This is a genomic window from Mesorhizobium sp. BR1-1-4 (genome assembly GCF_020165375.1).
Lineage (GTDB): Bacteria > Pseudomonadota > Alphaproteobacteria > Rhizobiales > Rhizobiaceae > Mesorhizobium > Mesorhizobium australicum.
Genome location: NZ_JAIUIB010000018.1, coordinates 1 through 54,470, shown reverse-complemented (window position 1 = coordinate 54,470; position 54,470 = coordinate 1). Strand labels below are relative to the sequence as shown.

General features: G+C 62.0%; 55 protein-coding genes and 3 tRNA genes. 30 read left to right on the top strand and 28 right to left on the bottom strand.

Features of this window, described 5'->3' with window-relative positions:
* Positions 1 to 65 precede the first annotated feature (65 nt).
* The 3 genes from LB571_RS28445 to LB571_RS28435 all read right to left on the bottom strand — a co-directional run bounded on the left by LB571_RS28445 (position 66) and on the right by LB571_RS28435 (position 2,327).
* Complete coding sequence (locus LB571_RS28445; RefSeq protein WP_140720580.1) at positions 66 to 674, bottom strand: transglutaminase-like cysteine peptidase; 609 nt, start codon at positions 672 to 674, stop codon at positions 66 to 68.
* 283 nt (positions 675 to 957) lie between these two features.
* Positions 958 to 1,575 (bottom strand): PilZ domain-containing protein, encoded by a 618-nt coding sequence (locus LB571_RS28440; protein ID WP_015318053.1) that lies wholly within the window; start codon positions 1,573 to 1,575, stop codon positions 958 to 960.
* 119 nt (positions 1,576 to 1,694) lie between these two features.
* Entirely contained in the window at positions 1,695 to 2,327 is a 633-nt protein-coding gene (locus LB571_RS28435) for a PAS domain-containing protein (RefSeq protein ID WP_015318052.1), read from the bottom strand.
* A 458-nt stretch (positions 2,328 to 2,785) separates the two neighbouring features.
* Here LB571_RS28435 and LB571_RS28430 point away from each other — a divergent pair, with 458 nt between their 5' ends.
* Positions 2,786 to 3,541, top strand: coding sequence for a rhomboid family intramembrane serine protease (locus LB571_RS28430; RefSeq protein ID WP_224599688.1), 756 nt, complete (start codon positions 2,786 to 2,788; stop codon positions 3,539 to 3,541).
* Positions 3,542 to 3,628: 87 nt separating this feature from the next.
* Positions 3,629 to 4,060, top strand: a complete 432-nt coding sequence (locus LB571_RS28425) for a CBS domain-containing protein (protein ID WP_015318050.1) — start codon at positions 3,629 to 3,631, stop codon at positions 4,058 to 4,060.
* 44 nt (positions 4,061 to 4,104) lie between these two features.
* On the opposite strand, the gene LB571_RS28420 is transcribed toward LB571_RS28425, so the two are convergent.
* Positions 4,105 to 4,362, bottom strand: a complete 258-nt coding sequence (locus LB571_RS28420; RefSeq protein ID WP_224599686.1) for a YjhX family toxin — start codon at positions 4,360 to 4,362, stop codon at positions 4,105 to 4,107.
* 267 nt (positions 4,363 to 4,629) lie between these two features.
* On the opposite strand from LB571_RS28420, the gene gatB reads away from it, so the two are divergent.
* The 3 genes from gatB to LB571_RS28405 all read left to right on the top strand — a co-directional run bounded on the left by gatB (position 4,630) and on the right by LB571_RS28405 (position 7,475).
* Complete coding sequence (gatB, locus tag LB571_RS28415) at positions 4,630 to 6,129, top strand: Asp-tRNA(Asn)/Glu-tRNA(Gln) amidotransferase subunit GatB (RefSeq protein WP_224599684.1); 1,500 nt, start codon at positions 4,630 to 4,632, stop codon at positions 6,127 to 6,129.
* Positions 6,130 to 6,133: 4 nt separating this feature from the next.
* Positions 6,134 to 6,628, top strand: coding sequence for a GNAT family N-acetyltransferase (locus LB571_RS28410; RefSeq protein WP_224599682.1), 495 nt, complete (start codon positions 6,134 to 6,136; stop codon positions 6,626 to 6,628).
* Between the two features lie 148 nt (positions 6,629 to 6,776).
* Entirely contained in the window at positions 6,777 to 7,475 is a 699-nt protein-coding gene (locus tag LB571_RS28405) for an AIM24 family protein (protein ID WP_015318046.1), read from the top strand.
* A 133-nt stretch (positions 7,476 to 7,608) separates the two neighbouring features.
* On the opposite strand, the gene panC is transcribed toward LB571_RS28405, so the two are convergent.
* Both panC and panB read right to left on the bottom strand, forming a co-directional pair.
* Positions 7,609 to 8,460, bottom strand: a complete 852-nt coding sequence (panC, locus tag LB571_RS28400) for a pantoate--beta-alanine ligase (RefSeq protein ID WP_224599681.1) — start codon at positions 8,458 to 8,460, stop codon at positions 7,609 to 7,611.
* Positions 8,457 to 9,299 (bottom strand): 3-methyl-2-oxobutanoate hydroxymethyltransferase, encoded by an 843-nt coding sequence (gene panB, locus LB571_RS28395; protein ID WP_015318044.1) that lies wholly within the window; start codon positions 9,297 to 9,299, stop codon positions 8,457 to 8,459. The genes panC and panB overlap by 4 nt, the downstream gene beginning before the upstream one ends.
* Positions 9,300 to 9,527: 228 nt before the next feature.
* Between panB and LB571_RS28390 the strand changes: the two genes are divergently transcribed.
* The 3 genes from LB571_RS28390 to LB571_RS28380 all read left to right on the top strand — a co-directional run bounded on the left by LB571_RS28390 (position 9,528) and on the right by LB571_RS28380 (position 11,108).
* A complete protein-coding gene (locus LB571_RS28390; protein WP_015318043.1) occupies positions 9,528 to 9,926 on the top strand; it encodes an NADH:ubiquinone oxidoreductase subunit NDUFA12 in 399 nt (132 codons plus the stop codon).
* A 138-nt stretch (positions 9,927 to 10,064) separates the two neighbouring features.
* Entirely contained in the window at positions 10,065 to 10,661 is a 597-nt protein-coding gene (locus LB571_RS28385; protein WP_140665510.1) for a DUF2155 domain-containing protein, read from the top strand.
* 63 nt (positions 10,662 to 10,724) lie between these two features.
* Positions 10,725 to 11,108 carry a hypothetical protein gene (locus LB571_RS28380; RefSeq protein WP_140823577.1) on the top strand — a complete coding sequence of 128 codons (384 nt, stop codon included), beginning with the start codon at positions 10,725 to 10,727 and terminating at the stop codon, positions 11,106 to 11,108.
* Positions 11,109 to 11,117: 9 nt separating this feature from the next.
* On the opposite strand, the gene aat is transcribed toward LB571_RS28380, so the two are convergent.
* The 6 genes from aat to LB571_RS28350 all read right to left on the bottom strand — a co-directional run bounded on the left by aat (position 11,118) and on the right by LB571_RS28350 (position 16,457).
* The gene (aat, locus tag LB571_RS28375) at positions 11,118 to 11,735 is read right to left on the bottom strand and encodes a leucyl/phenylalanyl-tRNA--protein transferase (RefSeq protein ID WP_140823576.1); all 618 of its coding nucleotides are present in this window, start codon (positions 11,733 to 11,735) and stop codon (positions 11,118 to 11,120) included.
* Between the two features lie 26 nt (positions 11,736 to 11,761).
* Positions 11,762 to 13,105 (bottom strand): acetyl-CoA carboxylase biotin carboxylase subunit, encoded by a 1,344-nt coding sequence (gene accC, locus LB571_RS28370; RefSeq protein WP_015318039.1) that lies wholly within the window; start codon positions 13,103 to 13,105, stop codon positions 11,762 to 11,764.
* Positions 13,106 to 13,115: 10 nt separating this feature from the next.
* Positions 13,116 to 13,568 carry an acetyl-CoA carboxylase biotin carboxyl carrier protein gene (gene accB / locus LB571_RS28365; RefSeq protein ID WP_015318038.1) on the bottom strand — a complete coding sequence of 151 codons (453 nt, stop codon included), beginning with the start codon at positions 13,566 to 13,568 and terminating at the stop codon, positions 13,116 to 13,118.
* 26 nt (positions 13,569 to 13,594) lie between these two features.
* On the bottom strand, positions 13,595 to 14,029 hold the full coding sequence (gene aroQ, locus LB571_RS28360) for a type II 3-dehydroquinate dehydratase (protein WP_013895760.1): 435 nt from the start codon (positions 14,027 to 14,029) through the stop codon (positions 13,595 to 13,597).
* A 145-nt stretch (positions 14,030 to 14,174) separates the two neighbouring features.
* Complete coding sequence (locus LB571_RS28355) at positions 14,175 to 14,993, bottom strand: DsbA family protein (protein WP_140792535.1); 819 nt, start codon at positions 14,991 to 14,993, stop codon at positions 14,175 to 14,177.
* Positions 14,994 to 15,062: 69 nt separating this feature from the next.
* Positions 15,063 to 16,457, bottom strand: a complete 1,395-nt coding sequence (locus LB571_RS28350) for a M48 family metalloprotease (protein ID WP_224599680.1) — start codon at positions 16,455 to 16,457, stop codon at positions 15,063 to 15,065.
* Positions 16,458 to 16,604: 147 nt separating this feature from the next.
* Here LB571_RS28350 and LB571_RS28345 point away from each other — a divergent pair, with 147 nt between their 5' ends.
* Together LB571_RS28345 and LB571_RS28340 are read left to right on the top strand one after the other, a co-directional pair.
* Positions 16,605 to 17,753, top strand: a complete 1,149-nt coding sequence (locus LB571_RS28345; RefSeq protein WP_224599673.1) for a pyridoxal phosphate-dependent aminotransferase — start codon at positions 16,605 to 16,607, stop codon at positions 17,751 to 17,753.
* 4 nt (positions 17,754 to 17,757) lie between these two features.
* Entirely contained in the window at positions 17,758 to 18,705 is a 948-nt protein-coding gene (locus LB571_RS28340) for a glutaminase (RefSeq protein WP_140717327.1), read from the top strand.
* A 94-nt stretch (positions 18,706 to 18,799) separates the two neighbouring features.
* Here the strand turns inward: LB571_RS28340 and LB571_RS28335 are convergent, their stop codons facing one another.
* The gene (locus tag LB571_RS28335) at positions 18,800 to 21,754 is read right to left on the bottom strand and encodes a ribonuclease E/G (protein WP_224599661.1); all 2,955 of its coding nucleotides are present in this window, start codon (positions 21,752 to 21,754) and stop codon (positions 18,800 to 18,802) included.
* A gap of 650 nt (positions 21,755 to 22,404) precedes the next feature.
* Between LB571_RS28335 and LB571_RS28330 the strand changes: the two genes are divergently transcribed.
* The 7 genes from LB571_RS28330 to LB571_RS28300 all read left to right on the top strand — a co-directional run bounded on the left by LB571_RS28330 (position 22,405) and on the right by LB571_RS28300 (position 30,675).
* Positions 22,405 to 23,682: an N-acetylmuramoyl-L-alanine amidase gene (locus LB571_RS28330; protein ID WP_015318031.1), complete on the top strand. Its 1,278-nt coding sequence runs from the start codon at positions 22,405 to 22,407 to the stop codon at positions 23,680 to 23,682.
* A 214-nt stretch (positions 23,683 to 23,896) separates the two neighbouring features.
* On the top strand, positions 23,897 to 26,341 hold the full coding sequence (locus LB571_RS28325; protein WP_140720555.1) for a penicillin-binding protein 1A: 2,445 nt from the start codon (positions 23,897 to 23,899) through the stop codon (positions 26,339 to 26,341).
* 124 nt (positions 26,342 to 26,465) lie between these two features.
* Positions 26,466 to 27,597, top strand: a protein-coding gene (gene prfB, locus LB571_RS28320; RefSeq protein ID WP_015318029.1) for a peptide chain release factor 2 whose coding sequence is annotated in 2 segments (ribosomal slippage) — positions 26,466 to 26,531 and positions 26,533 to 27,597 — 1,131 coding nt in all. Because the reading frame shifts where the segments join, the coding sequence is not laid out codon by codon here.
* A gap of 583 nt (positions 27,598 to 28,180) precedes the next feature.
* Complete coding sequence (locus tag LB571_RS28315; RefSeq protein WP_015318027.1) at positions 28,181 to 28,549, top strand: hypothetical protein; 369 nt, start codon at positions 28,181 to 28,183, stop codon at positions 28,547 to 28,549.
* 114 nt (positions 28,550 to 28,663) lie between these two features.
* Positions 28,664 to 29,032, top strand: coding sequence for a GFA family protein (locus tag LB571_RS28310; RefSeq protein WP_224599659.1), 369 nt, complete (start codon positions 28,664 to 28,666; stop codon positions 29,030 to 29,032).
* Between the two features lie 133 nt (positions 29,033 to 29,165).
* On the top strand, positions 29,166 to 29,816 hold the full coding sequence (locus LB571_RS28305) for an OmpA family protein (protein ID WP_015318025.1): 651 nt from the start codon (positions 29,166 to 29,168) through the stop codon (positions 29,814 to 29,816).
* A 253-nt stretch (positions 29,817 to 30,069) separates the two neighbouring features.
* Positions 30,070 to 30,675, top strand: coding sequence for a hypothetical protein (locus LB571_RS28300; protein ID WP_015318024.1), 606 nt, complete (start codon positions 30,070 to 30,072; stop codon positions 30,673 to 30,675).
* A gap of 153 nt (positions 30,676 to 30,828) precedes the next feature.
* Here the strand turns inward: LB571_RS28300 and LB571_RS28295 are convergent, their stop codons facing one another.
* The 4 genes from LB571_RS28295 to LB571_RS28280 all read right to left on the bottom strand — a co-directional run bounded on the left by LB571_RS28295 (position 30,829) and on the right by LB571_RS28280 (position 36,123).
* Positions 30,829 to 32,412: a DEAD/DEAH box helicase gene (locus LB571_RS28295; RefSeq protein WP_181173048.1), complete on the bottom strand. Its 1,584-nt coding sequence runs from the start codon at positions 32,410 to 32,412 to the stop codon at positions 30,829 to 30,831.
* Between the two features lie 192 nt (positions 32,413 to 32,604).
* The gene (locus LB571_RS28290; RefSeq protein ID WP_041163462.1) at positions 32,605 to 33,378 is read right to left on the bottom strand and encodes an NAD kinase; all 774 of its coding nucleotides are present in this window, start codon (positions 33,376 to 33,378) and stop codon (positions 32,605 to 32,607) included.
* A 660-nt stretch (positions 33,379 to 34,038) separates the two neighbouring features.
* Positions 34,039 to 35,223 carry a UDP-galactopyranose mutase gene (gene glf, locus LB571_RS28285; RefSeq protein WP_015318020.1) on the bottom strand — a complete coding sequence of 395 codons (1,185 nt, stop codon included), beginning with the start codon at positions 35,221 to 35,223 and terminating at the stop codon, positions 34,039 to 34,041.
* Between the two features lie 15 nt (positions 35,224 to 35,238).
* A complete protein-coding gene (locus LB571_RS28280) occupies positions 35,239 to 36,123 on the bottom strand; it encodes a hypothetical protein (protein WP_224599657.1) in 885 nt (294 codons plus the stop codon).
* A 284-nt stretch (positions 36,124 to 36,407) separates the two neighbouring features.
* On the opposite strand from LB571_RS28280, the gene LB571_RS28275 reads away from it, so the two are divergent.
* Positions 36,408 to 37,331: a hypothetical protein gene (locus LB571_RS28275; protein ID WP_140717315.1), complete on the top strand. Its 924-nt coding sequence runs from the start codon at positions 36,408 to 36,410 to the stop codon at positions 37,329 to 37,331.
* 137 nt (positions 37,332 to 37,468) lie between these two features.
* On the opposite strand, the gene LB571_RS28270 is transcribed toward LB571_RS28275, so the two are convergent.
* The 5 genes from LB571_RS28270 to LB571_RS28250 are packed head-to-tail and all read right to left on the bottom strand — an operon-like array spanning position 37,469 to position 42,037.
* Entirely contained in the window at positions 37,469 to 38,230 is a 762-nt protein-coding gene (locus tag LB571_RS28270) for an MBL fold metallo-hydrolase (RefSeq protein ID WP_224599655.1), read from the bottom strand.
* Between the two features lie 2 nt (positions 38,231 to 38,232).
* Positions 38,233 to 39,297: an ABC transporter ATP-binding protein gene (locus LB571_RS28265; RefSeq protein WP_224599654.1), complete on the bottom strand. Its 1,065-nt coding sequence runs from the start codon at positions 39,295 to 39,297 to the stop codon at positions 38,233 to 38,235.
* Positions 39,294 to 40,076: an ABC transporter permease gene (locus tag LB571_RS28260; RefSeq protein WP_224599652.1), complete on the bottom strand. Its 783-nt coding sequence runs from the start codon at positions 40,074 to 40,076 to the stop codon at positions 39,294 to 39,296. The genes LB571_RS28265 and LB571_RS28260 overlap by 4 nt, the downstream gene beginning before the upstream one ends.
* A gap of 2 nt (positions 40,077 to 40,078) precedes the next feature.
* Positions 40,079 to 40,939, bottom strand: coding sequence for an ABC transporter permease (locus LB571_RS28255; RefSeq protein WP_224599650.1), 861 nt, complete (start codon positions 40,937 to 40,939; stop codon positions 40,079 to 40,081).
* 12 nt (positions 40,940 to 40,951) lie between these two features.
* A complete protein-coding gene (locus LB571_RS28250; protein WP_015318013.1) occupies positions 40,952 to 42,037 on the bottom strand; it encodes a spermidine/putrescine ABC transporter substrate-binding protein in 1,086 nt (361 codons plus the stop codon).
* Positions 42,038 to 42,128: 91 nt separating this feature from the next.
* Here LB571_RS28250 and LB571_RS28245 point away from each other — a divergent pair, with 91 nt between their 5' ends.
* Together LB571_RS28245 and LB571_RS28240 are read left to right on the top strand one after the other, a co-directional pair.
* Positions 42,129 to 42,743 (top strand): TetR/AcrR family transcriptional regulator, encoded by a 615-nt coding sequence (locus LB571_RS28245; RefSeq protein WP_224599647.1) that lies wholly within the window; start codon positions 42,129 to 42,131, stop codon positions 42,741 to 42,743.
* A gap of 126 nt (positions 42,744 to 42,869) precedes the next feature.
* Positions 42,870 to 43,439: a DUF2569 family protein gene (locus tag LB571_RS28240; protein ID WP_224599645.1), complete on the top strand. Its 570-nt coding sequence runs from the start codon at positions 42,870 to 42,872 to the stop codon at positions 43,437 to 43,439.
* 105 nt (positions 43,440 to 43,544) lie between these two features.
* On the opposite strand, the gene LB571_RS28235 is transcribed toward LB571_RS28240, so the two are convergent.
* A tRNA-Thr gene (locus LB571_RS28235) sits at positions 43,545 to 43,620 on the bottom strand.
* A 156-nt stretch (positions 43,621 to 43,776) separates the two neighbouring features.
* On the opposite strand from LB571_RS28235, the gene LB571_RS28230 reads away from it, so the two are divergent.
* The 3 genes from LB571_RS28230 (at position 43,777) to LB571_RS28220 (ending at position 44,959) form a co-directional block, all read left to right on the top strand.
* The gene (locus LB571_RS28230) at positions 43,777 to 43,944 is read left to right on the top strand and encodes a hypothetical protein (protein ID WP_015318010.1); all 168 of its coding nucleotides are present in this window, start codon (positions 43,777 to 43,779) and stop codon (positions 43,942 to 43,944) included.
* A gap of 193 nt (positions 43,945 to 44,137) precedes the next feature.
* Complete coding sequence (locus LB571_RS28225) at positions 44,138 to 44,362, top strand: hypothetical protein (RefSeq protein WP_015318009.1); 225 nt, start codon at positions 44,138 to 44,140, stop codon at positions 44,360 to 44,362.
* A gap of 291 nt (positions 44,363 to 44,653) precedes the next feature.
* Positions 44,654 to 44,959: a BA14K family protein gene (locus tag LB571_RS28220; protein WP_140720544.1), complete on the top strand. Its 306-nt coding sequence runs from the start codon at positions 44,654 to 44,656 to the stop codon at positions 44,957 to 44,959.
* A 67-nt stretch (positions 44,960 to 45,026) separates the two neighbouring features.
* Here the strand turns inward: LB571_RS28220 and LB571_RS28215 are convergent, their stop codons facing one another.
* Both LB571_RS28215 and bhcR read right to left on the bottom strand, forming a co-directional pair.
* Entirely contained in the window at positions 45,027 to 45,449 is a 423-nt protein-coding gene (locus tag LB571_RS28215) for a hypothetical protein (protein ID WP_224599690.1), read from the bottom strand.
* Positions 45,450 to 45,550: 101 nt separating this feature from the next.
* Complete coding sequence (gene bhcR, locus LB571_RS28210; protein WP_023773060.1) at positions 45,551 to 46,372, bottom strand: HTH-type transcriptional regulator BhcR; 822 nt, start codon at positions 46,370 to 46,372, stop codon at positions 45,551 to 45,553.
* A gap of 208 nt (positions 46,373 to 46,580) precedes the next feature.
* On the opposite strand from bhcR, the gene gcl reads away from it, so the two are divergent.
* The 3 genes from gcl to LB571_RS28195 all read left to right on the top strand — a co-directional run bounded on the left by gcl (position 46,581) and on the right by LB571_RS28195 (position 50,338).
* Positions 46,581 to 48,362 (top strand): glyoxylate carboligase, encoded by a 1,782-nt coding sequence (gene gcl / locus LB571_RS28205; RefSeq protein WP_140717295.1) that lies wholly within the window; start codon positions 46,581 to 46,583, stop codon positions 48,360 to 48,362.
* 162 nt (positions 48,363 to 48,524) lie between these two features.
* Positions 48,525 to 49,322: a 2-oxo-tetronate isomerase gene (gene otnI, locus LB571_RS28200; RefSeq protein ID WP_224599643.1), complete on the top strand. Its 798-nt coding sequence runs from the start codon at positions 48,525 to 48,527 to the stop codon at positions 49,320 to 49,322.
* A 104-nt stretch (positions 49,323 to 49,426) separates the two neighbouring features.
* A complete protein-coding gene (locus tag LB571_RS28195) occupies positions 49,427 to 50,338 on the top strand; it encodes a 2-hydroxy-3-oxopropionate reductase (RefSeq protein WP_224599641.1) in 912 nt (303 codons plus the stop codon).
* A gap of 121 nt (positions 50,339 to 50,459) precedes the next feature.
* On the opposite strand, the gene LB571_RS28190 is transcribed toward LB571_RS28195, so the two are convergent.
* Complete coding sequence (locus LB571_RS28190; RefSeq protein ID WP_224599635.1) at positions 50,460 to 51,308, bottom strand: TrmH family RNA methyltransferase; 849 nt, start codon at positions 51,306 to 51,308, stop codon at positions 50,460 to 50,462.
* A gap of 200 nt (positions 51,309 to 51,508) precedes the next feature.
* On the opposite strand from LB571_RS28190, the gene LB571_RS28185 reads away from it, so the two are divergent.
* Both LB571_RS28185 and LB571_RS28180 read left to right on the top strand, forming a co-directional pair.
* Positions 51,509 to 51,593, top strand: a tRNA-Tyr gene (locus tag LB571_RS28185).
* Positions 51,594 to 51,683: 90 nt separating this feature from the next.
* Positions 51,684 to 51,757 (top strand) — tRNA-Gly (locus LB571_RS28180).
* Positions 51,758 to 51,835: 78 nt separating this feature from the next.
* Here LB571_RS28180 and LB571_RS28175 read toward each other — a convergent pair.
* The gene (locus LB571_RS28175) at positions 51,836 to 52,300 is read right to left on the bottom strand and encodes a YidB family protein (protein ID WP_015318001.1); all 465 of its coding nucleotides are present in this window, start codon (positions 52,298 to 52,300) and stop codon (positions 51,836 to 51,838) included.
* Positions 52,301 to 52,431: 131 nt separating this feature from the next.
* Here LB571_RS28175 and LB571_RS28170 point away from each other — a divergent pair, with 131 nt between their 5' ends.
* The gene (locus tag LB571_RS28170; RefSeq protein ID WP_015318000.1) at positions 52,432 to 52,689 is read left to right on the top strand and encodes a GlsB/YeaQ/YmgE family stress response membrane protein; all 258 of its coding nucleotides are present in this window, start codon (positions 52,432 to 52,434) and stop codon (positions 52,687 to 52,689) included.
* A 109-nt stretch (positions 52,690 to 52,798) separates the two neighbouring features.
* On the opposite strand, the gene LB571_RS28165 is transcribed toward LB571_RS28170, so the two are convergent.
* Positions 52,799 to 53,686: a DMT family transporter gene (locus tag LB571_RS28165; RefSeq protein WP_140874004.1), complete on the bottom strand. Its 888-nt coding sequence runs from the start codon at positions 53,684 to 53,686 to the stop codon at positions 52,799 to 52,801.
* Between the two features lie 293 nt (positions 53,687 to 53,979).
* Between LB571_RS28165 and LB571_RS28160 the strand changes: the two genes are divergently transcribed.
* Positions 53,980 to 54,470 (top strand): GTP-binding protein (locus LB571_RS28160; RefSeq protein WP_224599630.1); only part of this gene is annotated, 491 nt, incomplete at its 3' end.

Genomic DNA, 54,470 nt, shown 5'->3' with positions numbered 1-54,470 from the left:
GGTGGGGACTCGACCGGGTTTCTCGTTAAGCGCGTCGTGCAACGCGCCTGATCTCATTGGCGTCCTCAGCGGACGCTGGCGACCGCGTCGGAACGGCCGTCGTTGATCGTCACCCAAACGCCGGAATTCTCCGTGGATTGACGCTTGAGATAGGTGTAGTCGGTGTCCGTCCAGGACAGCACCTTGGTTTCAAGATTGTCGAGGATGAACTCGCCGAGGCTGGTGCGCACGGTCAGCACCGCGTGGCCGTCGCCATTCGGCTGGCGCGCAACCGTCATCAAGAGGTCACCGGCCGGCACGCCCGCATCCATCAACTCGCGGCGCTTTTCCAGCGCGTAGTCCTCGCAATCGCCATAGCCATTGTCCGGGTAGGCCCAGTATTCCTCGGCACCGTAGTTTTCCATGTCGGTGCGCGGCTTGATGCGGGTGTTGACCGAATTGTTGATGCTCACGATCGTCGCCCAGAGCTTGCGGCTCAGGTCGACAGGCGCCCCCTTGGCGGTCTTCTCGTTGCATTCGCCGGGGATGCGTTGGCAGAATTCATAGTGGCCAACAGGCTGCGTCGTGCGTCCGCCGGTATGCATATAGGCCGGTCCCGCGGCATATGCTGATCCCCAGGCGGAAAGCTGCATCGCCATTGCCATCAGCAATAGCTTGCCCCTCGTTTTTTTCATTGTTCAGTCTCCCCGTTCGAAGGAGACAGTGCCACATCTGGATTTATTCGACGCAAAGGTCCGAAGTAGATTTTAAGTAAAACGTCTATAGAATAAACATAAAATTTGAATCATTTTAGTATTGAGTTGGTTGGATTGCTGCGCTGGGGTTTCGGCAAATTCGGCCTCCCGCGGACCATTTCCGACTATGGCGACCTGCCATCCAAGACCTATCAATCGCCGCACCCCGAAATCGAAAAAGCCGGCCGCGAGGCCGGCTTGACGGGCATGCTTTGCGGCCCGATCAGGCGCGCGGCGTGTTGAATTCGGAATCGAGCGTCTCGGGGCGCTGGATGACGGCGAATTCGATGGCGACGCCATCTTCGAAATGCCGGACGATCTGACCCCGCATCGTGCCGAGCATGACCTGGACGCCGATCGCCGGTTTCACGTCGATCTCGATCGCGGCGCCCGACAGCGACAGATCGATGATCCGGCACTGATACTGGCGGCCGTCGGTGAGCTGCAGCACGCTCGTCGGGTTGCGGGGCGAGACGCGCTCGTGGCGGCGGTCTTCCGGCAGGTCGAGTTCGTGCTTGTTGGCAAGCCATGTCAACTGCGCGGCGAGTTTGTCCTTCTTGCGGTCGGACGCGATCACCGTCATTGCGAAGCCATCCGGCAGCGTGCGTGTCAGCACACCCTCGATGCGGCCGATATGGTCGATATAGGCGATGACTTTCTCGCCGGGCATGCCAATGCGGTCGGTGCGAAGCGCCACGTTGCCGGGCGACATGTCCACCACCTGGCATGGGTGCTCGGTGCGGTCCTCCAGCATGAAACGTCCGTAGATTTTGACCCGGACGCGCTGAAAGTTACGCCTTTCAGCTTGGGACGGCGCGTAGTCGACCGCCGCTGACCTCATGACTGCCTACACCCCGTTTGGCATTCCCGCGCGTGGATGCGAGGAACTTCAGCAGAGAACTACAACAAATCGGGTTAACAAAGGGGAAAAACGAGCCTGCAAGACCATGCGATCGTCAACTATTCGTCCCGCCCGCCATCGAAAACGACGAGATGGCGGATGCGGCGGGCACGACCGAGCGCGGAGATCGTTTCGGGCGCCTCGATCTCGTCGGGAACGAGCGAGGGAACGTTGATCGCCGGACGGCTGTTCAGCAGTTCCTTCTCCGGGTCGATGACGCGGATGGAATCGATCAAGGCGTCGGTGATCGGATCCGCGCCCAGCCAGAACGGCTTCTCCACGGCGCTGATCACGCCGAGGCAGCGTGGATTTTCGATGCCGCCGTCGAGCGGCAAGGCGAGCAATTCGAACTTGTTGGAGCGGCCGTTGCGGCTGAAGCCCTCGAAAATGATCAGCACGACCGATTTCTGCTCGAAAACCCCGTGAATGAGCCGCGAAACCAGCCTCTGATCCTTCTCCCGCCACAGCGACGGGAAGGAGAATCCCTTGAGTTCGCGGCCGTAGGAGGCGCAGAGCCTGGTGCCGGCCAGGCGAAATACAGGCTGCCCACGCGTGTCCTTTTCGAGGATGAACGTGTCGGCCAGCAGCGACTTGATATCGGCCGGCTCGACTTCCGATCGCTTCGGAGCGGGGCGTCCGTCACGCAGGCGGTTCCAATAGTGGAACAGCGTGATCGATCCGTTTTGGTTCATACTACAAAGCTCCGCGCATTCTGTCGTCTGATGTCCCATCGGTGAACAGAAGGGCGCCCTCCGATGACCTACATGCGTTGGGGAGCAGGAAGCGTGCCAGCGTCGTTAACACTTGTTCACGGGTCGGGGCCGTTAAGGTTAACAACTGGTTTACGTTGCGCCCTGGGCCGCCGCGTGGCACACCAAAACCACTCCAGAAGCGATCGTTTCGCGACGATCGGCAGCACTTCAGTCAAGAGTTTTAGGGGAGCAGGGGCTCGACCGGCCGTTCAGGGGAAACCTTGGACGGCTTCTTTTTTGATTCGCCCCTTTGATTCGGAGCGGGACGATTCGCCGTTTGCGGTTCCATCGGCGGTGATCTAGATGCTCGCCAGACCGAACCAGCCCAGTCGAACCAGCCCAGTCGAACCAGCCCAGTCGAACCAGCCCAGTCGAACCAGCATCGAGTGCGATTGCAGATGAGCGAACAGCAAAATCCGTCCGAGCCCGAACCGGCCGAGACCATGCCGCCACCGGTGCGTGAGCCGGTGTTCAATCTGCCGCCGATCGTGCTGGCGGTGATCGGCATCTGCGCGGTCGTCTACCTGCTGCAGCAATATGCGCTGAACGACGCCCAGCAGATGACGCTGCTCTATGACGGAGCTTTCATTCCGGTCCTCTATACCGGCCGGTACGGGTTCGACTGGTTTCTCTTCACTCGGCCTTTCACCTATGCCTTCATGCATGGCGGCTTTGCCCATATCGCCATCAACATGGTCTGGCTTGCCGCCTTCGGCTCGCCGCTGGCCAATCGGCTCGGCGCGCTTCGGTTCGCGTTGTTCTTTGCCGCCACCGGGTTGGCTTCGGTGGCGCTCTTCTGGGCGATGCATCCGTACGGAGAAGCGCCGCTGGTCGGCGCATCGGGCGCCATATCGGGGATGATGGGGGCTGCGGCGCGCTTTGGCTTCCGCACCGACCGCTCGGCCGGCAAGGCTGCTTTCGCCGGCCCGGTGCTGCCGGTCGGGGTCGTGCTGCGCTCGCGCGGCGTCGTCATCTTCCTGGCCATGTGGATGATCATCAATCTGGCCACCGGCCTTCTCGGCTTCGCGCCCGGCGTGGATGGCCAGGTCGCCTGGGAGGCCCATATCGGCGGCTTTGTCGCGGGCTTCTTCGGCCTGCGCTGGTTCGACGGGACATGGCAAGCGCCCGAATGGGAGACCTCCGACCGGGCTTGAAATGCAACCGATCACGGCGCACGATGTTCACTCTTATGTGAAAGCCGGTCAGGGCAGGAACCGGTTGGCAAAGTAGAGGAGGACGCCATGACGGTTAAGGCCATTCTCGAGCAAAAAGGCCATGACGTGTTGACGCTCGGGCCGAACGAAAAACTGAGCGAAGCCATCCGCATCCTTGCCGAGCACAGGATCGGCGCGCTGGTCATCACCAATGGCGATCGCAAGATCGTCGGCATCCTTTCGGAGCGCGACATCGTGCGCGTGGTAGCCAGGGAAGGCGGTGCCGCGCTCGATATAGCTGTGCGCTCGGCGATGACGCCGAAGGTGAAGATCTGCAACGAAAACCACACCGTCAACGAGGTGATGGAGATCATGACCAGGGGCCGCTTCCGCCATCTCCCGGTGGAAAAGGACGGCCTGCTCGATGGCATCGTATCCATCGGCGACGTGGTCAAGCGCCGCATCGAGGACGTCGAGCGCGAGGCCGAGGAAATCCGGGCCTACATCGCCACCGCCTAAGCGGTCGGCAACCGCCGGCCGGGTGCCGGCCGGCGGCACCAAGGCTACCTGTTGTCGAGTTCGGAGCGAACGAGTTCGAGCCCGCGCCTCGTGATGCGGTAGGGCCCGCCGCCGGACGACGAAACCGCCTTCTTGCGTTTCAATTTTCGAAACAGGTCGAGATCGACGCCGGGGTAATGCCAGCCGTCGCGGGTCAGGCATTTGACCGAGGCGATCCGTTTCTTGTCGTTCCTTTCGATTTCAATGCGTCCGCCCTGCGCGAGCAGGTGCAGGATGCGCTGTTCAATGCGCGAAGTATCCATGTGAAGAGTTCCCGGAAAACGAAAAATACCGCGCCGCGAAGCTTCGCGGCACGGGGTTTCAGGTTTTCTGCCCTGCCTCGCTACGAGGTCAGGGCCTCACCGGGACTGCGCGTAAGTGGACATCCACTCTCCATTGAGACGAACGGATACAGGCGAAAGCGGTCGAAGAGGCCAACCCCCGGGTTTGCGCCCGCGGCTTTGCGCTTGTCTCTTTTGGCGGTTTGCACTAGCGAAGTTGCATTAATGCACTTCAGTCCGTAGGCCACAATGAGCATCATCGACACTCGCACCCCTGACGCAAAACGCCTGATATCCGGCGCCACCGGCGACTGGGAGATCATCATCGGCCTCGAGGTGCACGCACAGGTCATCTCGGAAGCAAAGCTGTTCTCCGGCGCTTCGACCGCGTTCGGTGCCGCGCCCAATGCCAATGTCAGCCTTGTCGATGCGGCGATGCCAGGCATGCTGCCCGTCATCAACGAGGAATGCGTCAAGCAGGCGATCCGCACCGGCCTGGGGTTGAAGGCGCAGATCAACCACAAGTCGGTCTTCGACCGGAAGAATTATTTCTATCCGGACCTGCCGCAGGGCTACCAGATCTCGCAGTTCAAGCAGCCGATCGTTGGCGAGGGCACGGTCATCGTCTCGGTCGGCCCCGACCGCCAGGGCGAGTTCGAGGACATCGAGGTTGGCATCGAGCGCCTGCACCTGGAGCAGGATGCCGGCAAGTCGATCCACGACCAGCACCCGACCATGTCTTATGTCGACCTCAACCGCTCCGGCGTGGCGCTGATGGAGATCGTGTCGAAACCCGACATGCGCTCCGGCGATGAGGCCAAGGCCTATGTGACCAAGCTGCGGACCATCATGCGCTATCTCGGCACCTGCGACGGCAACATGGACGAAGGCTCGTTGCGCGCCGACGTCAATGTCTCTGTACGCCGGCCAGGTGGCGAATTCGGCACCCGCTGCGAAATCAAGAACATGAACTCGATCCGCTTCATCGGCCAGGCCATCGACTACGAGGCGCGCCGGCAGATCGCCATCATCGAGGATGGCGGCAGGATCGACCAGGAAACGCGGCTGTTCGACGCCGTAAAGGGCGAGACGCGCTCGATGCGCTCCAAGGAAGAGGCGCACGACTATCGCTACTTCCCCGATCCCGACCTTCTGCCGCTGGAATTCGACCAGGCCTATGTCGATACGCTGGCCAAGGAATTGCCGGAACTGCCCGACGACAAGAAGCTGCGGCTGATCTCCTCGCTCGGCCTCTCGACCTACGACGCCGCGATCCTGGTGTCGGAAAAGCCGATCGCCGATTATTTCGAGAAGGTGGCGGCCCGTCGCGACGGCAAGCTCGCCGCCAACTGGGTCATCAACGATCTGCTGGGTGCTCTCAACAAGGCCGGCAAGGACATTGAATCCGCTCCGGTTTCGCCAGACCAGCTTGGCGCTGTCATCGATCTGATCAAGGAAGGCACCATCTCCGGCAAGATCGCCAAGGACCTGTTCGAGATCGTTTGGAACGAGGGTGGGGATCCGCGCCAGCTGGTGGAAAGCCGTGGCATGAAGCAGGTCACCGATACCGGGGCCATCGAGAAGGCGGTTGACGAGGTGATCGCGGCCAATCCCGACAAGGTCGAGCAGGCTCGCGCCAAGCCCACCATGGCCGGCTGGTTCGTCGGCCAGGTGATGAAGGCGACTGGCGGCAAGGCCAATCCGCAGGCCGTCAACGACCTCGTCAAGGGCAAGCTCGGTATCGAGTAAAAGCATGTTCGTTCGCACCGCCGGGGATCGCGACCTCGCAGCCGTCCGGGCGTTGCTGGTCGAGACCTGGCATGCGACGTATGACGCCATCTATGGCGCGGAGCGGGTCACCGAAATCACCAATGAATGGCACTCCATCGCCTCGTTGAAGGCCAGGCTGGCAAAGCCGAGCAGCGAGTTCCTCGTTGCCGATGACGGCAAGCGCATTGGCGGCATGGCGTTTGCCGAAGCCGTCGATGGCGGCGGCGTGGTCATGCTCAGGCAGCTCTATGTGCTTCCCTCGCTGCAGGGCCGCGGTATCGGCGGCATGCTCCTCGACGAGATCATCGAGAGTTTTCCGGAAGCTCACCGCATTCGGCTCGAAGTGGAAGAGAAGAACACCCGCGCCGTTGCCTTTTATCAGGCCAACGGCTTCGTCCAGATCGGCCGCACCGAGAATTGCGGCTCCGCCAGTTCTGCCATCCCGGCGCTGATCTATGAACGGGTACTTGCCGCCTGAGCACCGTGGCAGCGTGATCACCTTCGCGCGAGCGCGCGTCACGGGATCTGTTTTCGTTTGACGGCCCTGGTGTCCGGCACCAAAGCTGCCTAGGCCGACCCGTGTGAAGCCGGAATAAACCGACACAACGATGGCTTTGGGGGGAACCATGCCAAGTCTGCCGGAACTGATGCCGACCGAGGTGTCGGATGAAACCTTTGGTGGCGTCACCTATCACATAGCGGGCGAACTGGTGCCCGTGCTTTCCGTCGATGTGACGCGGATGCCTGTCTATTTCGAGCACCACATCCTGCTGTGGAAGAATTCCACAATCACCATCGGCCTGAAATCGCTGAAGGGCGCGCTGAAGCGCATGATGGCCGGCATGCAGATCTTCGTCACCGAGGCGTCGGGGGCGGGCATCATCGCCTTCAGCCGTGATGGGCCGGGTCACATCGTGCCGATTCACCTGCGGCGAGGCGAGGAGATCCAGGTCCGCGAGCACCAGTTTCTAGCCGCCACCAGCAATGTCGACTACACGTTCGAGCGTGTACGCGGCCTGGCGACGATGCTGTTCGGCCAGAGCGGCTTCTTCATCGACCGGTTTCGCGGCGATACCGGTGACGGCATCGTCTGGCTGCACGGCTATGGCAACGTTTTTGAAAAGACGCTCGCTCCGGGCGAGATCATAGACATCGAGCCCGGCGGGTGGCTGTTCAAGGATGCTTCGGTCAGGATGGAGACCAAGATCGACCGGCTGTCGAGCGGCTTCTTCGGTGCCAACTTGAATTTCATCGTCAACCGCTTCACCGGGCCGGGCAGGGTCGGCATTCAGTCGATGTACCTGCATATGCCGACCGAGGAATAGGCTGGGAGCCAGAAGCCAGACGGATGAAGCCTGGCCAGCGCGAACGCGGCGGTGACTTATCAGCGGTTCGGTTTCCCCGTGCCTTGGCTTCGGCGGGGCGAGCCTTCGACTTGATCGAGAGAACGAACGCCGGTCAGGCAGTAGGAACTTCCACATTGTCGATCAGCCTGGTTTTTCCCAGCCAGGCGGCGGCGAGAACGCGGCCCGCGCGGTCGCGCCGCCATGGCGTGAGTGTCAGGCTGTCGCGGGCCTCGACATAATCCACCGCCTGGAAGCCGGTCGCGACCAACACGCGGCCTGCTTCGGCGATCGTTTCCTCCTGTCCTGCGCCCGCCGCCAGCGCGGCAGCTGCCTTGCGCAGAATGACGTTGAATTGGCGAGCGATCTGGAGTTCGGCTTCATCGAGATAGGCGTTGCGTGACGACATGGCGAGGCCATGCGCGTCGCGTATGGTCGGCGCGCCGATGATCTCGACGGGCAGGTCGAGGTCGCGGCAAAGCTGCCTGACGACGCAAAGCTGCTGGTAATCCTTTTCGCCAAAGATGGCGAAGTCGGGTGCGGCCTGCAGGAGAAGCTTGGCCACCACCGTGGCGACGCCGTCGAAAAAGGTGGGGCGAAAGTCCGTTTCGAGCCCGGCTGAGGGGCCGCCTACCGAGATCTTCGTGGCAAAGCCTGCGCGATACATCTCGCTGACACCGGGCGTGAAGGCAAGGTCGGTTTTGACCGCGGCCAGCTTGTCGAGGTCGCGGGCCAACTGGCGCGGGTACTTGTCGAGATCCTCGGTCGGTGCGAACTGCGTCGGGTTGACGAAGATCGACACCACGCAACGATCAGCCCTTTCGAGGGCGATCTTGACCAGCGAAAGATGCCCGTCATGCAAGGCGCCCATGGTCGGCACCATGGCGATGCGTTGTCCGTCGCGCCGCCAGTCGCGGATTCGCGCGCGAAGCGCGGCAACGCTGTCGACGACGTGGGGCCGGCTCACGCGTCATCCCCGCCGTTGGTTTTTGAAAAGACGTGGGCGGGCCCGGGGAAAACGCGATCCCGCACCTCCGATGCGTAGCGCTCCGCGGCATGCGTGATCACGCTGCGCAGGTCGGCGTATTGCTTGACGAATTTCGGCACGCGGTCGACCGTCAGCCCGACCATGTCGTCGACGACCAGGATCTGGCCGTCGCAATCGTCGCTGGCGCCGATGCCGATGGTTGGAATGGCTATGCGGCGGGTGATGTCGGCGGCGACCGTCTCGATCGTACCTTCGATGACCACCGAGAACGCGCCGGCCTTCTCGACCGCCAGCGCGTCGGCGATCAGGGCGGCTACAGTCTCGTCCGTGCGGCCCTTGATCTTGTAGCCGCCATCCTTTTTCACCGATTGAGGCTGCAGGCCGATATGGCCCATGACCGGGATATCGGCGGCCACGATCGCGGCAATCTGACGAGCCATGTCGACGCCGCCTTCGAGCTTCACCGCCTGGCAGCCGGTCTCGCCGACGATGCGCCGTGCCGAGGCCAGGGCTTGCACGGCGGACCCCTCATAGCTGCCGGCCGGCATGTCGACGACCACGCAGGCCCGGGCCGAGCCCCTCATCACGGCTTGGCCGTGCGCGATCATCATCTCCAGCGAGGCGCCCAGCGTCGTCTCGTGGCCATGCACGACCATGGCGACGCTGTCGCCGACCAGGAGCAGGTCGACATGGGGATCGAGCAGGCGGGCGATCGGATAGGTGTAGGCGGTGAGGCAGACGATCGGCGTGCCGCCCTTGCGACGGCGAATCAGGTCGGCGCCGACGCGAATATCGGTGGTCGGCAATTGCGTGGCCAATCGTCGCCTCCTTCAGCCCCAGCGGGACAGGATTTTCGCATGGGCGCGCAGAGCTTTAGAAAGAGCGGCAAGGCTTGGCAAGCGCGCATCCGGTCACCCCCGGGGATCACAGGCTGGTGTCGGGCCCCTGGCGCGCCATTTGCGTGCTCCCCGTGGCAAAACCCTTGCCTTCGCGAAGGCCTGACGCCATAAGCAGGAAACGGGCGCCGCCAGCGCGAGGGTTCTGAGATGAAGACTTTCCTGACGCAGTTTTTTACCTGGTGGAACAGCCAGACGCTGGGAACGCGCCTGCACACATGGCGCTACGGCAAGAGGGTCGGCCAGGACGAGGCCGGCAATGTCTATTACGAAGGCGGTATCGATTCGGAAGGCCGCACGCGTCGCTGGGTCATCTACCGCAACTATTCGGAAGCTTCGGCCATTCCGCCGGGCTGGCACGGCTGGATTCACCATCGTGTCGATATCGCTCCCCCCAGCGATGACTACCGGCCGCGCGACTGGCAAAAGCCGCATTTACCCAATCTGACCGGCACGCCATCGGCCTATCGTCCGAAGGGCTCGGTGCTGACCAATCAACACCGCCCGCAGGTCACCGGCGACTACGACGCCTGGACGCCGGGGTCGTAACGGCGCGAGTTGCAAAGGTAAGGTGCAGGCCGGTCCTTTATCGCCACAATTGGTGTTTAGCTGCTTGCTGATCAGAAAACGGCGACTAGCCTTGGCGATCGACGGAATCACCTGGGCGCGAACCACCGGTACCCCTGCATGAGCTTTTTCAACCCGATATCGACGGGCGGCCTGACGTTAGCAGCCAGCCTCGCCGTCAGCACCATCGCCTTTGCGGCTTCACCCGCGCCCGCCGCCCCGGCGCCGGCGGCGCCCGCGGGATCGGATCGCATCACCAACCCGGTCGCCGAGTTCGCCGGCATCGACAAGATCACCGGCCGCATCATCACCTTCGATGTCTATATCGACGAGACGGTGCAGTTCGGCGCCCTGCAGGTAACGCCGCGCGTCTGCTATTCCCGGCCGCAGAACGAACAGCCGAAAACCGATTCTTTCGTCGAGGTCGACGAGATCACGCTCGACCGCAAGATCCGCCGTATCTTCACCGGTTGGATGTTTGCGGAAAGTCCGGGGCTCAACGCCGTCGAACATGCCGTCTATGACGTCTGGCTGAAGGAATGCAAGCAGAAGTCGGATGTGCCGGCGCCCGATGCTGGCAAGAGTGGCTCGACCAAGGCCGATGGGGCGAAAGCCGACGCGTCGAAGCCAGCCGCGACCAAGCCAAAGCCCCCGGTCGCTCCCGACGCGGCACAGCCCGACGACGCCGTGGAACCGGCTACGACGGACACCAACTGATCTCTTGGAACCGCCATGGCTGGCGCGCGTTGGACCACTACCACGCGCGTTGAGGATACGCCAATGTCGGACAGCAAGCGGATCATGGCCAACAAGGCCGAGTTGCTGGAGCTCGAAAAGGGGTTCTGGACGGGCGACACTGCCTACTATGCTGCCAATGTCGACACCGAATGCCTTGTGGCATTTCCACAGATGGCACAGGCCATGGACAATGCCGATCTGGCCAAGACCGCAGCCAAACCCAACCGCTGGCGCGACCTCGACATCGAACTCAAGGGAATAATCGAACCCGGCAGCGATATCGTCATGCTGACCTATGAAGCGCATGCGACGCGCGAAAATGGCGAGCCCTATGCGGCGCTGGTCAGCACCGGCTACGTCCATCGCGTCAACGGCTGGAAGATGATGTTTCATGCACAGACGCCGATCGAGGCGCCGCCCAAGTAGGGCCTGATCCTACGGAAAAAAGACTGCTTCGCCTTTCAGCGCATCTGCCAGCATCTTTTCGTATTTGCCGCGCGGCACGTCGACCGCGCCGAAACGCTTGAGGTGCTCTGTCGTGAACTGCGTATCGAGCAGCGCGAAGCCGCGTGCCTTCAGGCGCTCGACGAGATGCACCAGGCAGGTCTTCGACGCGTCCGTCTCTTTGGAAAACATGCTTTCGCCAAAGAACACGCGCCCGAGCGAGACGCCATAGAGGCCGCCGACCATACGCCCCTCGCGCCAGGCCTCGACCGAGTGGCAATGACCCATGCGGTGCAGTTGCACATAGGCTTCGCGGATCGGCGCATTGATCCAGGTAGAGCGGCGCTCCTCGCGCTTTTCGGCGCAGCCATCGATCGTCGCCTCGAAATCGAAATCGAAACGGATTTCGAACGGGTGCCTGCGGATCGTCTTCTTCAGGCTTTTGGGTGTGTGAAAATCGTCGAGCGGGATGATGCCGCGCGTCTCCGGCCGCACCCAGAAGACTTCTGGGTCACCAGCACTTTCGGCCATGGGGAAGACGCCCGAGGCGTATGCCTTGAGCAGAAGGTCGGTTGGGATGCGATAGCCTGGCGCGTAGGGACGGGTCATCGCGTCATTATAGCGGCAAGTTGAGGCTATTCGCCCTTGGCCAGATATTTTTCCAGCCAGTGGATGTCGTAGTCGCCATTGGCGATGTCGGCATTGCCGACGAGATCGCGAAACAGCGGCAACGTCGTCTTGATCCCGTCGACGACGAATTCGTCGAGCGCCCGCCGCAGCCGCATCATGCATTCGACGCGGTTGCGGCCATGCACGATCAGCTTGCCGATCAGGCTGTCATAGTAGGGTGGGATCTTGTAGCCCGAATAGACGCCGGAATCGACGCGGATGCCGAGGCCGCCTGGCGTGTGAAAATGCGTGATCGTGCCGGGCGAGGGGGTGAAAGTGCGGGGATCCTCGGCGTTGATACGGCATTCGATGGCGTGGCCGTTGAACTTGATGTCTTCCTGCTTGACCGAAAGGCCGCCGCCGGACGCGACGCGGATCTGCTCGTGGACCAGATCGATGCCGGTGATCGCCTCCGTCACCGGATGCTCGACCTGCAGGCGCGTGTTCATCTCGATGAAATAGAACTCGCCGTTCTCGTACAGGAACTCGATGGTGCCGGCGCCCGAATAGCCGAGATCGGCGATCGCCTTGGCGCAGATACCGCCGATGCGGGACCGCTCCTCGGCGTTGAGCGCCGGCGAATTGGCCTCTTCCCAGACTTTCTGGTGGCGCCGCTGCAGCGAGCAGTCGCGCTCGCCGAAATGCACGCCGCCGCCGAAGCCGTCGCCAAACACCTGCACCTCGATGTGGCGCGGTTTCTCCAGGTATTTCTCGATGTAGACCGCGTCGTCGCCGAAGGCCGCGCCCGCTTCCGAGCGTGCCGTCTGCAGTGCGATTTCGAGGTCTGCCTCCGTATGCGCTACTTTCATGCCGCGTCCGCCGCCGCCGGCCGACGCCTTGATGATGACGGGATAGCCAATCTCGGCGGCGATGCGCCTGGCTTCTTTTTCCTCGGTCACCGCACCGTCGGAACCGGGCACAACCGGAATGCCGAGGCGTTTTGCCGTGCGCTTGGCCTCGATCTTGTCGCCCATGATGCGGATGTGGTCGCCGGACGGGCCGATGAAGGTGATGTTGTGCGCCGCCAAAATGTCGGCGAACTTGGCGTTCTCCGACAGGAAGCCATAGCCCGGATGCACGGCGTCGGCGCCGGTGATCTCACAGGCCGCGACGATCTGGTGGATGTTGAGATAGCTGTCGCGCGACGGCGGCGGACCGATGCACACGCTTTCGTCGGCGAGCCTGACATGCATGGCGTCAGCGTCGGCGGTCGAATGCACCACCACCGTCTGGATGCCAAGTTCCTTGCAGGCGCGCAGCACCCGGAGCGCGATTTCGCCGCGATTGGCGATGAGGATCTTCTGGAACATCAGGTCCGCTCTACTCGATCACGACGAGCGGCATGCCGTATTCCACCGGCGTCGCGTCCTCGAACAGGATCGCCGTCACCGTGCCCGCGCGCGGCGAGGGGATCTGGTTCATCGTCTTCATCGCCTCGATGATCAGCAGCGTCTGGCCTTCCTTGATCTTCTGGCCGACCTCGATGAACGGCTTTGCGTCCGGCGACGGCGCCAGATAGGCGGTGCCGACCATGGGCGAGGTCACCGCGTTTTTCGACACGTCGACCGCCGCCGGGGCGGCCGCGGGCTGGGTTGCCGTTGGTGCATAGGTGGGCTGCGGGGCCGCAATCGCGTGAACGGCGGGCGCCTGCCGCGACACCCGTACCTTCAGGTCGCCGAGTTCCACCTCGATCTCTGTCAGGTTGGTGTCGTTCAGTATGCCCGCCAGATCGCGGATCAGTTGCTGGTCAACACCGGTCTTCTTTATCGACATTTTCGAGCCTTCTGTTTGTTGGCCGGTCATAGGCGTGCGGCCAGCGCTTGCAGCGCCAGCGTGTAGCCGAGCGGCCCAAAGCCACAGATCATGCCGACAGCGACCGGCGCGACCATGGAGACGTGGCGGAACGGTTCCCGCGCGTGGATGTTGGAAAGGTGAACTTCGGCGACCGGCAATGGCGCGACCGAACGGATGGCGTCGTGGATCGCGATCGAGGTATGGCTATAGGCGCCTGGGTTGATGACGATGCCGGCGGCTTTGTCGCCGGCCTCCTGGATCCAGTCGACAAGATCGCCCTCATGGTTCGACTGACGGAAATCGATCTCGATCCCAAGCGACGCACCTGCCTGCTTGCAGTCGTCGGCGATCGCGGCAAGCGTCTTGCCGCCATAGATGCCCGGCTCGCGCTTGCCGAGCGCGTTGAGATTGGGACCGTTCAGGACAAAAACCGTTTTCAAAAAAACCGACCTTTTCCGGCGCCGGCGTCAAGCCGGCGCGCTGGGCCTCTATACCGGGCATAGTCGCCCGCGGAAAGAGCGCAAGTGCGTTCTTTCACTGTCCACAACAGGCCGAAATGCGCCCGTGAAGAAAACCGCTTGCCGCTCAAAGCGCGGCTTTCGCCGCCTCGATCTTTTCGGCAAGCACTTCCTGCCCGAGCGCCCCGAACACGACCTCGTTGCCGACGACGTAGGACGGGGTTCCGGTGATCTGCAGTTTGTTGGCAAGATCGTAAGTTTTGGTGAAGGCCTCGGTGATCGATGGGTCCTTCATCTTCTCGTGCAATGTCGCCTCGTCGGCGCCGAGCGAAAGCGCGATCTTGATCGCGGTTGCCTCGGTGGCGCGCCCCTGGCCGCCGAGCAGCGCATTGTGGAACTCGCCGTATTTCTCCGGCATCATCAGGTGAAACGCCATCGAGACGACGCTCGCCTTCTGCGAATCCGGACCGAGGATCGGGAATTCCTTGAGCACGAAACGCAGGTCCGGATCGGACTTGGTAAGCGCCCGCATGTCCTCGATGGCGCGTTTGCAGAAGCCGCAATTGTAGTCGTAGAATTCGACGATCGTGACCTTGCCGTTCGGGTTGCCGACGACGCCGTCGAAGGTGGAATTGAAGATCTGGTCCTTGGCGTTCTTGATGACGCCCAGTGCCGCGAGCCGCTGTTCCTCCTTCTGCTTGGCCTCGAGCGCGTCCTGCACTTCCAGCAGCACTTCCGGATTCTTCAGGAGATAGTCGCGGATGATTCCCTCGACCTCGGTGCGGTCGATTTTGGTATCGGCCGCCGTCTGGACAGGCTGAGCCGTCTGGACAGCCTGTGCCGTTCCGGCCTTCGCAACCTGAGGACTGCCGGCCACGAAACCGAAAGCCAGCATGGCAAGGGCGACCGCAACCCCCGTGGTGCCCAGCAGCAGTGCCTTTTTCATCGTTGTCGTTCCTTCTGCCTGTTTTCCGGTCTGGCTGTGTCGCAGCACGCGGCCGGAAGGTTCATGAGATTACTGGCTCTTGCCTGACGATTTGTAGTTTATGATGTCCTGGGCGCGTATCCAGCGCGGCTCGCCGCGCTTCATCTGCTGTTGCGCCCGCATGGCGAAGATCTTCGCATCCTTGTAGTTGCCGGAATAGAAATGGCCTTCGGCGGTGGCAAGCTCCGCGCCCGGTATGTCTCCCAGCTCCCCATAAGCCTGCGCCAGATAGCGATATCCGGTGGAGTTTTCCTTGTCGCGGCCCAGGCCATTGTTGATCTGCACGACAGCTTTCTTGAGCGAGTCGGGCGTGCCGACCGCCATCAGCGCCTGGCCAAGCGAGACAGGCAGCAGGCCGGACCGTGCCGGGTCGAGGCTGACCGCTTTGGAATAAGCGTCGGCAGCATCCGCGGGCTTGTTGGCTTTCATCAGAATATCGCCGCGCAGCTCCTGGAAGTAGGCATTCTTGGGCTGCGCCTTGATCAGGGCGTTGGTCTTGGTGAGCGCCGCGGCGATGTTGCCGTAGAGATAGGTGGACTGGGCATCGCCATACAGCGCCGCCATGCTGCCCCGCATCTTTTGCATCAGCCGCGTCGCGGCGGCCTGGCCTTCCATGTAGACGGCAATCTTCACCCGCATCATGTCGTGGCGCTGCTGCAGTGCCGGCGCGTCGATCTTGTCGACGTTGGGGCTCTGTTTGACCAGCACCTCGAGGTTGGCGATGCGGTCCTGCGGCATCGGGTGGCTGATCCGGTAGGGATCGACCTGCGCGCCCGACAGCGATAGCGCGGTCTGGAAGCGGTGGAAGGTCTTCAGCATGCCCATGCCGGACTGGCCGGTGGCATTGAGATAGGTGATGGCCGAGCGGTCGGCCGTGATTTCCTCGGTGCGCTGATACGCGAGGATGCTGCGCTGCGCCATCTCGCCGCCGCCGGCCGCCACGCCCATGCCGGCGCCGGCAAGGCCGCGGCTGTTCGTGGTCGCACCGGCAACGATCGCGCCGGCACCGAGCAAGGTGGCGATGATGGCCATGGTCTTGGCGCGTTCGAGCTGGTCGCGCAGTTTCTGCTGGTGGCCGCCGGCGATATGCCCGGCTTCGTGTGCGATGACGCCGATGATTTCGTTCGGCGTCTCAGCCGTCATCAACGCGCCGGTGTTGATGAACAGCCGGCGCCCGGTGACGAAGGCGTTGAAGCTGGAATCATTGACCAGCACGATGTCGATGCCATCATTCGCCAGCCCGGCGGCCCTGAAGATCGGCCGCGCATAATCGCGCACCAGGGCTTCGATCTCGGCGTCGCGGACCACTGGCACGCCTTGGGCGAAGGCGGTCTGCGAACCCGCAACCGCAACCGCGGCGCCAAGCGAAACCGTTGCGAAGACACGCGCTGCCCGGGCAATCGTCGATCTGGGTCGGCTCAACATAATGTGTCCACTGGTAGACGAGCGGGCGAAAGATGAAAAGTCGGCGCCTGAAAAACTTCCTCAACTTGTGATCCTCACATCAATCGGGCATTTGTGCGGCGCATGCGTCAGGACCTGGCGCGCTCAATCCTCGGGACAGGGGTAAAAATGGTCGTTTCGCTCTCCCATCGCGGCAATGTCGAGCCGTTCCACGCCATGGATGTGCTGGCCGAAGCGAACCGGCTGAAGGTCCTGGGCATACCGGTGATTTCCATGGCGGTCGGCCAGCCATCCGATCCAGCGCCCGTACGGGTTCGCGCCGCCGCCGCCAAGGCGCTGGAGGTTGGACGCATAGGCTATACCGACACCTTGGGTCTGGCCCCGCTGCGCAAGGCGATCGCCGGGCATTACGCGGATCATTATGGCCTTGATGTCGACCCCGGCCGGATCGCGGTGACCACCGGATCGTCGGCGGCCTTCAATCTCGCCTTCCTGGCGATGTTCGACCCGGGCGACCGGGTCGCCATCGCCGCGCCCGGCTACCCCGCCTATCGCAACATCATGGCAGCCCTTGGCATCGACGTGGTTGAAATCGAACTCGGCGACGCGGCTTATCTGCATGCTGGCCATCTGGAAGCCGCGCATCGCGAGGCGCCGCTGACGGGCGTGCTGTTTGCAAGTCCGGCCAATCCGACGGGCGCCGTCATCCCAGCCGACGAGCTGGCGACGCTGATCACCACGGCGGAATCGCTCGGCATCGCCGTCATTTCCGATGAGATCTACCATCGGCTGGCCTATGGCGCCCCCGACACCACGGCACTCGCCTTCAGCGGCAGCGTGACGGTTATCAACTCCTTCTCGAAATACTACTGCATGACCGGCTGGCGCATCGGCTGGATGGTTTTGCCGGAAGAACTCGTGCGGCCGGTCGAGCGCATCGCCCAGAGCCTCTACATCTCGCCGCCGGAGCTGTCGCAGATTGCGGCGATCGAGGCTTTTGCCGCAACCGAGGAACTGGAGGCGGTGAAGGGACGCTATGCCTGGAATCGCGAGCTCTTGATGAAGCGTTTGCCGGAGCTGGGTTTTCCCCTGGCGGCGCCCATGGATGGCGCCTTCTATGCCTTTTGCGATGTCACCCGGCACAGCAACGACAGCATGGTCTTCGCCCGCAGGATGCTTGCCGAGGCGCATGTTGCAGCGACACCCGGCCGCGACTTCGACACCCGGGCGGGGCACCGCACGATGCGGTTTTCCTACGCCGGCAGCCACGACGACATGGTCGAGGCGATGGCGCGCATCGAACGCTGGTTGAGGTAGCGTCATGCCGGAACTCGAACAGGCCCCCAAACTTGATCAAGCATTGGCGGAAGTCGCGGCGGAAATGGCGGAACGCATCGATCGCGGCGATGTCGCGACCTATATTCCCCAACTGGGCAAGGTCGACCCGAAGAAATTCGGCATCGCGGCCGTTACCAATGATGGCCGCACGCTCGTGGCCGGCGATGCCGACCAGGCGTTTTCGATCCAGAGCATCTCGAAGGTGTTCACGCTGACGCTGGCGCTCGGCAATGTCGGCGATGCGCTGTGGAAGCGGGTGGGGCGCGAGCCCTCCGGCAACCCGTTCAACTCGATTGTCCAGCTCGAGCATGAGAACGGCATTCCGCGCAATCCGTTCATCAATGCCGGTGCCATCGTCATTTCCGACATCCTGCTTGCCGGTCACCAGCCGCGCGAGGCGATCGGCGAGATACTGCGCTTCATCCAGTTCCTCGCCGACGACGAGACGATCATCATCGATCGCGAGGTCGCGGCTTCCGAACGTGCCACTGGTTACCGCAATTTCGCGCTCGCCAACTACATGAAATCCTTCGGCAATCTCCATCATGCGCCGGAACTGGCGCTGGGCGTCTACTTCCACCATTGCGCCATTGCCATGAGCTGCCGGCAATTGGCAATGGCCGGCCGCTTCCTCGCCAATGGCGGCAAGAACCCGGCGACCGGGCATTCCGTGGTGTCGGCGGAGCGGGCGCGGCGCATCGGCGCCATGATGCTGACCTGCGGCCACTATGATGGCTCTGGCGATTTCGCTTTCCGCGTCGGCATCCCCGGCAAGAGCGGCGTTGGCGGCGGCATACTGGGCATCGTGCCGGGTGTCGCCTCGCTCGCCGTCTGGTCGCCCGGCCTCAACGCCAACGGCAATTCCAAGCTGGGTTCGATCGCGCTGGAAAAACTCGCCAGGATGATGAACTGGTCGATCTTCGCGCCTTAGAAACGTGACCTGCCGATAAGAAAAATCCCGCGCCGTTCATTTCGATCGGCGCGGGATTTTTTTGTCGAAGATTCAATTCAACGATTTGAAAAGCTTAGAAAAAGCCTTTCCGCTGCCACCAGCCGGCACGCTTCGGCTTTTCTTCGGTCTTGACTTCAGGCTCATCGGCGACGGTCGAGGAAACCACCGGTACGACAGGCGTATCAGCGGCTGCCGCCTTGCGGCGGGATGGCCGAGCCTTCGGCGTCTCCTCGGCGACCGCTGCCTCGTCCGATGCCGTGGCTGGCGTTTCGGCCGGTGCCTGCACGGCCAGTTCCGCGGTCGGCTCCTCGGCGACGGTTTCGGCGGCCGCCTTCTTCGGCTTGGCTGCGCGACGCGGTTTCTTGGGCTTCTCGGTGCTTGGCACCTCGTCGCTCAAGGTAGCCGCGGGTTGTTCGACGGCGGTGGCAGCCACCGGCTCGATCGACGCAGGCTCGCTTAGCGAAGCATCAGCTTCGGCGGGCTCGGTCGTTTCGCCGGCTTCCGCCTCGGTCTCGCCTTCACCGTCTTCGCGACGGTTGCGCTTGCCGCCGCGCTTGCCGCGCCGACGCTTCTTGCCCTGGCCATCGTCGGACGCTTCCGCCGTTTCGACGGTCTCGGTTGCGGCGACCGCAGCCTCGTCGTCTACCTCGGCATCGCCATGGTTCGCCACGCCTTCCGACGCGGAGAAACCGTCATCGGACGTGGCGAGGGAAGCGCCGTCGGTTGGGGCGCCATGCTCGCGGTCGCGGTCCTTGCCGCCACGCCGCCTGCGGCGCTTGCGGCGTTTGCGATCGCGGCCTTCGCCGTCCTCGCCGGATTTGGGCTGCTGATGCTGCGGCTGTTGGGCGTGGCGCGGCTGTTCGGCCTGGGCCGGCGCCTCGTCTTCCTCCTCGGCGACGATGATCTCGTCCTCGGGCTCTTCCGGCTCGACATAGGCCGGCAGGCTGCGCACCTCGACGAAACCTTCCGGCTTTTCGGCCAGCGCGCCGCGGAAGATCGCGTAGTGCTGGGCACCGACCGCATCGTCTGCCTCGATGGTGATCGTCAGGCCGAAGCGGCTTTCCAGTTCCACCAGCGTGCCGCGCTTGTGGTTCAGCACGTAGAGCGCGGTCGCGGCCGGCGTGCGCACCGTGATGTGGCTTCGCGAATCCTTGAGCAGGAACTCCTCGATTGCCCGTACCACCATCAGCGCCACCGACGAATCGGACCTGACATGGCCGGTGCCGCCGCAATGCGGGCACGGCTTCATGGTCGATTCCAGCACGCTGGCGCGGATGCGCTGACGCGACATCTCCATCAGGCCGAAATGCGAGATACGGCCGACCTGGATGCGAGCACGATCGTTCTTGAGGTGATCCTTCAGCCGCTTCTCGACGGAGCGGTTGTTGCGGTTCTCCTCCATGTCGATGAAGTCGATGACGATCAGGCCGGCAAGGTCGCGCAGCCTGAGCTGGCGGGCGACCTCCTCGGCTGCTTCCAGATTGGTGTGGAGCGCGGTGTCCTCGATCGAGTGCTCCTTGGTGGAACGGCCCGAATTGACGTCGATGGCGACCAGCGCTTCGGTCTGGTTGATGATGATGTAGCCGCCGCTCTTCAGCGTCACTTGCGGTTGCAGCATGCGGTCGAGCTGCGCCTCGATGCCGTTGCGCACGAAGATCGGCGTCGTGTCGCGGAACGGCTGAACCACCTTGGCGTGGCTCGGCATCAGCATGCGCATGAAATCCTTGGCCTCGCGATAGCCCTCTTCGCCGGAGACGAGAATCTCGTCGATGTCCTTGTTGTAGAGGTCGCGCACCGAGCGCTTGATCAGGCTGCCTTCCTCATAGACGAGGGCAGGGGCCGTGGACTGGAGCGTGAGGTTGCGCACGTTCTCCCACAGCCGCATCAGATATTCGTAGTCGCGCTTGATCTCGGCTTTGGTGCGGCTCTCGCCTGCGGTGCGCAGGATGACGCCCATGCCTTGCGGCACTTCGAGATCGGCGACGACCTCCTTGAGGCGCTTGCGGTCGACCGCGCTGGTGATCTTGCGCGAAATACCGCCGCCGCGCGCAGTGTTCGGCATCAGAACGGAATAGCGGCCGGCGAGCGACAGATAGGTGGTGAGCGCCGCGCCCTTGTTGCCGCGCTCTTCCTTGACGACCTGCACCAGCAGGATCTGCCGGCGCTTGATCACTTCCTGGATCTTGTACTGGCGGCGCACCGGCTTGCGGCGATTGCGCACTTCCTCGAGCGCGTCCTCGGCGCCGACCGATTCGATCTCATGATCGTCTGGATGGGAAGAGGATACTTCCTCCAGCATGCCGCGATCATTGTCGGTGGAGGTGGCTTCGCTGCCCTGTTCGGCATGCGGGATGGGCTCGGAAATCACATCGCCTTCGACGGAGGCGGCGATCGACTTGGGAGGGCCGTCGTTGGTCTCGCCTTTATCCTGTTCGGAAGAAACCTCGTCCTGTTCGGGTGCGTCGGCGTATTCCGAGGCGTCGGATGCGTGTTCCGTGGTCCCGGAAACGTCGGCCATGTTCTCGGCGATAACGTCCGGGCCATTGTCATCCGGGCCATTGTCGTTGTTTTCGTCTGCCTCGCCGGCGGCTTCGCTTGCCTCGCCGGATTCGGCCGTGCCGGCATCGCGCCTGTTTTCACCACGGTCGCGGGGCTTGCCGCCGCGCCGGCGACCGCGCCGTCCACGATCCCGGCTCTGGCGATCGTCGCCTTCGCCGTCCTCGTTCTCTTCGTCCTCGGCCTCCTGCGCTTCCGCGCGCAGCAGTGCCTGACGGTCGGCGACCGGAATCTGGTAGTAATCGGGGTGTATTTCACTGAAGGCGAGAAAACCGTGACGGTTGCCGCCATATTCGACAAAGGCTGCCTGAAGGGAAGGTTCGACGCGCGTTACACGGGCGAGATAGATATTTCCTTTGAGCTGCTTCTTGTCCTGGGATTCAAAGTCGAATTCTTCGATACGGTTACCGCGTACGACGACTACGCGTGTTTCCTCCGGGTGGGAGGCGTCTATCAGCATTTTGTTGGGCATTATTTCGTTTCCTCCCGGCAGCCGTCAGCCGCAGCTTGCAAGGCAAAGCCCGCTGCTGCGTTTCTGGTGTGTGGGTGCCGGATGTCTGAATGTCCGCCGGACGCTGCCTGCGTGTCATGGCGGTGCCGCCCGCAGCCATATTGGCGCGGTTTGATGCGGACCTTTCCATGATTGCGCTTGAAGCCATCGTCACCAGCAGAACCTTTTGAACCAAAGCCCGGAAACCGGACCAGCTTGTTTGCTCATACAGAGCCGGCGCGGGAACAAACCCGGGCCGTTTTCCTCACGCAGGCGATTCCCCCGCCACGGGAGCACACCTGCGAAATTCGTCGCAATCACCTGAAGCCTTTTCGCGTGAAGCGAAAGGAGCCGCCTTTCATCTGACCCTGTAGCAGGAAGCTGCGGAGGAGGGCGGTTCCAGGATTGCAGTGATCCACCATCGCTTTTATGATTTGGCGGGTTGGAAGGCAACCCCGATTTCCGATGCCGGCAAAAAGCAGTTCCGTAGCGTAAGCCTGGCCCCGTCCTTGCGTGAAAAGGCTTGGTTAACCTTCTCTGGATACCAATCGTTAATCGAGCTCGCGGCCTAACCGGCATGTTGACGAAACGAACCGGCGCCTGGCGCCAAACCGGGAGCGACTGGAAGAAAGATGGGACTGGCGGACTTCACAGACAAGGGATGTCGTGTTGGCGGCCAGGTTCTCCGTGCCTTCTGTCTCCTGCTGCTGGTGGCGATTTCCCAAGTCTTTTCCCCTGTAGCCTTTTCCATGGTTGCCAATGCGGCCGACGCTCCGCTCATGGCCAAGGGCTACAAAATGGCCGGCGATGCCACCAAGATGCGCATCGTCATGGATTTCGATCGCGAGCCTGACATCAAATGGTTCCTGCTGCGCGGACCCAATCGCCTTGTCATCGATCTTGCGAACACCCGATTTGCCATCGATGCCAAGGATCTGAAGCCGCGTGGCCTGGTCAAGGGCGTGCGGCTCGGCGAGCTCGGCGAGGGCGTCTCGCGACTGATCCTCACCGGCAAGGGGCCGTTCGCCGTCGACAAGCTCGATGTGCTCAAGAACGAGGACGGAACCGGCTACCGCCTTGCCGTCGACATGTCGGCGGCCTCCGAACGTGAGTTCGACGCCGCTCTTGCCAATCAGGCGCTGACCACCGGTTCCACGGTTTCGACCGACAAGGGCGGCCGGGTCGGAACCGGGCCTGTCTCCAATCCAGGCCACCGATTCACCGTCGTTATCGACCCCGGCCACGGCGGCATAGACGGCGGTGCCGAAGGTTTGAACGGCACCATCGAGAAGAACGTCACGCTGGCCTTTGCCGCGGAGCTGCGCGACAAACTCGCGGCCGCCGGCCGATACGATGTCTTCATGACCCGGGATACCGACGAATATCTGCGCCTCGACGACCGCGTCCGCATTGCCCGCCAGCATGAGGCCGATCTGCTGATTTCGATTCATGCCGACACGATCAGCGTCAAGGGCATCCGCGGCGCCACCGTCTATACCGTTTCCGACAAGGCCTCCGATCCGGAAGCGCAGGCGCTGGCCGACCGTGAAAACCTGTCCGACCAGTTCGCCGGCATGGTCATCAAGAACGACAGCAAGGAAGTGACCGACATCCTGATCGACCTGATCCGGCGCGAGACGCACACCTTCTCGATGAGTTTTGCCCACACATTGGTCGGTCAGCTGTCGACCAGCGTCGGTCTTATCAACAATCCGCAGCGTTCGGCCGGGTTCAAGGTGCTGAAGGCCCCCGACGTGCCTTCCGTGCTGGTCGAGCTCGGCTATCTCTCCAATGCCAAGGACGAGGCGCAACTGCTTGACGCCGAGTGGCGCGGCAAGGCAGCGCAAAGCATCACCAATGCCGTGGCATTGTTCGCTTCCGCGCGTGCCGGGGCTGGAACCGGAGGTTGACAATGCCCGGCGGCGCCTGCAACCAGAGGCGGCGTTGCGCGATGACAACACCCTGCGCTTTTATTTCGGGCTTGCGGCTGCGAAATCAGGCCTTGCCGTATTTTGTCCACATGGTGGCGACATGGGTTTTCGATTACGGGTTGGGACCGGCTCGAAAGCTTGCGTGAAAGGCGGCTTCGTTTAGGAAATTCCCGAACCAAGGACTGGAGCGGGTATGATTCGTCTCATTGGCTATTTCTTCGGCATAGGCACGACGCTGGCCCTCCTGGCCGCGGCGGGCGTTGCCCTCTACATCGGCCATGTAGCGAAGGATCTGCCTGACTACGAAGTGCTGGCAAAGTACGAGCCTCCGGTGACCACCCGCATCCATGCCTCGGATGGCGCGCTGATGGCCGAGTACGCGCGGGAACGGCGCCTGTATTTGCCGATCCAGGCTATCCCGGATCGCGTCAAGGCTGCCTTCCTGTCGGCTGAGGACAAGAACTTCTACAGCCACCCCGGTGTCGATATAACGGGATTGGGCAGAGCGGTTATCACTTACGTTTCGGGTGGCCCCATGCAGGGCGGCTCGACGATCACCCAGCAGGTTGCCAAGAACTTCCTGCTCACCAACGAGCGTTCCCTGGAACGCAAGGTCAAGGAGGCCATCCTCTCGTTCCGCATCGAACAGGCCTATTCCAAGGATCGAATCCTCGAGCTCTATCTCAACGAGATTTTCTTTGGCTTCAACGCCTATGGCGTTGCCGGTGCGGCACTGACCTACTTCGATAAATCGGTGAACGAGCTGACCGTGGCCGAGGCCGCCTATCTGGCATCGCTCCCGAAAGGTCCGGCCAACTACAATCCCTTCAAGCACGCCGACCGCGCAATTGAACGGCGAAACTGGGTCATCGGCCAGATGGTCGAGAACGGTTACGTGACGCCTGAAGAGGGCGCAAAGGCGAAGGCCGAGCCGCTTGGCGTTGCTCCGCGCCGCAGCGGCTCCTACCTTTTCGCCGGCGAGTATTTCACGGAAGAGGTTCGTCGGCAGATCATCGCCCGCTATGGCGAGAACGCGCTCTATGAGGGCGGGCTGTCGATTCGCACCACCCTTGACCCGAAGGTCCAGCTCATCGCCCGCAAGGCGATGCAGAATGGATTGATGAAATACGATACTTTGCGTGGCTATCGCGGGCCGTTGAAGACGATCGACGTCTCCGGCGATTGGGGTGTGCCGTTGGGCGCAGTCAAGGGGCTGGAAGACGTTCCCGAGTGGTCGCTGGCCGTCGTGCTCGACAGTTCGGCGTCCGGGCTGTCGATCGGCCTGCAGCCCGCACGCCAGGCGTCGGGCGATATCGTGAAGGAACGCGTCGAAGGCACCGTCAGCAAGGAAGACATGGGCTTTGCCATGCGCCATGTGGTCGAGGGCAAGACAGTCAAGGCCAAGTCGCCGGCCGACGTGCTGAAGCCGGGCGATGTCATCTTCGTCCAGAAGAACGACGGCTCCGACAATACCTACAGCTTGCGCCAGGTTCCCGAGGTGGAAGGCGGCCTGATCGCGATGGATCCGCACACCGGCCGCGTGCTGGCCATGGTCGGCGGCTTCTCCTATTCGCAGTCCGAATTCAACCGCGCCACCCAGGCGATGCGCCAGCCGGGTTCGTCATTCAAGCCCATCGTCTATTCGGCCGCACTCGACAATGGCTATACTCCGGCCTCGGTGATCATGGACGGACCGATCACCATCCAGAGCGGCAACACCACCTGGACGCCGAAGAACTATGACGGCACCGTCGCCGGGCCGGCAACGCTCCGCTCCGGCATCGAGAAGTCGCGCAACCTGATGACGGTGCGGCTTGCCAACGACATGGGCATGAAGCTGGTCGTCGAATATGCCGAGCGCTTCGGCGTCTATGATCATCTGGCGCCATATCTGCCGATGGCGCTGGGTTCGGGCGAGACGACCGTCATGCGCATGGTTTCGGCCTATTCGATCATGGCCAATGGCGGCAAGTCGATCAAACCGTCGCTGATCGATCGTATCCAGGACCGCTACGGCAAGACCGTGTTCAAGCAGGACGAGCGTGGCTGCGAAGGCTGCAACGCTCCTGAATGGAAAAACCAGCCCGAGCCGGAACTGGTCGACAATTCCGAGCAGGTGCTCGATCCGATGACCGCCTACCAGATCACCTCGATGATGGAAGGCGTCGTCCAGCGCGGCACCGGCGCCACAATCGGGGAACTTGGCCGCCACATCGCCGGCAAGACCGGCACCACCAACGACGAGAAGGACGCATGGTTCATCGGTTATACGCCGAACCTCGTGGTTGGTCTCTACATGGGCTACGACACGCCGCGCGGCCTCGGCCACGGCGCCACCGGCGGCGGTCTTGCCGCCCCGATCTTCAAGGACTTCATGCGTGTGGCGCTGGACGGCACGCCCAATGTCGACTTCAAGGTGCCTGACGGCATGAACCTGATCGCCATCAACCGCAAGACCGGCATGCGCTCCTCCTCGGGCGATGCGGGCACCATCATCGAGGCTTTCAAGCCGGGGACCGGCCCCGCCGACAGCTACTGGGTGATCGGCATGGGTGCCGATGGCTCCAACGCCTCGGGCGGCGCGCTGTCGCCGCAGGCCAACCAGGCCATCCAGGACGGCGGCGGCGGCCTTTACTGACGAATTCACGCGTCCAGTTGGGCCAGCCTCCGGCTGGCCCATTTCGCTTTACACATGGCGGCACCGTCCCTATGTATCGCGCCGACCGAAGCGTCATTTCAGCAACAGGACAAAACATCAGGCCATGCGCGCGGAAACGCAGAATATCGTCGACGAGATCAGGCAGGCGATAACCCTGCTGAGGAGGCATCTTTGACTGGGATCAGGCCATAAAGCGGCTTGAATACCTGAACGTGCGGGCCGAGGACGCCAGTCTCTGGAACGAACCGCTGGAAGCGCAGAAGCTGATGCGCGAGCGCCAGGGCCTCGAGGAAGGCATCGCGGCGGTCAAGGGCCTGACCCAGGCGCTGGAAGACAATATCGGTCTCATCGAGCTCGGCGAGGAAGAGGGCGACGAAGGCGTCGTCGCCGAAGCCGAAGCCGCGATCCGTTCGATGCAGGGCGAGGCCAAGGCCCGACAGGTGGAAACGCTGCTCTCGGGCGAAGCGGACGCCAACGACACCTATCTCGAAATCCATGCCGGCGCCGGCGGCACCGAGAGCCAGGATTGGGCCTCGATGCTGTTGCGCATGTACACGCGCTGGGCCGAGCGCCGCCGCTTCAAGGTCGAGGTGCTGGAAGTGCATGACGGCGAAGAGGCGGGCATCAAGTCCGCGACCTTGCTGATCAAGGGCCACAATGCCTATGGCTGGATGAAGACCGAATCCGGCGTCCACCGCCTGGTGCGCATCTCACCCTATGATAGCAATGCGCGCCGTCATACGTCCTTCTCCAGCGTCTGGGTCTATCCTGTCGTCGACGACAGGATAGAGATCGACGTCTCTGAATCCGACGTGCGCATCGATACCTATCGTTCATCGGGTTCGGGCGGCCAGCACGTCAACACCACTGATTCGGCCGTGCGCATCACCCACATCGCCACCGGCATCGCGGTCGCCTGTCAGGCCGAACGCTCGCAGCACAAGAACAAGGCCAAGGCCTGGGAAATGCTGCGCTCGCGCCTCTACGAGGAAGAGCTGAAGAAGCGCGAAGCGGTGGCCAATGCCACCGAGGCATCGAAGAGCGACATCGGCTGGGGTCACCAGATACGTTCCTACGTGTTGCAGCCCTATCAGCTGGTCAAGGATCTGCGCACCGGTGTCGAAAGCACCAGCCCCTCGAGCGTGCTCGACGGCGACCTCGACGACTTCATGGAAGCTTCGCTATCGCAACGCATCGAGGGTGGCGCGGGCGAAGCTGTGGCGGACCTGGATTAGGCTGCTTGCGCGGGCAATGATCGCGAGCCGTCGCAAAAGCGGAGGTATTGTCGTGCGGCCCCCGGTGTTGGCCTCAAGTGTTCGCCGGTGCGGCGCGACAAGTTCGTGGTGATTGGTCCCGACTCGGCATATCGCTCTGGTGCGGGAAGGGGCTTTTCTTCCTCCCAAAGCGAGCGCGGCGCATGTTCGCCGTTCGGCCGGCTGCTTATACCTTCTTCGGCTGCAGGGTGGCTGATTTTCCTTTGCGGACGATCGTCGGCACTGTCACCGGCAATCAAGAGCATGTGATTGGATTTGAGCGGCTGGAACCACTCCGGGCCAATCCCGTTGTTTGCATGCCCCGCCTGCCGGGAACTTACCTGGCTTGAATCTCGTCAGCGGTAGCAGTGTGTTATGGCGTGCGCCCATATCTGGCGCAGCGGCTTCTTGCGCCGACCAAGGAATCAGCCCAGCATCCGAATGCTGGGAGACAAAAAGCATTTATGGCCGGACGCGGCATATCTGCGACTGATGATCCGGCCACTGGGAAGACACGTTCCGGGAACGGGCAGGCGAAATGCTTGACGCTCGAAAGGAACGTCCCATGTCTGCTGCCACGCCCAGATCGGCCCGAGCCGTTCAACCGGTCGGCCGACTTATGTTTTCTCTGTTTGCCGTCGCGATGTTCGCGCCTGCGGCCTTTGCTCATGATGCCAAGCCCACGGCAGCAAAGCCGCAGGGTTGGAGCTATCCGTTCGCCTGCTGCGCCAACTATGACTGTCGTGCCACGCACACCGGCGAAGTGCTGGAAAAGCCCGAAGGCTACGTGATTGCCGGTACCGGCGAAGTCGTTCCGATGACGGACAAGCGCGTCAAGGACAGCCCTGACGGCGAATTTCACTGGTGCGCGCATCAGGCCGGTCTCGATGCCGGCAAGACGATATGCCTGTTCGTGCCGCCGCGCTCATTTTGAGACGCGCCGACAGTTGAAGTGCATTGGCGCAGAGGCTGCTGACGGCCAGTTGTCAGGATCGCTTCTTTATGGTGCCTTGCCGCCTGGGCGGCGGACAATGGAGAGGTGATATTCATGGCCATCAAGGGAAGCTGCCACTGCAAGGCGACGATGTTCGAGGTGTCGGAAGCGCCGCAGACGGTGACGCAATGCACCTGTTCGTTCTGCTCGAAACGCGGCTCGCTTTGGGCCTACTATACCCCATCGCGGTTCAAGCTCGTCACGCCGCTGAAGAATGTTTCCTTTTATCAGTGGGGCTCAAAAAACGTAAAGCATGGTTTTTGCGCAACCTGCGGCTGCGGCACCTTCACCGAAACGCCGGACTGGTCGACCGGCGAGCCGGATTTCGATAATCCGAAGATCAGCGTGAACGCGCGGCTGTTCGATGATTTCGATCTCGATAAAGTCGAAGTGGTGGTCATTGACGGCAAGAATCTCTGGTAGCCACACCGGGCGGCCAACTGGATAATCGGCAGGCGCTTTTCCCGTTCCGTTTTTCGCCGCATTTCATGCTACAAGTCGCGGCAAGGGCTGATTTGGCGCCATCGTAAGGCGTGACTTGGAGAGGGACCATCCTATGAAGAAGACCGTGCTCGTCGTTATGGCGACGGCTCTGCTCGTGACCGCGTGCACCACCACCGATCCGTATACGGGCGACCAGAAGATTTCGAACACGGCGGCGGGCGCGGGCCTTGGCGCTCTGGCCGGTGCCAGCCTTGGTCTGCTTGCCGGCGGCAATGATCGTCGCAATGCGCTGATCGGCGCCGGCATCGGCGCGCTGGCCGGCGGCGCCATTGGCGCCACTATGGACCAGAACGAGGCGGAACTGCGCCGGCAGCTCGAGGGCACCGGCGTCAGCGTCACCCGCAGCGGCGACCAGATCATCCTCAACATGCCGTCCGACATCACCTTCAACACCGACCAGGACGCGGTGAAGCCCGGCTTCTACCAGGTGCTGAATTCGGTGGCGCTGGTGCTGAAGAAGTTCAAGCAGACCACGGTCGACGTTTTCGGCCACACCGATTCGACCGGTGGCGACCAGCACAATTTCGACCTGTCGCAGCGCCGTGCCCTGGCGGTCGCCAATTATCTGTCCGGCCAGGGCGTTGACCAGCGCCGCTTCGCCGTCACCGGATTTGGCAAGACGAGGCCCGTCGCCTCCAACGCCACGGCCGAGGGCCGGGCCCAGAACCGACGCGTCGAGATTCAGCTTTCGCCGCTCACCTGAGCAGGGCCGTGTTTGTCACGCTAAACGGCCCCCAATGGGGGCCGTTTTCATCCAGGCGTATACTGGCGGTGCCAGTTTCGTGACAGCAGTCAAATAAAATTAGCAATATCTAATAAGTTCTTTTCCGCAGCCGTGGAAAGGATTAGCGTTGCAGCGTTCCAAAGGGGATGGGGCGGTTTAATCGGCCGCGCAATCAACGACTTTGCCGCCGCCTCGGTCTTGCACGGCCAGATCAGAAATCTGGGAGGAATGCATGACAAGAACAGCCAGCCTTGGGCGCTGCGGCGTCCTCGCTTTGACAGGTGTTGTAGGTGCATGGTTGGGCCTCGCCACGGCTCATGCCGAGGACGCCAACAAGGCCGACATGGACGCGTTGAAAAAATCGCTCGCCAAATATCAGGACTACACCGCCGCCGTCCGCGATCTCTATCTCTCGACGGTCGGCTGCGTCTACTACAGCGGAGAAAAGATACCCGGCTCCATGGACTATCCGAAAGGCGCCATGGGCATCCACTTCGTCAACGTTCCAAGCGTCGGCCAGAAACTCGACCCGATGAAGCCCAACGTCCTGATCTACGAGCCGACCAAGAAAGGCCTGAAGTTGGTCGGCGTGGAATGGCTGGTGCCGCTAACCCCGGACATCAAGGCGCCGCCGAAGCTGTTCGGTCAAACCTTCATGGGCCCGATGGAGGGACATTATCCGCTCATCCCGAAGGAGTTCGTCCACTACGATCTTCACGCCTGGCTCGATGACAATCCGAACGGCATGTTCAGTCCGACGAACCCGAAGGTGAAATGCAACAAGGCCGAGTTTCCGATGCTGGAAAAACCGACCAAGATGATGTCCGGACCGATGTGAACTGGAGCGGATCAGCGTTCGCCTGAATCGCCCCACCTGCTTGTTTCCACGCAATTCGCGACGGAAGAGCGCTACGCGGCTTTTCCTCGAATTGCTGTCGGCTGCAGGGCAAAAAAGAAGGCAAGCCGCCCCTAGGCGGCTTGCTCGCTGGAATCAGACCTTGGCGACGATGCGCATGAAGGCCGGCATGTCATCGCCGAAGCCGACCGTGGCGTCGTTGTCTTCCTGATGGTGGCGGGCAGGGCGGCTGTTGCTGCGCTGCGGCCTGGTGTCGCCGCGCTCAGGGGCGCGCGGCTCATTGCGGTCGGACGATTTGCGCTCGGTGTTTTCCGAGCGGATTGCATCCTTGCGGGCGCGCCGTTCGACAATATCGGCCGTCTCGGCCACATCGGGCTGCTCCTGCGGCTGAGCACCCACGGCCGAGGCATCTTCCTCGCTGTGTCTGCCGCGACGCTCGCCGCTCTTCTTGCGCCCGCCCCTGTCGTTGCGGTCCTCGTCCTTGCGGCCGGCGCGGCGTGGCGCGCCTTTGCCGCGGCGCGGAGCATCGTCCTCGCCTTCGCTGGCAACCACCGTCGACAGGTCGCCGTCATGCCACTCGATCTTGGTCCCGATCAGCCGTTCGATGGCGTCGATATACTTGGTGTCGGACTTGGTCGCGATGGTGAAGGACTTGCCGGAGCGTCCGGCGCGGCCGGTGCGACCGATGCGGTGGACATAGTCCTCGGCATGGATCGGCACGTCGTAGTTGAAGACATGGCTGACATCGGGAATGTCGAGGCCGCGCGCGGCGACATCCGAGGCGACGAGATAGCGCAGCTTGCCGTCACGGAAATTGGCCAGCATCTGCATGCGCGCGCGCTGGTCCATGTCGCCATGCAGCGCACCGGCATCGAAATCATATTTCAGCAGCGAGCGGAACAGCTCCGAAACCTCGATCTTGCGGTTGCAGAAGATGATCGCGTTCTTCAGCTCCGCATCCTCGGCCTTGATCAGGTTGCGCAGCGTTTCACGCTTGTCCCAAGGCTTCGAGCCCGATTTGACCAACCGCTGGATGATGTTGGTGGCCGCCGAAGCGGCCTTGGAGACCTCGACGCGCACCGGCGCATGCAGGAATTTTTCCGTCAGCTTGGTGATCTCTGGCGGCATGGTCGCCGAAAAGAACAGCGTCTGCCGGGTGAACGGGATCATCTCGCAGATACGCTCGATATCGGGAATGAAACCCATGTCGAGCATACGGTCCGCCTCGTCGATGACGAGGATCTCGACGCCGTTGAGCAGCAGCTTGCCGCGCTCGCGATGGTCGAGAAGACGGCCAGGCGTAGCGATCAGCACATCGGCGCCGCGCTCCAGCTTTTTGTCCTGTTCGTCGAACGACACCCCGCCGATCAGCAGCGCGATGTTGAGCTTGTGGTTCTTGCCGTATTTGACGAAGTTTTCTTCGACCTGCGCGGCAAGCTCACGCGTCGGCTCCAGGATCAGCGTGCGCGGCATGCGGGCGCGGGCACGGCCCTTTTCCAGCCGGGTCAGCATCGGCAGCACGAAGGACGCGGTCTTGCCGGTGCCGGTCTGGGCAATGCCCAGCACGTCCTTGCCGAGCAAGGCGTGCGGGATCGCACCAGCCTGGATCGGCGTCGGCTGGAGATAGCCGGCATCGGTGACTGCGGAAAGCACCTTCGGCGACAGGCCGAGGTCTGAAAAGGTCAACGCTTCTTGAGCGATCGTCGTGTCTGAGGACAAGTGTTGCTGTCTTTGGCTGGTTCGGGGAAGCGCAACGTCATTCGTCGCGGCAAGCGCCACGCGCCTGCAAGATTGGTATTGCGATTAGGCGCAAGCCCGCGATTTGTCAACAGAAACGGGTAGGATTGGCGCGATTGTGAAGTTGTAAGCTTAATCGCGATGCTTAATCCGGCCTCCTGTCACTGTGCCGGCTCAGTAACGGAACTGTTCGGCCAGGATGCGTTCGTTCCAGGAGTGGTTGGGATCGAACAGCAAAGTCGCGGTCGCCGTTGGCGATTCCCGCACCGTGACCGAGGTCACCGCCTTGACCTCCGTGTGGTCGGCGGCCGCGTTCACCGGCCGCTTTTCCGACTCCAGAATGTCGAAGCGCACGGTCGCCTTGTTGGAAAGCAATGCGCCGCGCCAGCGTCGCGGACGAAACGGGCTGACCGGCGTGAGCGCCAAAAGCGGCGCGTCGAGAGGCAGGATCGGGCCGTGCGCGGAAAGATTATACGCGGTCGATCCGGCCGGCGTCGCGATCATGACGCCGTCGCAGTTCAGTTCCTCGAGCCGTATTTGGTCATCGATGCTGATGCGGATCTTGGCCGTCTGGTAGGATTGGCGCCACAGCGCCACTTCGTTGATCGCCAGTGCCGTGACGTGTTCGCCATCCGAGGTGGTTGCCAGCATCTCCAGCGGGCGGATCGTTTCGGCGACCGCCGCCGCGATGCGCTCGGTGAGCCCCCCGGACCGGTATTCGTTCATCAGGAAGCCGATGGTGCCACGGTTCATGCCGTAGACCTTTTTTCCCGTACCCATCGTGTCGCGCAATGTTTGCAGCAGAAAGCCGTCGCCGCCCAGCGCCACCACGACGGTCGCCTCGGCGACCGAACATTGGCCATAGCGCGCCGACAGGCTATCCAGCGCCGCCTTGGCGTCTGCTGTGTCGGACGAGACGAAGGCGATGCTGTTGGTGGCTGTGCTCATGGCTCCCCGATCGCGACCGATTGGCGCCGGCAGGTTCTGGCGCGCCAGCGCCGGGGTAGCATGGGGCAGGCAGGTCTGCAAAGAGAGCCTCTGTCAGCCCATGAGACGAGGGTGCGGCAGTGCCGCCGCACCAGCCGGTCGCGGTTGATGTCACGGCGCGAGCGAATGTGATGGTTAAGGCAGGGCTTAAGCTCTCGTAAAGCCGGGTCGATCATGTTAGCCGGCATGGGGTGGCGTGGGGCGCCCGCAGCACGACCTTGCCACTTCGGACGCAAAGGACGCTGCGGCAGTTCAGATATGCGTGCATGAACCCGCGGTTCTCGATGCCAGGGGATATGCGCCAGCCAGACGAGGCCGACATATTGCCGGTAGCACGCCTGATCATCGTCTTTCTCATGTTGGGAAGTTTCGCGCTTGTCTTCGCAGAACTGGTGCGCCAGTCGGAAGAAACGAGCGCTAGGCCGATCCCCACGGCGTCGCGTTGCGGCGATGCCGCCGGCATGCCTTGCCCGCAAAGGGCGCTATAGGTCAAACACCGCATCGATCCGCACCAGGGGATCCGGCGTACTTTCGAATGGTTCAGGAAGCGGATAGCCGCCGATGGCAAATCGGCGGCGACGACCTGAAAACCGGAGATTTGCGGCTTCAGAACCCGGCCCGTCATGTCGAACGCGAGACGGAATCGAGCCGACCGGCGAAATAGGGCTCGAGCACGGTTTCGAAGACCTTAAGGGCGGCGCCGATCGCCTGATGCATATCGAGATAGCGGTAGGTTCCCAACCGTCCCCCGAGGTGCAGGTTTTTCTCCGCACCCGCCCGGTCGAGATAGCGGCGATAGACCGCCTGATCCTTGCGCGTGTCGATCGGATAATAAGGCTCGTCGGCGCGGCCTGCGAAACGGGAATACTCACGGCCGATGAGCGTCTTGGCGCTCCCGTGCTGGCGCTCCGGGTTGAAATGCCGGAATTCGACCACGCGGGTATAAGGCACGGCCTCGTCCGCGTAGTTCATGATCGCCGTGCCCTGATGGTCCGGCGTGTCCATGACCTCCAGATCGATATCAATGGTTCGCCAGCCGAGTTCGCCTTCGCTATAGTCGAAGTAGCGGTCGATCGGCCCGGTGTAGACGACCGGCAGGTCCTTCGGCAGCAAGGACTTGATGTCGAAGAAGTCGATGCCAAGCCGTGTTTCGATAAGCTCCTGCGCCAGCATCTTTTCGAAGATCGCCGTGTAGCCGTCCACAGGCTGGCCCTGGAACCGGTCGTTGAAATAGCCGTCCTCGAATGTGTAGCGAACCGGCAGGCGCGCGATGATCTGCGCCGGCAGTTCGCGCGGATCCGTCTGCCATTGCTTGGCGGTGTAACCCTTGATCAAGGCCTCGTAGAGAGGGCGGCCGACCAGGGAGATCGCCTTCTCCTCAAGATTGGCCGGCGGACGGTCGCCAACTTCCGTCGCCTGCTCGGCAATCATGTCGCGTGCCTCGTCCGGACTTAGCCGCCTGCCGAAGAACTGGGACATCGTGGCAAGGTTGATCGGCAGCGGATAGACCTTGTCGCGATATGTCGAGAATGCACGATGGCGATAGGCGGTAAAACCGGTGAAGGCACGCAGGTAATTCCAGACCTCCTCGTTGGATGTATGGAACAGATGCGGCCCGTAGCGATGGATCTCCACACCGGTGACAGGATCTTGTTCGGTGTAGGCATTGCCGCCGATGTGCCGGCGCCGGTCGATTACCAGCACGCGTCGCCCGAGTTGCGTGGCGATGCGCTCGGCAAGCGTTGCACCATAAAAACCAGCGCCGACAATGAGGATTTCGGCCTTGCCCAGCAGGGTCCTGTCCATTCGCGTATCCGAACCTTAGGGCTTGAGAATTATTTGGGACAGGTCGACGGACTTGGAATACTGCCTGCGCAGAAGGCGCCATAACAATTCCATCAATCGATTCGCCTGGCGAAAGGCTTTCCTGTCCAAGAGATAATCGGCCACCATACGCAGGCCGATCATCGATTTCGACCGCCAGCGCCGGCCTTTTCGATCGACGGCCTCATAGGACAATGGAAAAAGCTCGCCAAATCCATATTGCGACGCCAATTGGCGATATTCCTTGTCGGGCGTTCTTCCTGACTCGAGCATCGCTGTTTTCAGGTGAGCTCCCACCGGCCGGGTGTGGCGGACCGGCAAGGCGTCGAACACGGCAGATGTTCCACGGTTTTCTTCGGCAAGCCTGGTCCACAACAAGTCCAGACCAAAACCGCTCATGGAGTGTTTGAACAGAGGCAGCATCTTGGCCGCTACATCGGCTCTCAGGCAGGGGGCCATGATCTCGATCGTGTCTACCAGGCGAAACTCGAAGCTCCTGCAGCGGAGGAACGGGAGGTGGGAATAATAGCTGTCCAGCGTCAGTGACGGCTGGCCGATATGGAGGTCAAGCCGGCGCATGTTGGCGAACATCGCCTCGATGGTCGCCCGGTCTGCTTCCAGATCGTCGTCCGGCAGCCAGACATACTGGTAGCGGTCAAGAAGTTCGGGCTGTCGGCTCAGCAGAGCATGGATGCCATCCCATTTGCCGCCCTTGTAGTCGACTCGGTTTTCAAGCGGCAGCCGAAACGCAGATGGATCACTTCCGAAGTAGCTGACGATCAAATCAAATTCACAATTGGGATCGTCCGCCCCCCATCCACGATGGAGAGATTTGTCGCCTGCCCTGACTATCACGAGATTGCGGTGTGTGGTGTTCGTCAAAGTCCTGCTTCCGACACTCATACCCTCAATCCGGGTCCTCGGCGAGCCCTACACGAAAGCAAGTTGAATGCGAAGGGCATGAGGAAGATCTCCTGGCGTTACCTGAGCACGATGTCTTGCCGGCATAACGGGTGTATTTAAACGTCATGACGATTCGTCATGTTTTGAGGCGAATCCAATGGGGCAGGGGCCTGTCATGTCAACAGCTATTGCCCGAACGAGCGTTCTGATAATCAAGATTCGCTGATGTACGGGACTCTGATTTTACAGGAACCAGGAATTCTATGAAACTGATCGTTGTCACCCCGGCCGGTCGTGAGAAATATCTGCGTCTGCTTGGCCATCATGTTTTGAAAAACCTCGATGTGCATGAGTGGCACCTCTGGGACAACTGTCGCAACGAGGCTGACCGGGCCTATCTACAAAGATTGGCGGCCTCCGATCCGCGTTGCAAGATCAAGCGGCTTCCACATGCCGATGGCGGGATCAACGTCATCGGCGATTTCTATCGCTTTTGCGACGATCCCGGTGCTTTCTACCTACGCCTCGACGACGATGTAGTTTTTGTCGAGGACGGCTTCTTTCGAAAATTCATGGCAAGGGTCATGGCCGAAAGGGGATCGGCCATCTGGTACGCTCCGTTGATCGTCAACAACGCAATCTGCAATTCGCTGATCAAGCAGCTTTCCAGGGTGCGGGTGGATGGCCCGCTTACCTGTCAGGCGTCATGCGAATTCTCCTGGGCGCATGCGACCTTTCCGCAGGCCCTACACCCGGTGTTCATTGAAGCTGTGCGCTCCAATCGGCTCCAGGATTTTCGCGTGCCGGACCGGGAGATCAGGCTGTCACGCTTTTCGATCAACGCAATCGGTTTTTTCGGATCGGACATTGTCGATCTCGGAGAGCACTTTCAACCGCGCGGCGACGAGGAAGAGTGGTTGTCGGCGACGCTTCCGGCCAAGCTGGACCGGCCGGGCAAGATTTTCGGTGACCTGCTCGTCGCGCATTTCAGCTTCTATACACAGGAACGCCAGTTACTGCGCACCAACATACTCGAAGGTTATTATGAGCTCGCCGGCCTGGCTCCCCCTGTCTACGAAAAACCGCCAGTCGGCTGGAGGGAGCAGCTGAGGCAATGGAGGAGACGCCGCAGGGGATCGGCGCCACCGCGCTATACAATCTCGCTTCCGGCACCCATTCCCGAGTGACGCACTGGCTCCGGCCCGTTCGTGTCGCGAGCCGGTCGCCCACTGTGTCACCATCAGCGCACTGCGAGGGGTGGCGACGGGCTCGTGCCGACCCAGGCCTTCCGACGCCATTTCGACTTGATGCCGTCACTCAGCCCTCAAGGGCGCTGCCGCAGATGGCAGCCGGCCTGACGTTTCTGTTCGAGATATTCGTCGATCAACTGGCCGTAGCGCACCCTGCCGAAGCTCGGGAAATGGCCACCATGGACGACCGAGACGTCGAGATCGCGCATGGCGAGCAGCGTCGCCATGTAATCTGGTATGTCCGAGTGGTAGACATCATCGATCAGCGGGCCATCATAGATGATGTCGCCGGACAGCAGGATGCCGGTCTTCTTCTCGTAGAGCGCAATGCCGCCCGGCGAATGGCCTGGCGTGTGGACGACCTCGAAGGCCCGGTCGCCGAGATCAATGATGTCGCCATGCGCGAGCATACGGTCGGCCGGCGCGGGCTGGATTCGATAGCGCGCCGTGTCCCAGCCCCGCGGCATGCCATCGAACATTTCTTCTGTCGCATAGATGCCGGCAGCGGTCCATTCGTTGCGCGGATCGGCCAGGATTGCCGCTTCGGCCGAATGCACGCAGCGATCGGAAAACTCATGGTGGCAGCCGATATGGTCGAAATGCGTGTGGCTGGCAACGCAGGTCAGCTTGCGCTCGCTCACCAGGGACACATGGGTGCGCAGGCTGAAATGACCGAGGCCGGTGTCGAACAGGAGATCGCGGTCGCGTCCGCGCACATGCCACATATTGCAGCGGAAGAACGGTTTTATCCATGGCTCGTGAATCAGCGTGATGCCGTCGGCCATGCGGAATGTTTCGTACCAGTCCGGTGCGTCGATGACCGCAAGCGTGCTCATGTTCAATCCGTCAGCAAGATGATCTGGTCGGTATCACAGGAAATCGCGACCCTGTCGCCCGCATGGACGATGGAGGTCGCCGGCAGCTTGGCGATGAACCGCAGGGAAGGCTCTTCGACGGAGGTCGCCAGCACGCGCTTGAAACTGCCCTGGAAAACGACGTCGCTCACATCAGCCTCGCCGAGCTTCGTGCCAGCCGACGCAGCGCCAAGCACAAGGTGCTCAGGGCGTATCGCCAGTGCGGCAGTAGACCCCAACGGCAAGGCACTGGATAAGGAAACCGGTCCGACCGGTGTCGTGACGGTGCTCGTCCTGTCACTGGTCTCGATGACAGTGCCGGCAAGGATCGTGCTCTCGCCCATGAAGGTCGCGGAAAAACGCGTCGCCGGCCTCGCATAGACGCGCTCGGGCGGCCCCTCGTCCTCGATGCGGCCGTCATTCATCACCACGCAATGGTCGGCCAGCGCCATCGCTTCTTCCTGGTCGTGAGTGACATGGATGAAGGCGGTGCCGACCCGCTTCTGGATCGCCTTCAGTTCGTCCTGCATCTGGCGGCGCAGTTTCAGGTCGAGCGCCCCGAGCGGCTCGTCGAGCAGAAGCACCGCCGGCTCGATCACCAGGGCGCGCGCCAGCGCCACGCGTTGGCGCTGGCCGCCGGAAAGCTGGTGCGGCTTCTTGTCGAAGGCGGCGGCGAGGCCCACCAGGGCCAGCGCATCGCGCGCTTTTGCCGCCCGCGTCACTCCGTCGACACCTTGCATGCGCAGCCCAAAACCGACATTGCCGCCGACGCTCATATGCGGGAACAGCGCATAATCCTGGAACACCGTCGTCGTCGGGCGTTTGGCCGGCGGCACCGAGGTGCAGTCCTGGCCGCGGATGAGGACCTTGCCTTCGCTCGGATTGACGAAACCGCCGAGAATGGAGAGCAGCGTCGTCTTGCCGGAACCGGATGGTCCAAGCAGGATCGTATAGCTGCCGGCCGCTATCGTCAGCGAGACATTCTTCAGCACGGGATGCTGGCCGAAGCGGTGCGAGATGTCGCGGATATCGACCAGGGGCGCGTTCATGCCGATTTCCTTCGCAGCAAGATCAGTTCGAAGAACACCACCAGCACGATCGAGACGGCAAAGACCAGCGAACCGACCGCATTGGTCTTGGGATTGAGGCCGGAGCGCAGCAGGTTCCAGATTTCCACCGGCAGCGTGGTCTGGAAGCGCGTCAGCAGGAAGGAGATCACGAACTCGTCCCAGGACAAGGTCATCGACAGGAAGAAGCCGGCGAAAATGGCCGGCGCCATGACGGGCACGGTGATCAACAGCAGCACCTTCCATTCCGGCGCGCCGAGGTCGCGCGCGGCGCGCTCGATGTTGATCTGGTGGTCCCCTAACTGGCTGTAGATGATGGCGAAGCACAGCGGCAGGTTGATCACCACATGGCCGATCCCGGCGGCAAGCAGAGATTTCGGCACGCCGGCCCAGTTGAACAGCACCAGCAGCCCCATGCCGATGATGAGATAGCTGACGGTGAGCGGCAAGGTGATCAACCCGCGCAGCAGGCCCGAGCCTGGCAGGACGAAGCGCGCGAACCCCCAGGCCGACAGGAAGCCGAGCATGACGGCTGCGGCCGAGGAAAGAACCGCGACCAGCAGCGAATTGGCCAGCGCCGAAGTCAGCCGGTTATCGGAAAGAACCGCCTCGTACCAGCGCAGCGATGGACCTGTGAACGGGGGAATGGGGAAGGACGTCGACTGCAGCGAGAACAGCACCAGCACGACGACCGGCAGGAAGATGAAGCCGTAGACGGCAAGCGCGTAAATCCAGGAAGCGATGCGGCCAATGCTGCGCATGATCAGGTCCGCTCGATCTTTAGCCAGCGGGCGCAGGCGAGATAGGCGATGGTCACGACCGCCATCAGGATGATCGACAGCGCCGAGGCCAATGGAAAATCGCCGCGCCGGCCGATCTGCATCATCACCAGCTGCGGCATCAGAAGCTCGTTGTTCCCGCCGAGGATCTGCGGCGTGATGTAGTCGCCGATGCACAGCACGAAAGTGAGAAAAGCGCCGACCATGATGCCGGGCAAGGTCAATGGCAGGATGACATGCAGGAAGGCGCGCACCGGTCCGGCGCCGAGATCGGCGGCGGCCTTGCGGTAACTGGGGCTGAGCTGCTTCAGATTGGCGAAGATGGTCAGCGTCAAAAGCATGACGAAGAAATGCACGAAGCCTGTGACGGTGGCCAGGCGCGTATTGGCGAGCTGCAGCGGTTCGGAGACCACGCCAATGCCAGTCAGTACCCGGTTGATGACGCCGTTCTGCGCCAGCACCAGCAGCCAGGAGTAGGAGCGCACGACATAGGAGGTCCAGAACGGCAGCACGGCCAGCATCAGCGCCAGCCGCTGCCAGCGTTCAGGAACCTGTTCGGCCAGAATCCAGGCGAAGGGATAGGCAAGCAGCACGGAAACCACGGTGACGATGGCGGTGACCTGCAGCGAGTTCACCATCGCCTGCCAGTAGGCGGGGTTGGTGAAGAATTGGCTGTAGTTGGACAGGGTGCCCCCGCCGCCCTCCTGCGCGGTGAAGCTCGAAAGCCCCATGGCGACGAAGGGCAGCACGAAGAAGAGAAGCGTCCAGCCAAGTGCCGGTGTGACCAGCGCCCAGGGAAGGACACGGCCTGTCCGCGCGCCCTCACTGTTTCCCGCGGCGCTCATCAGCGTATCGGCTCACTTGGCCTGCAGCATTTCGGTCCACATATCCTGCATCTTCTTGTCGAGGTCGGCGCTCGGCGCCGGATAGGCCTGCGCACGGGCGAGGAAGCCGGGCTGCTCGTCGAAGCGCAGGACCTTTTTCTGGTCGTCGGTCAATGCGGCCTTGGTGTTGGACGGCATGCCCCAGTAACAGGACGAGGTGGCGAGCCGTGCCTGGCCCTCGGGGCTCAGTATGTACTGGATGAATTTCAGCGCCATGTCCTTGTTCCTGGAATCCTTGAACATGGCGAGCGACTGCGACCACAGCACCGCACCTTCTTTTGGAATGGAAAAGTCCAGCGCCGGGTTTTCCTTGGCCAGCCCTGCCGTCACCCATTCGCCGCCGCCGACCAATATGTCGACCTCGCCGGTCGCCAGCGCCGTCTGGCTGGCGGTGACTTCACCGACCAGCTTGGCATTGGCCTTCATCTTGAGCAGCTCTTCCTTGAGCGCGGGCAGGTCGGCTTCCGTGAGATCGGCCGTCTTCTTGCCGATGGCCAATGCCGCCATGCCGATGACGGGGAGATAATAATCGTAGATGGCGACCTTGCCCTTGTACTTGTCTGATGTCAGCGACGCCAAGGATTGCATGTCCGCCGGATCGACCTTTGTCTTGTTGAAGCCGATCGTGTTGTAGCCGAACTTTTCGGTGATGCCGTAGCGCTTGCCGCCGACAATGGTCGAGCCGTCCATCTTCACCTGCGGGAAGAGATCGGCGAACGGCAGCTTGTCTTCCGGCAGCGGCTCGAACAGGCCTTTCTCGACGCCGCGCGGCACGTCGATGCTATCGATCACCATCACGTCCCAGTCGCCCGGCTGCGACTGCTCGATGATGGCCAGCCCGGCCCCGGTGCCTTCGAATTCCTTGACGTTGACCTTGACGTTGTTGGCTTCCTCGAAAGGCTGCAGCAGCGCCGGATCGGAATGGTCGCACCAGATCAGCGCGTTGAGATCGGCGGCTTCGGCGAGGCTGCCCGCCGCAAGCAGCAATGCCGTGGCGGCACATGCAGCGTGCATCTGGCGCTTCAGGACGGAAAGCGGATTGCCGGATTTGACGGACATCGAGTGTTCTCCCTTGCCTTTGTGGCTTCTTGCAAAAAACTGAACCAATTCTAAAATTGAGTCAATTCTGTTTTTGTGACAAGAGGCTGATATGAGCGGATTGCGGGCAAGGCAAAAGGCGGATCGCCACCGGCGTATCATCGAGGCGGCGGCGGCGCTTTTTCGCGAGGCCGGGTATGAGGGCGCCAAGATCGAGACGATCGCCGCGCAGGCCGAAGTCTCGATCGGCACCATCTACAATTACTACCAGAACAAAGGCGATATTCTCGGCGCCATCGTCTCGATGGAAGTCGACGAGGTGCTCAATGCCGGGCGCGGCGTGGTCGCCCGGCCGCCGGCCAATGTCGGCGACGCCCTGGACACGCTGATCGGCATCTATATCGAGCACTCGCTGCACTATCTCAGCAAGGAGATGTGGCGGCAGGCGATGGCGATCTCGACGCAACTGCCCGACAGCCCGTTCGGCCAGGCTTATACTGGCCTCGACTGCTCGCTCACCGAACAGATCCGCGCGCTGATCGCCCGCCTTCAGGAGATCGGCCTGGTGCGGCAGGATATCGACGGCACGGCACTCGGCGAATTGATCTTCAACAACATGAACATGATGTTCATCGAATTCGTGAAGCGGGATGAAGCCAGGATACCGGAGTTGAGGGCCGCGATACGGCGGCAGAACCGGATATTGGTGGCGGCGATCGGAGTGTGAGGGCGTCAGGAGCAGGCAGGACAAGTTGTCGCTTCGGCATCGGACGGCGTCTTACGCGATGATTGGCTCTTGAGTTGAGGTTGAAATCTGCTACAACTTATAAGGGTATAAAAGGGGGAAGGGTAAATGTGGACGTTTTCCATCTGGCATTGGGCGATCGTGCTGCTGCTGATCGGCGTGCCTGTTTTCTTTGCTGTCCGTTCAGCCGCGAAGCCGTCGCAGAATCCTGAGTCACTTGTGGGCTTCGGTGGCTGGCTGATGCTGCTGGCTATCGGTCAGACATTGTCACCGCTGCGCACGCTCGCCGATTTCGGCAATTCCGCCGACGCCTACCAGCAACTCATGACCCTCCCAAACGGCTCTCTGGCTGTGTATGGCGAGGTTGCCCTCAATCTGGCATTTCTGGCGCTTCAGCTGGTGGTGCTGGTTTCAATGCTGCGGCGAAGCCGTCGATTCCCGCAATTGTTTCTCTGCCAATGGTTTGCGATTCCTGTTGTGTTTATCCTGGATACGATCTGGATTTCGTCAATCCTGGGCGTTCCGGTAAACAAGGTGCTCGCAGGCGACGCGCTGGCGGCACCCATAGCTTCGTTTGTGGTGACCGGCATCTGGGCCGCTTATGTCTATAAGTCTGTGAGGGTGAGGAATACGTTCACCAGGACGAACGTGTCGGCCCAAATCGCGAGCGCTTCGTAAAGGGGGGTGGCGACGTAATCGCCCCACAAGGGGGTTTTCGGAGGACACTCCTGCGTCTCTACGGGGTTGGGGTGGCCTGCCACCCGGGGCTCGAAGAGCGTAGGGTGGTGCCCCCGGACGGAATCGAACCGCCGACCTTCGGTTTACAAAACCGCTGCTCTACCAGCTGAGCTACAAGGGCACGGCGCTCCGGTTAGCATATTTGTTGCGCCAGTAAAGACAAAACTCCGTTTTTGGGCATCAGCCGTGGTGGAGGATGCCCACGCGTCCGCATGCTGAAATCCGCGAACGCGCTTCCTACATCAGGGTAAGTGCAATGCGCTGAACGGAGTGTCGCATGATCAGGCTTGTCATCATTCTCCCTATCGTCGTCGTGGCGTGGATGCTGCTGGTGAAGCTCATCAGCGATGTGAAGAAGGCCAATGTCGACTGGACAGGCGTCACCACCTTCATCGGCTTTATCGCGCTCGCCTTCTGGCTTCGGCATATCACCGGCATGGGCTGAGTGGGGAGTGGGGAGTGGTGAGTAGTGAGTAGTGAGCAATTGCTGCCGGTCATGGCGCGAGCCGGTGCTGCCTACTCAGTTTCGCCAACAGTGCGCCAAAAAAATCTCCAGATCTGTCGAACCTTTCGCCGCGGCGCGCCGACTGATCCTCAGAGGCGAATGGTCGCCTCGATCAGAGATCCAGGAGATCATCATGTTCAAGCGCAGTTTCGTTTCCAGCATCGTCGCCATCGTCGTTGCAACCGGCGCGCTCGCCGGCACCGTTCAGTCTTCGTCGGCTCACGGCATGCATCATCATCATCGTCATTTCGACGACTACCTGTACTACCAGGATTACCCGGACTATCCGGATTACTGGTGGGTCTATGGCCATCACCATCATCGTCATCACCACCACCGCCACATCATCCTCTACTGAGCGCAGCCTGGCGGCTTGATTGAAACCTCCAGCAAAGGGCGGCTTCGGCCGCCCTTTTCTCATCGAACGCGGCGCTTCCAGTCGCCGTCACGGACGATGACCGATCGGCGCAAGGTGCCTGAAGTGCCGGAATGGATGATCAACGTCGGCGAGGGTCGCCACGCCTTTTCAGCCAGCGAATTCCTGCTCTTCGAAAAAAATCAAAACCCCGTCGAACCTTTTTCCTTGCCGCAACGACAGATCATCAAGAGGCGGATGGCTCGCCTCTCCAAACGAAGCAAGGAGATCATCATGTTCAAGCGCACACTCGTTTCCGGCCTCATCGCCACCACCGTCGCCGCCACCGCTTTGGTCGGCACCGTCCAGCCCTCTGCTGCCCACTCGCATCACCACGGCCTCGGCATCGGCATCGCCGCCGGCGTCGGCGGTTTCGTTCTCGGCAGCCTGCTTGCCCAGCAGCAGCCGCGCACCGTCTATGTCGAGGAAGATGGCGGTTCCTGGCACGTCCGCCGCTGCTTCGATCGCTACTCCAGCTACGACCCGGACTCCGACACCTATATCGGCCGTGACGGCTACAGCCATTACTGCCGGCTCTGAGTGGCGGCGGGCGACTGGAAAGAGGGATTGCGAGGCAGCCCCTCTTCGTCGTTTGAAGACCGTCTTTCTAGAGGTGCATCTTCGGGTCGAGGATCGGCAGACCGGCCGCGCGGCAGGTGCCGCCAATCTGAAGCCGGGCAGCCTCGGTCTCGTCGCCCATCGCGACCAGTTCAAAGCGGCTTGCGGCGTCCGGGTAGACCTTGGCGATGAATGGCTTGTCGCCGACGCCGGATGAGGTTTTGGCATTGACGGTGCCGCAAACCACGATCTCCTGGCGGCCATCAAGCATTCGCTCGCCTGCTAACATGGTTCCGAACCTGGCGGAGGCTGAATCCGGCAGCCGCTGGCGGATACCGGCCGTGATGATCTCCTCCAGCGCGAGCGAGATCGGGATGGGATTGACCCGCTGGTCGCCGGTATCGGGTCGTGGTGCCGCCGCCACACATCCGCACAGCGAAACGGCAAGCAGAAGCTGAACCACTTTCCTCATGCGCGCCCTTTCGCATGCATTCGAACGCGACGGCAAGACGGTCAAATCCCATGCAGCCGGCGGCATGCAGCGATTTTCGGCGCGTCTAGTCTATCCCTTGATCAGCCTGCCTTCGAGCCGCCGATCATTTTCGTCACTTCGGCCGCCGCGTCGCGCACCAGCGGGCCGATCTCGGCCAGCCGCTCGGGCGTGACCCGCACCGTCGGCCCGGACACGGAAACGCCACCGATCGGCTCGCCATACTCGTTGAAGATGGCGGCGGCCACGCATCGCATGCCGGGATGGCGCTCCTCATCGTCGACCGACCAGCCGCGATGCTTGATGACGGCCAGATCGTGTGCGAGGGCGGAGATGTCGGAAAGGGTCTTGTCCGTATAGCGCTGCAGGCCCGCCTTGCGCAGGATGGTTCCGACGCGCTCCGGTTCGAGATGCGCCAGCACCGCCTTGCCGATTCCCGAGGCATGGAAAGGGCTGCGCGTGCCCGGCCGGAAGAAGGCGCGGATCGCCTGGTGCGTCTCGACCTGGTTGACGAAGACCACGCAATCGTCTTCCGCGACGCCGAGATTGGCGGTCTCGCCGGTCTTCTCCATCAGTTCCTGCATGACGATACGGGCGCGGTCGACCAGCTTGCGGCGGCGCAGGAACGCCGCGCCCATGCGGTAGGTCTCGACGCCGATCGACCAGAGCTGGTCCGATGTATCGAACTCGACCATGCCGTGGTTTTCGAGTGTCGTCAGCATGCGGTAGGCGGTGGAGGCGGCAAGCCCGCTCTGCGCCGATATCTCGCTCAGCGACAGGCCGCTGCCTTCCGCGACAATGGCCAGGATACGCAAGGCCCGGTCGAGCGACTGCACCGAGGCAGCTTCGGCCGGACCATTGAAGGCGCGCGGGCGGCCACGCTGACGTTTTTCGCTCGTTTCCATGGGCTGGCATTCTCGACCGTTTCTCCCAACATGCAACGAAAAAGTTTTTCATGAAATTCTCGGTGCAAATCCTGGAAAAGGGAAAAAGAAACACAATCAGATGGTAAGAGCTGTTTTTTAGAAATGAAAAAATATTCTGAAAAAATTGAAAAAGCGCTCGCCCGATGACATTCTTAGCCATCCAACAATCATCTCGTGGAGGCTGGAAATGGCCAGGATGCGCGCTGTCGATGCCGCTGTTCTCGTTCTCGAAAAGGAAGGCATGTCCTGTGCCTTCGGCGTGCCGGGTGCGGCGATCAATCCGCTGTACTCGGCATTGAAGGCGAGGGGCACGATCCGCCATGTCCTTGCCCGCCACGTCGAGGGCGCCTCGCATATGGCCGAAGGCTATACCCGAGCCAAGGCGGGCAATATCGGCCTCTGCATCGGCACATCGGGGCCGGCCGGCACCGATATGATCACCGGGCTCTATTCGGCCGCGGCCGATTCCATTCCGATCCTGTGCATCACCGGCCAGGCGCCGCGCGCGCGGCTGAACAAGGAGGATTTCCAGGCTGTCGACATCGCCGCGATCGCTGCGCCCGTCGCCAAATGGGCGGTGACGGTGATGGAGCCCTATCTGGTGCCGATGGCGCTGCAAAAAGCGTTCCATTTGATGCGCTCGTCGCGGCCGGGTCCGGTGCTGATCGACCTGCCGGTCGACGTCCAACTGGCCGAGATCGAGTTCGACATCGATGCCTATGAGCCGCTGACGCCATTCAAGCCGGCGATGACGCGCGCCCAGGCCGAAAAGGCGCTGGCGATGCTCAACGCGGCCGAGAAGCCGCTGATCGTTGCCGGCGGCGGCATCATCAATGCCGACGCGTCCGACCTGTTGATCGAGTTTGCCGAGATCACGGGCGTTCCGGTCATTCCGACGCTGATGGGCTGGGGCGCGATTCCTGACGATCACCGGCTGATGGCCGGCATGTGCGGGCTGCAGACCTCGCACCGCTACGGCAACGCCACCATGCTGGAAGCCGATTTTGTCTTCGGCATCGGCAACCGCTGGGCCAACCGTCACACCGGTTCGGTGGACGTCTACACCAAGGGCAAGAAATTCATCCATGTCGACATCGAGCCCACACAGATCGGCCGTGTCTTCGCCCCCGATCTCGGCGTCGTTTCGGATGCGGGGGCGGCACTGAAGATGCTGCTCGACGTCGCCACCGAGTGGAGGACGGCGGGCAGGCTGCGCGATTGGTCGGGCTGGGCCAGGGAGTGCCAGGGCCGCAAGAAGACGATGAAGCGCAAAACCCACTTCGAACAGGTGCCGCTGAAGCCGCAGCGTGTCTACGAGGAGATGAACAAGGCGTTCGGCCGTGACGTCACTTATGTCACCACCATCGGCCTGTCGCAAATCGCCGGCGCGCAGTTCCTGCATGTCTACAAGCCGCGCAACTGGATCAATTGCGGCCAGGCCGGCCCGCTCGGTTGGACCTTGCCGGCCGCACTCGGCGTGCGCGCCGCCGATCCCGAGCGCACCATAGTGGCGCTTTCGGGCGACTACGACTTCCAGTTCATGATCGAGGAGCTGGCGGTCGGCGCGCAGCACAAGCTGCCCTATATCCACGTCGTCGTGAACAATGCCTATCTCGGCCTGATCCGCCAGGCGCAGCGCGGCTTTTCGATGGACTATGAGGTCAGCCTTGCTTTCGAGAACATCAACCGGGCCGACGATCCGGAGGCGGGCTATGGCGTCGACCATGTCGCCGTCGCCGAGGCAATGGGCTGCAAGGCGGTCAGGGTGCGCAAGCCGGAGGAATTCGCCGGCGCCTTCAAGCAAGCGCAGCGGTTGCTGAAGGAACACCAGGTTCCGGTCGTGCTCGAATTCATTCTCGAACGGGTCACCAACATCTCGATGGGGACCGAGATCGACAAGATCACCGAATTCGAAGACCTTGCCGAACATCAGGAAGACGCGCCCACCGCGATCGTGATGCTGGACTAAGCCATGCTGATATTCAGGTGAGGCCGGCCTGCAAACGGCGGCTTCCGGTGCTCACGTACGAAAAGTACGCTCCGCTCCGGTTCTCGGAAACCACCATTTTCGACTCGGCCTGACCTGAATCTCAACACGGCTTTGGTTCCAGGCAAGAAAAGGAGAAAAAGAATGCCGCGTTTTTCAGCCAATCTGTCGATGCTCTTTGGCGAGCATGATTTCCTCGACCGTTTCGATGCCGCCGCCCGCGCCGGATTCAAGGGGGTCGAATATATCGGCCCTTACGATCATGCGCCCGAGGTGGTCGCCGCCCGACTGAAGAAGAATGGCCTGACGCAGGTGCTGTTCAACCTGCCGGCGGGCGACTGGGCCAAGGGCGAGCGTGGCATCGCCGTGCTGCCGGACCGCGTGCCGGAATTCCGCCAGGGCATTGCCAGGGCGATCGCCTACGCGCAGGCACTTGGCTGCGGGCAGGTCAACTGCCTGGCCGGCATCGCGCCAGCCAATGTCGACCGCAAGGTGCTGGAGGATGTCTTTGCCGAAAACCTGGCTTTCGCGGCGGAGAAACTCGATCAAGCCGGCATCAAGCTGCTGATCGAGCCGATCAACACCCGCGATATCCCGGGCTTCTTCCTCAACTACTCCGACCAGGCGCTGACGCTGATCGACCGCGTCGGCTCGAAGAACCTGTTCCTGCAATATGACATCTACCACATGCAGATCATGGAGGGGGATCTCGCCCGTAAGATCGAGGCAAACCTCGGCCGCATCGCGCATATCCAGCTTGCGGACAATCCCGGCCGTCACGAGCCGGGGACGGGCGAGATCAACTACCCCTTCCTCTACGAGCATATCGACCGGATTGGTTATGCCGGCTGGATTGGCGCGGAGTACAAGCCCAAGGCCGGCACCGAAGCAGGGCTAGGCTGGTTCCGGGATCTGGCCGGGCAGGGGAGCGCGGCGGCCTAGGAGCTTCCTTCTCCCCGTCTCTATACGGGGAGAAGGTGCCGGCAGGCAGATGAGGGGCAGCGCCACCTTCCGATAATTCGAGCAAGATTCTCTGGAGAAAACACATGGAAACCATCGGCTTCATAGGGCTGGGCATCATGGGCGCGCCGATGGCGGGGCATCTGCTGGCGGCCGGCTACAGCGTCATCGCCAGCGACCACCGCTCAAAACCACCGGCCGATCTCGTCGCCAAGGGTCTGAAGTCGGTCGCCGGCCATGCCGCCGTCGCGAAGGCCGCCGAGATCATCATCCTGATGGTTCCCGACACGCCGCAGGTGGCCGATGTGCTGTTCGGCGACAACGGAGTCGCGTCCGGCCTGGCCAAGGGCAAGCTGGTGATCGACATGAGTTCGATCTCGCCGATCGAGACAAAGGACTTCGCGAAAAGGATCAACGATCTCGGTTGCGATTATCTCGACGCGCCGGTTTCCGGCGGCGAGGTCGGCGCCAGGGCGGCTTCGCTCACCATCATGGTCGGTGGTGAGGAACCGGCCTTCGAGCGCGCAAAACCCGTGTTCGAGAAAATGGGCAAGAACATCACTTTGGTCGGACCCAATGGTGTCGGCCAGACCACCAAGGTCGCCAACCAGATCGTCGTCGCGCTGACCATTGAAGCGGTCGCCGAAGCGCTTGTTTTTGCATCAAAAGCTGGGGCCGACCCAGCCAAGGTCAGGCAGGCGCTGATGGGCGGGCTGGCCGCCTCGCGCATTCTCGAAGTGCATGGCGAGCGCATGGTCAAGCGCACCTTCGCGCCGGGCTTCCGCATCGAACTGCACCAGAAGGATCTCAACCTGGCGCTGGAGGGTGCGAAGGCGCTTGGTGTGTCGCTGCCCAACACTTCGACCGCCCAGCAACTGTTCAATTCCTGCGCCGCCAATGGCGGCGCGAAGGAAGATCATTCCGCGCTGGTGAGGGCGCTGGAGCGGATGGCGAATTTCGAAATCGGCAAGGAGGCAAGAGAAATCAAAGCGGCATAGGGTCGGAAGAGGGCGGCGTAACGTTCCCAGGCCGTCAACTTCCGTCTTAACCCAGCAACGGGTTCCGGCAAGCATCGCCGGGACCCGTTTTGATTTCTGGCGGGAGGCTTGCCGCTTCCAGTCAGCCGCGCTTCAGAAATGCCCGCGCCGCATAAAGGCTCACCGCCGCCGCGTTCGACACATTGAGCGAGCGGATGGCGCCGGGCATGTCGAGCCTGGCCAGCGTCGTCACCGTCTCGCGCGTCTTCTGCCGCAGGCCCTTGCCCTCGGCGCCGAGCACCAAAGCGATCCTGTCGCCGGCAAAGCTGGTTTCGAGCTCAGCCGGCCCGTCCGAATCGAGCCCGATGGTCTGGAAGCCCGCTTCGTGCAACTGGCCGAGCGCATCGGCGAGGTTCTTCACCTCGACCTGGTCGATATGCTCAAGCGCACCGGAGGCGGATTTTGCCAGCACGCCTGATTCCTGCGGGCTGTGGCGCGCCGTGGTGATCAGCGCGCCAGCGCCGAAAGCGACCGCCGAACGCAGGATGGCGCCGACATTGTGCGGGTCGGTGACCTGGTCGAGCACCAGCACCAGCCTTGTGTCGCCAAGTGCGTCGAGGCGCTTGGGCTTCAGCGGCTCGGCCTCGATCAGCACCCCCTGGTGCACAGCGTCCGATCCGGTAATCTTGTCGATGTCCCTGGGTTCGACCAGTTCAGCCTTGAAGGGCAGGGCGGCGAGATCGGCGATCTCGAGCCGTTCGGCCGCATTGCGCGTCACCAGCATTTTCTTGATCCGGCGGCGCGGATTGTCGAGTGCAGCGCGCACCGTATGCAGGCCATAGAGCCGTACCAGCCCGTCGGCTGCGTTTTCGCCTGGTGGCACTGGTTGCCGTGGCTTGAATGGCGGCGCGCCGCCGCTCTTCTCGTCGCGAAAGGCGCGGCGCAGCTTGGCGTAATGGGTGTCTTTGGGGGTGTTGGAACTGTTGCTCATGGCCGGCTTCTATAGCCGTCTCCTCCGGCCAAGGATATGCCCTGTCGCCGCAGCCGGCGAACAACATCGAAAAACCGTGGCCGCGCGGTTGACACCCAATGGCCTTGCCGCCATAAGGCGCTTCGCTGGTTTCGGAGAAGACATCTATCTCGGGTCCGGATCGGCAAGAATGCCTCGTTGCATGGCTCCGGCGGCAGACTGGAGAGGTGCCCGAGTGGTTAAAGGGGACGGACTGTAAATCCGTTAGCTTAGCTTACGTTGGTTCGAATCCAACCCTCTCCACCACTGCCGGCCCGGAAGCCTGAAACGCGTAAAGCATCGGAGGCGAAAAGCGCATGGCGCTTTTCCGGGAAATCCGATACTTCAGTGCAAGGCGCGGGTATAGCTCAGTGGTAGAGCAGCAGCCTTCCAAGCTGAATATGCGGGTTCGATTCCCGCTACCCGCTCCAGATTTTCAGCGAAACAACCGGCAAGCCGAAACACTGCGCGGCAGGCGCGCAGCGCTTCAGGCATTGGTGGGCGCCGCGTCAGCTGTTGAAGGCGGAGGCGACCTGGTGCTGTTGCGGTACCTGGCCGTTCGGGGTCAGCTTGTCGACGATGCCGGGCAAGGCGGCCGATAGCTGCTTGAGCAGCTCCTGCTCGTCGAGCCCCGTCCTTTGGGCGATCTCGCGAATGACCTGCGGTCCGATCGCGTTGCCCAACTCATTGGCCCCGATTGACTGGTTCTGCCCGGTGCCGACCCAGGAGTCGGCGACATTGCCATGGCCGGCGTTCTTGAGCTTGTCGAGCAGCCCGCCCAGTCCGCCGAGCAGCCCACCGTCACCGGACGCGGTTCCGACAGGCGTGGGATCGGCGGGCGCCGGCGCCTGAGCCTGGTCCGGCTGTTCGGCGCTTCTGCCGCTCAGCATCTTCCCAACCAGCAGCGCACCGAGCGCGATCATCAGCGGTTTGGTGATATTGCCGCCGGGAACGGCGTTGTCAAAAAGTCCCATAGTGGATCCTCCATTTCAACCAAGCCCAGCCCGTCTTCAACAATGGCGCATTCGGGGGGAATTTCAAGCTGGCTTGAGCTTTTGACAATCATATGAAAATGTCCGATTGGCGGAGGAATGGAGAGGAAAAAATGGGTATCATCAGCTGGATCATTCTCGGCGTCATTGCCGGGTTCATTGGCAGTAAGATCGTCAACAAGACCGGTCAGGGCATGATCATGGATATCGTGCTCGGCATTGTCGGCGCCATAGTCGGCGGGCTGATCTTCAGCGCCTTCGGTGCTTCGGGTGTGACCGGCCTCAACATCTATAGCCTGATCGTCGCCGTCGTGGGTGCCGTCGTGGTGTTGTGGGCCTATCATCAGTTCGCGGGCAAGCGGACCATCTAGACGCAATCGGCGGATTATCGGCTGCCGAATTCTGAATTGCGCTAACCCGCCGTCGGTGCTGACCGCGCTCACGGTATCGGAAACTATTATGCCGGTGCGTAGCCGCGGATCAGGCAACCACGGCCAGCCGACGCTTGCGCTGGTCTAGCGACACGATGGTCAGCCCACTGGCGACAACCAGCAGGATGCCGCAGACCGCCAGTGCATTGGGGAATTGCCCGAACACCAGCAGGCCCGAAATGACGGCCCAGACCGTGAAGCAGTAATAGAACGGCGCGACCGCGCCGGTCGGCCCGACGCGATAGGCCATGAAGATGAAGAAGTGGCCGAAGATCAGGAAGAAACCGGCTCCCGCCATCAGCATCAGGTGGTGCGCCTCCGGCGCCACCCAGCGCTCGGAAACCAGATGCGCGGCGCCTGCGCCGATCAGGACCACGACGACCGCCGAGATCGCCACGATCATTCCTGGCACTTCGGCGGCGATCTTGCGGCCGGCCAGATCGCGCGCGGCGGCGAACGTCGCGTTGCCGAGCGCCAGCAAGGCATAGACCGAAATGCCTTGCATGGTCGGCTGCGCCACCATCAGCGCGCCGATGAAGCCCAGCCCGATCAGCGCCATGCGTTGGCCGCCGATACGCTCGCCAAACAGGATCGAGGAGCCGACCAGCATCAGCAGCGGCGTGATCTGCCCCAACGCGGTGGAATCGGCGATCTGCATGTTGGCGAGCGCGACGACGTAACAGAGGATCGCCGCCAGTTCGAGGAGGTTCCTGCGCAGCACCCGCCTGTCGAAGATCAGCGGGATCTGCTTGCCGTAGCCGAGCGCAAACAACAGCGGAAGGCCCCACAGCGTTGCCGCGGCACCACGCAGGAAGAGCACTTCGTAGGAGGGCAACCCCGACGTGGCGAGCTTCATCATCGTGTCGTTGACCAGATACGACCCGGTCGAGACGATCATGAACAGCGGGCCGCGAACGGCAGTCGGGATGAAATACATCGGCGCAGGAAATCAGACGCGGATCGCTGCCGCAATGGGCCATGAACCGCCGATAAATCCGACAGCGACTGACGTGGAGACCCGAGCAATCCTCGCTTTGCTCCCTCGGTTTTCGCCCATTCCATTTTCAACGACGGATCCCCATATCAGCGCCACATCCCCGCAATCGGATCATGGGTTCTGGCCGAGTGAGATGGCGCCCGGGCAAAAGACGCTTGTGTTTTTTGGCCTTTGTCGCTAATCGCCCCGCATTCGACTGAACTGAAGGTCCAGGCCGTCCAAGGAAAGAGACTATGGCAAAAGGTAAATTCGAGCGCACCAAGCCTCATGTGAACATCGGCACGATTGGTCACGTCGACCATGGCAAGACGTCGCTGACGGCGGCGATCACCAAGTATTTTGGCGAATACAAGCGCTACGACCAGATCGACGCGGCGCCTGAAGAGAAGGCGCGCGGCATCACGATCTCGACGGCTCACGTCGAATACGAGACCGCCAACCGCCACTATGCCCACGTCGACTGCCCCGGCCACGCCGACTATGTGAAGAACATGATCACCGGTGCCGCGCAGATGGACGGCGCGATCCTGGTCGTGTCGGCCGCCGACGGCCCGATGCCGCAGACCCGCGAGCATATCCTGCTTGCCCGTCAGGTCGGCGTGCCGTCGATCGTGGTGTTCCTGAACAAGGTCGACCAGGTCGACGATGCCGAGCTGCTCGAACTGGTCGAGCTCGAGGTTCGCGAACTGCTGTCGAAGAACGAATTCCCCGGCGACGACATTCC

Excerpts from the sequence above, each read along its gene's own strand:
- LB571_RS28165 (WP_140874004.1), bottom strand. The coding sequence starts at position 53,686 with ATGTATTTCATCCCGACTGCCGTTCGCGGCCCGCTGTTCATGATCGTC.
- LB571_RS28225 (WP_015318009.1), top strand. The coding sequence starts at position 44,138 with ATGTTCAAGCGCAGTTTCGTTTCCAGCATCGTCGCCATCGTCGTTGCA.
- LB571_RS28385 (WP_140665510.1), top strand. The coding sequence starts at position 10,065 with ATGAGCTTTTTCAACCCGATATCGACGGGCGGCCTGACGTTAGCAGCC.
- LB571_RS28335 (WP_224599661.1), bottom strand. The coding sequence starts at position 21,754 with ATGCCCAACAAAATGCTGATAGACGCCTCCCACCCGGAGGAAACACGC.
- LB571_RS28355 (WP_140792535.1), bottom strand. The coding sequence starts at position 14,993 with ATGAAAAAGGCACTGCTGCTGGGCACCACGGGGGTTGCGGTCGCCCTT.
- LB571_RS28255 (WP_224599650.1), bottom strand. The coding sequence starts at position 40,939 with ATGAGCGCCGCGGGAAACAGTGAGGGCGCGCGGACAGGCCGTGTCCTT.
- otnI (WP_224599643.1), top strand. The coding sequence starts at position 48,525 with ATGCCGCGTTTTTCAGCCAATCTGTCGATGCTCTTTGGCGAGCATGAT.
- LB571_RS28390 (WP_015318043.1), top strand. The coding sequence starts at position 9,528 with ATGAAGACTTTCCTGACGCAGTTTTTTACCTGGTGGAACAGCCAGACG.
- LB571_RS28170 (WP_015318000.1), top strand. The coding sequence starts at position 52,432 with ATGGGTATCATCAGCTGGATCATTCTCGGCGTCATTGCCGGGTTCATT.
- LB571_RS28195 (WP_224599641.1), top strand. The coding sequence starts at position 49,427 with ATGGAAACCATCGGCTTCATAGGGCTGGGCATCATGGGCGCGCCGATG.
- LB571_RS28290 (WP_041163462.1), bottom strand. The coding sequence starts at position 33,378 with ATGAGCACAGCCACCAACAGCATCGCCTTCGTCTCGTCCGACACAGCA.
- LB571_RS28275 (WP_140717315.1), top strand. The coding sequence starts at position 36,408 with ATGAAACTGATCGTTGTCACCCCGGCCGGTCGTGAGAAATATCTGCGT.
- LB571_RS28340 (WP_140717327.1), top strand. The coding sequence starts at position 17,758 with ATGCCGGAACTCGAACAGGCCCCCAAACTTGATCAAGCATTGGCGGAA.
- aat (WP_140823576.1), bottom strand. The coding sequence starts at position 11,735 with ATGACCCGTCCCTACGCGCCAGGCTATCGCATCCCAACCGACCTTCTG.
- LB571_RS28220 (WP_140720544.1), top strand. The coding sequence starts at position 44,654 with ATGTTCAAGCGCACACTCGTTTCCGGCCTCATCGCCACCACCGTCGCC.
- glf (WP_015318020.1), bottom strand. The coding sequence starts at position 35,223 with ATGGACAGGACCCTGCTGGGCAAGGCCGAAATCCTCATTGTCGGCGCT.
- LB571_RS28305 (WP_015318025.1), top strand. The coding sequence starts at position 29,166 with ATGAAGAAGACCGTGCTCGTCGTTATGGCGACGGCTCTGCTCGTGACC.
- LB571_RS28405 (WP_015318046.1), top strand. The coding sequence starts at position 6,777 with ATGCCAAGTCTGCCGGAACTGATGCCGACCGAGGTGTCGGATGAAACC.
- LB571_RS28315 (WP_015318027.1), top strand. The coding sequence starts at position 28,181 with ATGTCTGCTGCCACGCCCAGATCGGCCCGAGCCGTTCAACCGGTCGGC.
- gatB (WP_224599684.1), top strand. The coding sequence starts at position 4,630 with ATGAGCATCATCGACACTCGCACCCCTGACGCAAAACGCCTGATATCC.
- LB571_RS28310 (WP_224599659.1), top strand. The coding sequence starts at position 28,664 with ATGGCCATCAAGGGAAGCTGCCACTGCAAGGCGACGATGTTCGAGGTG.
- LB571_RS28230 (WP_015318010.1), top strand. The coding sequence starts at position 43,777 with ATGATCAGGCTTGTCATCATTCTCCCTATCGTCGTCGTGGCGTGGATG.
- LB571_RS28425 (WP_015318050.1), top strand. The coding sequence starts at position 3,629 with ATGACGGTTAAGGCCATTCTCGAGCAAAAAGGCCATGACGTGTTGACG.
- LB571_RS28325 (WP_140720555.1), top strand. The coding sequence starts at position 23,897 with ATGATTCGTCTCATTGGCTATTTCTTCGGCATAGGCACGACGCTGGCC.
- LB571_RS28440 (WP_015318053.1), bottom strand. The coding sequence starts at position 1,575 with ATGAGGTCAGCGGCGGTCGACTACGCGCCGTCCCAAGCTGAAAGGCGT.
- LB571_RS28215 (WP_224599690.1), bottom strand. The coding sequence starts at position 45,449 with ATGAGGAAAGTGGTTCAGCTTCTGCTTGCCGTTTCGCTGTGCGGATGT.
- LB571_RS28245 (WP_224599647.1), top strand. The coding sequence starts at position 42,129 with ATGAGCGGATTGCGGGCAAGGCAAAAGGCGGATCGCCACCGGCGTATC.
- LB571_RS28380 (WP_140823577.1), top strand. The coding sequence starts at position 10,725 with ATGTCGGACAGCAAGCGGATCATGGCCAACAAGGCCGAGTTGCTGGAG.
- LB571_RS28250 (WP_015318013.1), bottom strand. The coding sequence starts at position 42,037 with ATGTCCGTCAAATCCGGCAATCCGCTTTCCGTCCTGAAGCGCCAGATG.
- accC (WP_015318039.1), bottom strand. The coding sequence starts at position 13,105 with ATGTTCCAGAAGATCCTCATCGCCAATCGCGGCGAAATCGCGCTCCGG.
- LB571_RS28330 (WP_015318031.1), top strand. The coding sequence starts at position 22,405 with ATGGGACTGGCGGACTTCACAGACAAGGGATGTCGTGTTGGCGGCCAG.
- LB571_RS28445 (WP_140720580.1), bottom strand. The coding sequence starts at position 674 with ATGAAAAAAACGAGGGGCAAGCTATTGCTGATGGCAATGGCGATGCAG.
- LB571_RS28430 (WP_224599688.1), top strand. The coding sequence starts at position 2,786 with ATGAGCGAACAGCAAAATCCGTCCGAGCCCGAACCGGCCGAGACCATG.
- LB571_RS28190 (WP_224599635.1), bottom strand. The coding sequence starts at position 51,308 with ATGAGCAACAGTTCCAACACCCCCAAAGACACCCATTACGCCAAGCTG.
- gcl (WP_140717295.1), top strand. The coding sequence starts at position 46,581 with ATGGCCAGGATGCGCGCTGTCGATGCCGCTGTTCTCGTTCTCGAAAAG.
- LB571_RS28265 (WP_224599654.1), bottom strand. The coding sequence starts at position 39,297 with ATGAACGCGCCCCTGGTCGATATCCGCGACATCTCGCACCGCTTCGGC.
- LB571_RS28350 (WP_224599680.1), bottom strand. The coding sequence starts at position 16,457 with ATGTTGAGCCGACCCAGATCGACGATTGCCCGGGCAGCGCGTGTCTTC.
- LB571_RS28345 (WP_224599673.1), top strand. The coding sequence starts at position 16,605 with ATGGTCGTTTCGCTCTCCCATCGCGGCAATGTCGAGCCGTTCCACGCC.
- LB571_RS28175 (WP_015318001.1), bottom strand. The coding sequence starts at position 52,300 with ATGGGACTTTTTGACAACGCCGTTCCCGGCGGCAATATCACCAAACCG.
- LB571_RS28435 (WP_015318052.1), bottom strand. The coding sequence starts at position 2,327 with ATGAACCAAAACGGATCGATCACGCTGTTCCACTATTGGAACCGCCTG.
- LB571_RS28300 (WP_015318024.1), top strand. The coding sequence starts at position 30,070 with ATGACAAGAACAGCCAGCCTTGGGCGCTGCGGCGTCCTCGCTTTGACA.
- LB571_RS28240 (WP_224599645.1), top strand. The coding sequence starts at position 42,870 with ATGTGGACGTTTTCCATCTGGCATTGGGCGATCGTGCTGCTGCTGATC.
- LB571_RS28410 (WP_224599682.1), top strand. The coding sequence starts at position 6,134 with ATGTTCGTTCGCACCGCCGGGGATCGCGACCTCGCAGCCGTCCGGGCG.
- LB571_RS28270 (WP_224599655.1), bottom strand. The coding sequence starts at position 38,230 with ATGAGCACGCTTGCGGTCATCGACGCACCGGACTGGTACGAAACATTC.
- bhcR (WP_023773060.1), bottom strand. The coding sequence starts at position 46,372 with ATGGAAACGAGCGAAAAACGTCAGCGTGGCCGCCCGCGCGCCTTCAAT.
- LB571_RS28420 (WP_224599686.1), bottom strand. The coding sequence starts at position 4,362 with ATGGATACTTCGCGCATTGAACAGCGCATCCTGCACCTGCTCGCGCAG.
- accB (WP_015318038.1), bottom strand. The coding sequence starts at position 13,568 with ATGTCGATAAAGAAGACCGGTGTTGACCAGCAACTGATCCGCGATCTG.
- LB571_RS28260 (WP_224599652.1), bottom strand. The coding sequence starts at position 40,076 with ATGCGCAGCATTGGCCGCATCGCTTCCTGGATTTACGCGCTTGCCGTC.